Raw genomic sequence first — 57671 nt, forward strand, 5'->3', positions numbered from 1 at the left:
TACTGTCGGCTCGCAAGATACTACCGGTCCGATGACTCGCGATGAATTGAAAGACTTGGCTTGCTTGGGCTTCTCAGCAGATATGGTAATGCAGTCTTTCTGTCACACCGCCGCTTATCCAAAACCTGTCGATGTGAGAACCCATAAAGAATTGCCAGCCTTCATTTCTACCCGTGGCGGTGTGGCTCTGCGTCCGGGCGATGGCGTGATTCACTCATGGCTCAATCGTCTGCTGTTGCCTGATACAGTCGGTACCGGCGGCGACAGCCACACCCGATTCCCTATCGGTATTTCTTTCCCTGCCGGCTCCGGCTTGGTTGCTTTCGCAGCAGCCACAGGCGTAATGCCGCTCGATATGCCTGAGTCCGTATTGGTACGCTTCAGCGGCAAACTGCAACCGGGCGTAACCCTGCGCGATTTGGTGAACGCCATTCCGCTGTACGCGATTAAACAAGGTTTGCTGACTGTTGCTAAAGCCGGTAAGAAAAATATCTTCTCCGGCCGCATCCTCGAAATCGAAGGCCTGCCTGATTTGAAAGTGGAACAAGCCTTTGAATTAACTGACGCGTCTGCTGAACGCTCCGCTGCAGGCTGTACTGTGAAGCTCAATAAAGAGCCGATTATCGAGTATATGAAATCCAACATTGTGTTGATGAAAAACATGATTGCCAACGGCTATCAAGATTCGCGCACTTTGGAACGCCGTATCAAAGCCATGGAAGCATGGTTGGCAAATCCTGAATTGCTCGAAGCGGATAAAGATGCCGAATACGCTGCCGTGATTGAAATCAACATGGACGACATCAAAGAGCCGATTATTGCCTGCCCGAACGACCCCGACGACGTATGTTTCATGTCCGAACGTTCCGGCACCAAAATCGACGAAGTGTTCATCGGTTCTTGTATGACCAACATCGGTCACTTCCGCGCTGCTTCCAAACTCTTGGAAGGCAAGAGCGATATTCCTGTGCGCCTGTGGGTAGCGCCGCCGACCAAAATGGATGCAAAAGAATTGTCTGACGAAGGCCACTACGGCGTACTCGGCCGTGCCGGCGCGCGTATGGAAATGCCGGGTTGCTCATTGTGTATGGGTAACCAAGCACAAGTACACGAAGGCGCGACTGTAATGTCCACGTCTACCCGTAACTTCCCGAACCGTTTGGGTAAAAACACCTTTGTTTACCTCGGCTCGGCTGAGTTGGCAGCAATCTGCTCCAAACTGGGTAAAATCCCGACTGTTGAAGAATACCAAGCCAATATTGGTATCATTAACGAGCAGGGCGACCAAATCTACCGCTACATGAACTTCAACGAAATCGATAGCTACAACGAAGTAGCCGAGAAAGTAAATGTTTAATGTAACAAGGTAAACCGATTTTCAGACGGCCTTAAATAATAAAGGCCGTCTGAAACGGAAAAATAAAGGGCGTGTTCATCACGTCCTTTTTATTTTAGGTTTAATAAAAGGCCGTCTGAAAGATATATTTCAGACGGCCTTCTAGTACAAAACAGCGTGGTTTATTTTACGCCAAAACCAGGTTGGAGTAGGGCGCAAGGCTGACGCTCGTGACGGCCGCGACGTGTTCTGCCGGCAATTTTGCCGCAGACAATACCCGGATCGTTTTTCTCTTCTGCTTTTTTCGAGTTTTTGTCTGATTTATTTGCGTATTCGTTGCGTTTGTTTCTATCTTCGCGGCGAGAGCGGCTGTCGTTGTGCTGAACCGGTTGCGCTTCGGCTTCATATTGATTGTCGATGCCCCACCAATGCGGCTCAAAGCCTTCGATGCGTTCCACATTCAAATCGCTACCGGTCAGCTCTTTAATAGATTCAAACATTTTCTGTTCGGTTTTATCCATCAAGGAAATGGCAACGCCGTCAGCACCGGCCCGGCCGGTACGTCCGATGCGGTGGACGTAGTCTTCAGGTTGGGTTGGCAGCTCGTAGTTGATGACGAAAGGCAACTCGGCAATATCCAGACCGCGCGCGGCAACGTCGGTGGCAACCAAAACGCGTAATGTACCTTCTTTAAAGGCATTGAGGGTTTCCAGTCGGCTTTGTTGGGATTTGTCGCCGTGGATGGATTGGGCGGCAATGTTGCGGCGAACGAGGTCGCGGGTAACTTGATCGACGCTTTGTTTGGTTTTGCAGAATACAATGACTTGATTCATATGCAAATCAACAATCAGACGTTCGAGCAGGTTGCGTTTTTTGAGTGCATCAACGGCAATGATGTGTTGCTCGACATTGGCGTTGGTGGTGTTTTGCGCAGCCACTTCAACCATTTCAGGCGTGTGCATAAAATCTTGCGCAAGCTTGCGGATAGGCGGTGAGAAAGTGGCGGAGAAAAGCAGGGTTTGTCGTTGTTTGGGCAACATCTGCATGATTTTGCGGATATCGTCGATGAAACCCATATCAAGCATACGGTCGGCTTCGTCGAGTACAACGATTTCAACTTTGTTTAAATTGATGTTTTTTTGTTTGACGTGGTCGAGCAGTCGGCCAACCGTAGCGACAACGATTTCGCAACCGGCGCGCAAGTCGGCAGTTTGTTTGTCCATATTGACGCCGCCGAAGAGGACGGTATGGCGCAAAGGAAGATTTTTAATGTATGCCTGCACATTTTGGTCAATTTGATCGGCCAGTTCGCGGGTTGGGGTCAATACTAACATGCGGACAGGGTGCATGGCAGGGGAGGTGCTGGATGTGGCGTAGCGTTTCAGGCGTTCGAGGCTGGGCAGCATAAAGGCGGCGGTTTTACCTGTGCCGGTTTGTGCTGCGGCCAAAAGGTCGTGTCCTGCCAAGGCTTTAGGAATTGCTGCGGCTTGGATAGGCGTCGGGTTTTCATAACCCTGATCGGTGAGGGCAGAGACTAATTCGCTGCCTAAACCGAGTGAAGAGAAAGGATTCATGATGGTGGCTTTCTGTTCAGACGGCCTTTTGAATAATGAGGCCGTCTGAAAAATCTGATTCTGAAATGGATAAACCGCAGTATGATGTTGATTCTGCGGTTTGAAAAAATGGGGAGCGGAATAATCCGTCAAGTAGTCCATTATGCCATAAAAAGAGGGACTCCCCAAATGATGGTTGCGATTAGCAACAGCCACGTTTTGATATTTTTACAGTGAAAAAAACAGAAAAAATGACTGGTCTGCAAGATTTTGAGTTTATTGAGGATTAAGCATTTGTCTTAACTTCAATAGAATTAATTTATCAAAAACTTACAGGTTGAAATGAAACTAAATTGCACTCATGTACTCAATATTGAGGTACAGAGCTTGTTTTGTAGCCTGTATCTCCCGTTTAACGGTAAACCATAAAATCAAAATTTAGGAATATATAATTATGAAAACTTTATTAATCGCTCTTGCCACCGGTAGCCTGATGTTGGCAGCTTGTTCTTCTTCCAAACCTGAAGAAGCGGCAGCGCCACGCATCACTGTTGAAGAAGCGATGACTCAATGTCAACAAGCATCTGGTGAAAATGCTGATCGTGCTGTATTTGATGCTTGCATGAAAGGCAAAGGCTATCAACGTACAGCTGAATCAGTTGCTTCCGATCCTGCTGCGAGCCTGTAGCTGATTCTGAAACTGCTGTTCCTGCTAAAAAAGCAGCTGTTAAGAAAGCAAAAAAATAAGCTTCATAAAATTCAAGGCAGTCTCGTTCATCAATACTCCGGATGAAAGCAGGCTGTAGAGCAACTTGAAGACAAAGGCCGTCTGAATATGTTTCAGACGGCCTTTGTTTTTTCATGTATAAGGCCATTATTCAAAGATATGCTTTTGGTTTTATTAAAAAATAAAAAAGACGTGTAACGGTTACACGTCTTTTTTAGAGAATGATCCTTATTGCTTATATTCGCTGCCGTCTTCACGGAAAAGTTTTGGCTGATCGCCTTTTTCCACGACCTCTTTATTGATGACGACTTTTGCTACGCCTTTCAAATCTGGCAGGGCGTACATGGTGTCCAAGAGGCAACGTTCGACGATAGAGCGCAGGCCGCGCGCACCGGTTTTACGTTCCATCGCCAGTTTGGCGATGCTGCGCAAAGCATCTTCTTCAAACTCAAGGCCGACATCTTCCATTGCAAACAAGGTTTGATATTGTTTGACCAAGGCGTTTTTCGGTTCGGTCAAAATGTTGACCAAAGCATCTTCGTCCAATTCTGCCAATGTGGCAATCACGGGTAGACGGCCGATAAGCTCGGGAATCAGACCGAATTTAATCAAGTCTTCAGGCTCGACTGTTTCAAACAGGGCTGAAATATCGGCGTTTTCATCTTTGCTGTGTACCGCTGCACCAAAGCCGATACCGCCTCTTTCAGTACGTTGTCGGATGACTTTTTCCAAGCCGGCAAATGCGCCGCCGCAGATAAAGAGGATGTTGGTGGTATCAACGTTGATGAATTCTTGGTTCGGATGTTTGCGGCCGCCTTGAGGGGGAACGCTGGCTACCGTGCCTTCAATCAGTTTCAGCAAGGCTTGTTGCACACCTTCGCCGGATACGTCGCGCGTGATGGATGGATTGTCGCTTTTGCGTGAAATTTTATCGATTTCATCGATATAAACGATGCCGCGCTGGGCTTTGTCAACGTCAAAATCACATTTGCCCAAAAGTTTGGTGATGATTTGTTCGACATCTTCACCGACATAACCTGCTTCGGTCAAAGTTGTGGCATCCGCCATAACAAAAGGTACATCCAGTTTGCGCGCCAAAGATTGCGCCAACAGGGTTTTACCTGAGCCGGTAGGGCCGATAAGCAGGATATTGGATTTGGACAATTCCACTTTGCCCTCTGCTTTTGGATGGCGCAGGCGTTTGTAGTGGTTGTAAACCGATACTGCCAACGCTTTTTTTGCGTGTTCCTGACCGATAACGTGGTCGTTGAGGTTGGCAACGATTTCGGCTGGGGTAGGCAGTTTTTTCTCGGTGTTTTCTGCTTTCACTTTGGCAAGCTCGTTTTCAATCTCGCCGGATTCGTTGTCTTGCAGCATCATGCCGCAAGTTTCTACACATTCATTGCAGATGAAGGCGTGTTCGCCTTCGATCAGATTTTTAACGTCGTTTTCGGACTTCCCGCAGAATGAACAGGTGCGTTTTTCTTCAGACATAATAATTTCTTCGTATGGTTGTATGGAGGCTGTGTTGTAAAGGGGGAACAGATATTTCGGGCGTATTGCCGGATTGAGGGAATGCCTCTGACAAAGGAGCCTAAGTATAATGACTATCTTGTGTTTTTTCAAATCAGAGCAGGCATTGCGCCGTATCGTCTAAGAAACAGATGCGGGCGCTGGATTTGAATATCTCGCAAACAAACGCAAAGTTTTCTCAACTCGCTTTACAATTAGCGAAAAATTTAACAGAATGTTGAATTAAATGTATTTTTTTGAATTGGCAGATATGAAATTCTATAAAACTTTAGGAATGGTATGGACAGGTGTGGCATTGGCCTTTGCTTCCGCGTCTGCCGTTGCCGATGATATGGATGTATTGGGACAATTTTTGGAGCAAAATTTCCCAGTACAAAATGACCCGATGGAAGCTTTTGCGTTGAGTCATGCCGACCAAGTCGAAGCTCAAGCCGCTTTGGCAGGCCCTCTGCTGTCTTCGCAATCTGCTCTGATTTTCAATAATAAAACCGGTGAAGTGCTGTATCAGAAAAACCCTGATCGTGTCATGCCGATTGCCTCTATTTCCAAATTGATGAGCGCGATGGTGGTTTTGGATGCGCATCTGGATATGAACGAGCCGATTACGATTACCGAGGCTGAAATCGACCGTTTGAAAGGTACGGGCAGCCGTTTGAGCATCGGCACGACGCTGACACGCGGCGAACTGTTGCACCTGAGCCTGATGAGCAGTGAAAACCGTGCTACTCATGCATTGGGCCGTACCTATCCGGGCGGTATGAGCGCGTTCGTTGCGGCCATGAATGCCAAAGCACAAAGCCTGGGCATGACCAGCAGCCGTTTCTATGAGCCTACCGGTTTGAATTTCCAAAACGTTTCTACTGCACGCGATTTGAACCGCATGGTTGCGGCAGCCAGCAAATATCCGCTGATCCGCAAAAATTCTACTTCAAATTACGGCTCGGTTTGGACGGCAAACGGTCGTCAAAACTACAAAAACTCCAATGCCTTGGTGCGTGAGGGCAGCTGGAATATCGAATTGCAGAAAACCGGCTATATTCGTGAAGCAGGACGTTCTATGGTGGTTAAGGCCAATGTACAGAATCAGCCGATTACCATTGTATTGCTCAACTCTCCGTCTTCCACAACCCGCGTGAACGATGCGCGTAAGATTGAGTCTTGGATGCTGCAGCGCCGTTCTTAAATATTACGCTTAAAGGCCGTCTGAAACCGTTCAGACGGCCTTTTGTGTAAAGGGTATTAAATTTGGGTACAATGTCGTTACATTAATTTTAAAACACAGAGAGAAAACATGTTGAAAAAATGGAATAAAAAATATTGGGCCGGTATGGGTGTGATTTTGGCGTTGACCGGCTGTACTTCTGTAGCGGATATGGTTGGCTATGATACTGCGACTTTGAATGAAGATGCTGCCAAAAGTTACTCACAAGTCATTCAAAACGCGCGTGGTCAAAAAGCTTTGGATGTTTCATCTCCAACTGCTCAACGCGTTCAACGCGTGTTTGCACGTCTGCGTCCTCATGCTGAGCGCGCCAACAAAACCGGCGTGCCTTTCAACTGGCAGATGAACGTTATCCGCAGTGATGAAATGAACGCATGGGCAATGCCAGGCGGTAAAATGGCCGTGTACACCGGTATAGTAGAGAAATTGAAGCTGACTGATGATGAAATTGCCGCCGTTGTCGGCCATGAAATGACCCATGCTCTGTTGGAACACAGTAAAAAAGCCTTGGGCGGACAAGTATTGACCGGCTTGGGCGGTTCGATTTTGGCCAGCTCAACCGGTGTGGATGGTGATTTGGTCGGCTTGGGTGCAGATTTGTTGGCAACCAAACCGTTCTCACGCCATCAGGAAAGCGAAGCGGATGCCGGCGGTGTGCGTTTGATGGCTGAAGCAGGCTACAACCCTGAGGCTGCGGTAAGCGTGTGGGAAAAAATGAACAAAGTACAGGGCGGCAGCTCATTGTCTATTTTGTCGACCCACCCGACCAATCAGGCGCGTATCAATGCAATCCGTAAAATGTTGCCTGAAGTAATGCCGATTTATCAGAAAAACAAGCGTTAATTCGATGTATTGATGATTTTGCCGGTTTGAACAGATGATTCAAACCGGCAAAATTTTATGGTTTCAGTCTGACAGTTTGGCAAATTTATCCCAATTTGCCTGAACGTACGCTGCTGCGGTTTCCAAGTCTTCATCGACAACATCATAATAATCGCCGTCGAGTTCTTCAAAATCAGGGAAGTTTTTACGGATTTCGTCAAAATTTCGTTGTTCGTCTGCCATTTTTTCAATGGCTTTGCCGTGTTTTTCGTACAAGGCTTTGGCTTTGTCTAAGATTTTCGGTATCGGTTTGATGCGCCAGCGGCGCAGGCTGTCGGCAACCGGGTTGCCAAAGATGTATTCTCCGTATCCTGAAGCGATAAGCTGTACGAAGCCGCCTTCTTGAACTTGGCTGTCGAGGTAGCAAAGGGCGGTCAATGTATGCTGTTCGTCGTTGAGGCCGGACATTTCCTCGTCGCCTGCCTGTTCGGTGTGGTCCAAATAGGCTGCGCTGAGTGTATAAAGAAATGAGGCGGAATCGGAAGTATCGAAATCTTGAAGGCGGAGCAGGGTAGTCATCATCATCAAAGGCCGTCTGAAAAAAGTGATTATATAATGTTTTCAGTCTGAACCTAGCAGCCGTTTTGCTTTACAATATCGGAAGATAAGAAAACATAGTGAGGAACCAAACCATGAGTACACAGTCTGAAAAAAACGTTGTAGTCATCAAACCGCAGGATTTGCCGCTGCATTGCTCCGGCCCTAATCATGAAACATGGAACGGCCATCCGCGCGTGTTCTTGCCGATTCAGTCCAATAGTGAGATTGAATGCCCGTATTGCGGCACTTATTACCGTCTTGATGGCGAGATTCCGCATCATCATTACTAATCTATGTCTATGTCGAACAAAATCATCTGCGCTTTGTGCGTGAGTTTGTGCGCTGCGTGCGGCTCGTATAAGGCCGTGCGCCCTGACGCGCCGTTACCGGTCATTGCACAGGCGCAGACGTATTCTGTCCGTTATCAATCCGCACAAGGTCGGACGATTACTGCAATTTATATCAACAGCCACAGCCCGATGATGGTTGAGCTGCGTGAAGGCAATACGGTTGAGAAACTGGTGCAAGTCCGCTTGCGGAGTCAGGGCGTCGAGTACGCCAATCCAAGCTCGCGTTGGCAGATTGGCGACGGGTTTGCCGTACTGATTCGCGGCGGAAAAGAAGTTGTATTTAAAGAGATTGTGGAATAGGGCGGTTTAGCCTTTAGTCAAATATTTGATTAAAGGTTTGGGCAAACCATAATCCGCCAAATGTTCCAATGATACCCAAAGGCCGTCTGAAAGATGTTCAGACGGCCTTTGTTGCGTCTGAAAAGGGGTAATCATCAATAAACGGTGGGTTAGGCGGTGGGTAAACGTGGTTTGTTCTTCAAGGCCGTCTGAAATAATGCCGAAGCGTTCGGCGTAAGCATACAAATCGTCTAATTTTTCAAAACAGGGTACGCAATACAGACCGCCCCAAATGCCTTTGGCAGGGCGTTTTTCAAGCAATAATGCGCCGTCAGTGTTATGGATAATCAGCCAGTAAAGCGGTAGGGTTTGCACTTCGGGAGCAGTTTTTTTGCGGGGAAGCTCGTCAATGCGGTTTTGTTTTTTTGCTTCGCAGATGTCTGCCATAGGGCATTGATGACACAAAGGTTTTGTCCGTTTGCAGACGGTTGCGCCTAAATCCATCAGCCCTTGTGTATAGGCAGGCATATCGGCGTTTTCAGACGGCAGCAGGCTTTCGGCAAGTGTCCAAAGCGAATTTTCAAATTTTTTATCTTGCGGATTGCCGTCTTGGGCAAAGACACGGCAGAGAACGCGTTTGACGTTGCCGTCCAAGATGGTTTCTCGTCGGTTGAAAGCAAAGGCAGAAATGGCGGCAGCGGTACTTCTGCCTACGCCGCAGAGCGACTCCAAGTCCTTGCGTTCGGATGGAAAGATACCGCCGAATTGTCCGATGACTTGTTGCGCGGCTTTGTGCAGGTTGCGTGCGCGGCTGTAATAGCCCAAGCCTGCCCACAAGGATAAAACCTCGTCTTGCGGCGCAGCGGCAAGCGATTGCACGGTTGGGAATTTGGCTAAGAAACGCGGATAGTAGTCCAATACGGTAGCAACCTGTGTTTGTTGGAGCATGATTTCTGAAAGCCAGACGGAATAAGGGTCTTTGACCTGCCAAGGCAAGTTGTGACGGCCATGCAGCCGTTGCCAATCGATGAGTCGTCGCGCGAAGGATGTGGGTGTGTTCATTAATATTTACTTTTTAATTATTCATTTTTAAAACATAGTGTTACACTATAACATACGAAATAATAGTCAGGATTGACTTATCTGGTGGAGGGGTATATAAATATAGTTAACGTGGATTTACGCTGTATTGTTAAAGTTTATTAACCGATCAAGGAGATTCACATGAAAGCAATGGTTTATCATGGCGCAAACGACATCCGTTTCGAAGAAAAACCTCGTCCTCAAATTATCGATCCGACCGATGCAGTCGTCAAAATCGTTAAAACCACGATTTGCGGTACTGACTTGGGTATTTGGAAGGGTAAAAACCCTGAAGTTGCCGACGGTCGTATTCTCGGTCATGAGGGCATCGGTATTGTAGAAGAAGTCGGCGACGCTGTAAAAAACATCAAAGTTGGTGATAAAGTCATTATTTCATGTGTCAGCAAATGCTGTACTTGCGACAACTGTAAAATCCAACTTTATTCACACTGCCGCAACGGCGGTTGGATCTTGGGCTATATGATCGACGGTACGCAAGCCGAATACGTCCGTACGCCTTATGCCGACAACAGCTTGGTTCCGCTGCCTGACAACGTCAACGAAGAAGTTGCCCTGCTGTTGAGCGATGCCTTGCCTACCGCCCACGAAATCGGCGTGCAATATGGCGATGTGAAACCTGGCGATACCGTATTCATCGCCGGTGCCGGCCCTGTCGGTATGTCTGCGTTGCTGACTGCGCAACTGTATAGCCCTGCCGCCATCATCGTTTGCGATATGGATGAAAACCGCTTGAAACTGGCGAAAGAATTGGGCGCGACCCATACCATCAACCCTGCTTCCGGTGATGTGAGCAAGCAAGTTACCGCTATCGTCGGCGAAGACGGCGTAGATTGCGCCATTGAAGCGGTCGGTATCCCTGCGACTTGGAATATGTGTCAAGACATCGTGAAACCCGGCGGTCATATCGCAGTGGTCGGTGTACATGGTCAATCCGTTGATTTCAAACTGGAAAAACTGTGGATTAAAAACCTTGCCATTACTACCGGCCTGGTTAACGCCAATACCACCGAAATGCTGATGAAAGCCATTTCCAGCAGCTCAGTAGATTACACCAAAATGATGACCCACCATTTCAAATTCAGCGAATTGGAAAAAGCTTACGATGTATTCAAACACGCTGCTGAAAACCAAGCCATGAAAGTAGTTTTGGAAGCGGATTGATTTGAAAATCGCTTAATATGCCGTTAATTAAAGGCCGTCTGAACATTCAGACGGCCTTTTTGTATGGTTTTATTTTTTCTTCTTCAACCAAACGCCGCTTTCGATATGGTGGGTAAATGGGAATTGGTCGAACAGGGCGGCGCGTTCAATGGTATGGGTTTGACAGAGCGTGTCGAGATTGGCGCGCAGGGTCTCAGGGTTGCAGGAAATATAGAGGACGTTGTCGAATCGGGCCACCAATTTGAGCGTCTCATCATCAACACCGGCGCGTGGAGGATCGACAAAAATAGTTGAAAAGTCATAGTTTTTCAAGTCGATGCCTTGTTCTTGCAGGCGGCGGAATTCACGGTTTTGCGTGTAGGCCTCGGTAAACTCTTCCGCAGACAGGCGGGCGATTTTAAGATTGGTAATTTGGTTGGCTTCAATATTCCATTGGGCGGCGTTGACGGAAGTTTTGGAAACTTCGGTTGCCAGCACCTGATTGAAATGTTGTGAAAGCGGCAGGGTAAAATTGCCGTTGCCGCAGTACAGCTCAAGCAGGTCTTTGCCTAAGTTTTGTGCTGCATTACACGCCCACGTCAGCATTTTTTGGCACACTTGGGCATTGGGTTGGGTAAAGCTGCCCTCGATTTGACGATAGCAGAAGGTTTTGCCGTTGACTTCCAATGCTTCGGTCACAAAATCTTGGCTCAATACGATTTTTTGTCCGCGGCTGCGGCCGATGATGTGGATGCCCAAATTGTGCGCCAGCTCTTGCGTGGCTTGTTGCCATGCTTCGTTCAGCTTCTTGTGGTAAATCATGGTTACCAGCATTTCGCCGCTTAAAGTGGACAAAAATTCGACGGCGTACCAGCGGTTTTTCAGCTCGGGATGATTGGATGCGGCTTCAATCAGTTTCGGCATCAAGGCATTGATGGATTCGGATGCGGCAGGAAATTGGTCGCAACGAATCAGGCTTGCCCCGCTTGCCTTTTGCCCGCGCTCAAACATGGCGTAAAACATTTCGCCGCCCTCATGCCAGATGCGGAACTCGGCACGCATTCTGTAATGCTGTTCCGGAGATTCAAAGACTTCGATTTCAGGGAAATCCAGTCCTTGGAAAAGTTGCTGAAGATATTGCTTTTTATCGGCTAGTTGTTGCTGGTAGGCAGTCATCAGGGCAGTCTTTCAGAAAATAATGGCGAATTATAATATAGTTGGTGCAAAGATACGAAAGGCCGTCTGAAACATTGGTTTCAGACGGCCTTTGATTTCAAAGCATCAGCTTGTCAATCAGCCTTGCATTTGTTTGGCTTGAACGGCAGTCAGGGCGATGGTGAAGACGATGTCTTCAATCAATGCGCCGCGGGACAAGTCGTTAACCGGTTTGCGCAAACCTTGCAATAACGGACCTACGCTCAGGACGTTGGCGCTGCGTTGTACGGCTTTGTAAGTACAGTTGCCGGTATTGAGGTCTGGGAAAACCAAAACGGTTGCTTGACCAGCGACAGCGCTGCCCGGAGCTTTGGATTGGCCAATAGATGGAACGGTAGCCGCATCGTATTGCAACGGACCTTCGATGGCCAAATCAGGGCGTTTTTCATTAGCCAGTTTGGTTGCTTCGATCACTGCATCGACATCAGGGCCGCTGCCCGAGTTGATGGTAGAGTAGGAAATCATGGCTACTTTTGGATCGATACCGAAAGCTTTGGCGCTGTCGGCAGATTGGATGGCGATGTCGGCCAGTTGTTCAGGCGTTGGGTTCGGGTTAACCGCGCAGTCGCCGAATGCCAATACTTGGTTAGGCAGCAACATGAAGAATACGCTGGATACAAGGCTTGCACCCGGAGCGGTTTTAATCAGTTGCAGGGCAGGGCGGATGGTGTTGGCAGTAGTGTGGACTGCGCCGGAAACCAAACCATCCACGTCGTTTTGAGCCATCATCATGGTGCCGAGTACGACAGTGTCTTGCAGCTGTTTGCGTGCATCTTCAGGAGTCAGGCCTTTGGATTTACGCAATTCGCACATTGGCTCGACGTATTGCTCAACCAAAGAAGCAGGATCGATGATTTCCAAAGAATCAGGCAGGGAGATGCCGCGCTCTTTCGCTACGTCCTCAACTTCTTCGCGGGTCGCCAACAGTACGCAACGGGCGATGCCTTTTTCGTGACAGATAGCAGCGGCAGCGACGGTACGTGGTTCTGCACCTTCAGGCAGGACGATGCGCATATCGGCTTTGCGTGCGAAATCGATCAGGTTGTAACGGAATTGAGCTGGAGACAGGCGTTTGGCTTCGCGTTTGGCCAAAGCGGATACGTCTTGTAGTTTGTCGCTGGAGCCGAAGAAAGTCAGGCCGGTTTGCTCGGCAACTTGTGCGCCTAAAGCAGTGGCTGCGCCGTCAATGATGAAACCTTCCAATAAGCCCGGGGAGTTGGTGTAGAGCTGTTTGGTGAGGTTTAATTGTTGGGCGATGGCGGCCGCGTCAGTATTGTCGGATTTCAGCGCCAATACAACGCCTGCGTCCAAAGACAACGCCAATTCGACGTTTTTGCCTGCCAAGAACAATTTGTCTGCATCAGGAGTGATGCCTTCGATAACGAGGTTATCTGCGTTCAATGCTGCAACTTTACCGACAAGTGCGTCAAACCAGTCATCGCTCTTGCCTTGAGCCAACAGGGCTTCTGTAGTGGAGTCAACGGCTTGGAAAACTTGCGCATTCAATGCCGCTGCAAATGCTTTTGCCGCAGCATCGGCGCTCAGGCCGGTAGATACCGGTGCGATCAGGATTTTTGCCATTTTGTGTCCTCTCTTTCGTTAATTGTAGAAGGGTGTTGCTGGGGCGCAGCTGGTGCTGCATTTTAACACTTCAGGATTGAAGTTTCTTTAATATATTCACGGTCATATTGACATATGTCATCAGGCCGTCTGAAAAGTATAAACGCAATGGACCAAATCCATCAATCCCCCATTGCCGCCAAAAGCTCGGCTTGATGCTCGGCAATCAGGGCATTGGTGATTTCTTCCAAATCTCCGTCCATTACAAAATCCAGTTTGTGCAGGGTAAGGTTGATGCGGTGGTCGGTCACGCGGCCTTGTGGGTAGTTGTAGGTGCGGATGCGTTCGCTGCGGTCGCCGCTTCCGATCAGGGATTTGCGTTCGGCGGCTTCTTTGGCTTGGGCTTCGCGTTTTTGCGCATCGTTTAAGCGGGCGGCGAGGACTTTCATCGCCTGCGCTTTGTTGGCGTGTTGGCTGCGGCCGTCTTGGCATTCGACCACCATGCCTGTCGGCAAGTGGGTAATACGGACGGCGGAGTCGGTTTTGTTGATGTGCTGACCGCCGGCACCGGATGCGCGGAAGGTGTCGATGCGCAGATCGGCGGGGTTCAACTCGATGTCTTCGAGTTCGTCTGCTTCGGGCATGACGGCAACGGTACAGGCTGAAGTGTGGATACGGCCTTGGCTTTCGGTGGCAGGAACGCGTTGCACGCGGTGGCCGCCGGATTCAAATTTCAGACGGCTGTATGCACCCAAGCCGATAATGCGGGCGATGACTTCTTTATAGCCGCCTAATTCGCTTTCGTTGGCGGAAACGATTTCAACCTGCCAGCGGTTGCGCTCGGCGTAGCGGCTGTACATACGCAGCAAATCGCCTGCAAACAGCGCGGCTTCGTCGCCGCCGGTACCAGCGCGCACTTCGATAAAGATGTTTTTGTCGTCATCGGCATCTTTTGGCAGCAGCAGTTTTTGCAATTCGGTATCGAGTTCGTCGATTTTGGCTTTGGCCGCTTCGATTTCTTCGGCGGCAAAGTCTTTCATTTCAGGGTCGGACAGCATTTCTTCGGCATCCGCCAAGTCGCTTTGCGCCAGCTGATAGTTTTGGAACACTTCGACCACGGGGGTCAGTTCGGCGTGTTCGCGCGTGAGTTTGCGGTAGTTGTCCATGTCGGACGTGGCTTCAGGCTGTCCGAGCAGATGCGTGACTTCTTCCAGTCGGTCGCTGAGTTGTTGTAGTTTTTCTAAGATAGACGGCTTCATAAATTTTCCAAAATACGGATGCCGTCGAGTGGTCTGCAACGGCGAAATAAGGAGTCATTATAATGGGTTTGAATGAAAATTCAACAAGATATGATGGATTGGAAAGGCCGTCTGAAACTTGTTTTTGAGTTTCAGACGGCCTTTTTCATATGGGCTTATTTAGGAGCAGCCAAGATGCCTGTTTGGTTCAGCAGGAACAAAACGGTAAAGCCGGTCAAGTAAATCAAACCGATAATGGCAAGGAAATTCATGCCCATGGTCAGTTTGTGGCGTTTGTCGCCTTTGACGAGGCGGTAGTTCAGCCAAGCGAACACAGGGGCGGCAACGAAGGCAGTAATCATGGCGAATTTGAGCAGCTCTGCCATCGCGCTGTTGAACCAGAAAATCACGGCCAAGCCTGAGCCTGCGACCCAGACGTTCCAAGCAAACAGTTCGACGTTGCCGGTTTTGTCTTTACCGCGCAGCAGGCGTACCGGTTCGGCAATCGCGCGCGCGTAGCCGTCTACTACGGTAATTGTGGTGCCGTACATACAGGCAAAGGCGATAAATGCCACTAGTGGACGCGACCAGTCGCCGATGGTAACGGCGTACATATTAATCAGTTGGCCAACATATTTGCCACCGGCCATTTGTACGGCTTCGCCGTTGCCGTATTGAACATAGGCACCTAAGGCCAAGAAGACGACCGCTAACACTGCGCTGGTGATGTAGCCGACGTTGAAGTCGAAAATACCGTCGCGGTAGCTGGAAGGGTTGATGCGTTGTTTTTCGGTTACCCACAAAGAGTTAATGGCGGAAATTTCAATCGGCGCAGGCATCCAGCCCATCAGTGCGATTAAGAAGCCCAAGCCGGCCAGCGTCCAAGGGGTAGGCTCGATAAAGTCGGGTTTCATCTGCATGCCTCGGGACATGGCCACGGCTGCCGCGGCGACAGTGGCAATGGTCAGGCTGACGATGATGATTTTGGAAACGTTGTCCAACGCTTTATAGCGGCCGCTTGCCAAAATCAACAGGCAAGAAGCCATGATCAGGGCGGACACTATGCCGGTATCGAGAGTCAGTGATGGGATTGCCATTTTGACGATGGCGGCGGTAACGATAGCGACCGCGCCGGCATTAATCGTTGCCGATGCAATACACAAAATCAAAAATACCCACAAATAAACGCGGCTTTTTTCGGCATAGCCTTCAATCAGGCTTTTGCCCGTGTCCAGCGTGTAATGTGCGCTGAAGCGGAAAAATGGGTATTTGAACAGGTTGGTCAGAATGATAATCAGCGCAAGCTGCCAGCCGTAAAGCGCACCTGCCTGCGTGGAGGCAATCAGGTGCGAGCCGCCGACCGCTGCCGAAGCCATCATGATGCCCGGGCCGAGGGCATTAATTTTGCTCTGCCAGGTAGAGGAGTGTGTATGTTGTTCTGCCATAAGTATTTTCCGCCTATTTCAGACGGCCTTATTATCAAAAAGAAGCATATTTTAACGTAAATAAAAAGTTTGCCCAATAATATGCGTAATACTTTTTATCAATCAAAGGAAAAATACGGTTTTAAAAAGCTGAAATGGTGTAATGAACGATATTTTGTGCCAAAAACATTTTTTCAGACGGCCTTGTATCGCTTTTTATTCATGAATATGGGGTAGGGAGAGCAGAGTGTGTCGGTTTGGAAACGAAATGGCAGGGCAAGGCTTTTTGATGCCTTGAGGTCGGTATATTAAGGGGAAGTATGGAGCAGGGAATCCACGTTTTGCTCGGTTATTTCAGATAGTTGCGCCAGTGGTACGTCGCGCAATTCAGCGGCAATTTCGGCGATACGTCGGATGTTGGCTGGTGTATTGGTTTCATGGCCGAGCATAAAAGGGCTGTCGGTTTCGAGAACAAAGTCCGTGTCGTTTAAAGCTTGTAAGGCAACGCGGATTTTTTTGGCATTCGGGTTGAGCAACAGCGAGCCTATGCCGATTTTGAAGCCGAGTTTCACCAAGATCCGCGCTTCTTCTACGCTACCGGAGAAGGCGTGAACGATACCGCCTTGCGTGAAACCGGTGGTTTTGACGGCGGCGGCAATGGCGGCGGTGGCTTTCAGATTATGGATGATGACGCGGCGGTTGAAGTTTTGGGCGAGGATGAGTTGTCGGATAAAGGCTTCGGTTTGCGTGTTGCGTTGTGCTTGGGTTTGCTCTTTGCCATAAAAATCCAAGCCGATTTCGCCAACCCATGCTTGCGGATGCTGGATTAATTCGGACTCTAACTCTTGGAATGTTGCCTCGTTGAGGCCGTCTGAAAACCATGGATGAATGCCCAAAGCAATATGGATGTTTTCAGACGGCCTTTCCAACTGCGCAACGGAATGCCAATCCTTGGGGGACGTAGCCGGTACGATAAAACGCGCCACGCCGGCGGCTTGCGCATCGGCAAGCACTGCAGGCAGCGTATCGGCAAGTTTGGGGTCGGCAAGATGGCAGTGGGTGTCGGTGAAAGTCATGTTTAATGGCGGTTTACAGCAGATTTAATTGTCGTAATTCTTGTTGCACCTTATCTGCATTCCAGTCATGAGATACGGCGAGGGTCATCAGCGCAGTGGCGGTTTCGAGATTGCATTTGCCGCCGTTGATGATACCTGCCTGACGCAAAGCATCGCCTTGGGCATAGACGGCGGCGGCACAACCTTGCGGCACTTGGCTGATGTTGAGCAGCAACTTACCTTGTTGCGTAAAGGCTTGGACGGCTCGGACAAACGCATCGTTGCTCGGCGCATTGCCGTGGCCGTAGCTTTGTAGGATTAGGGCTTGAGTGGAAAGATGGGGCAGGACGTCTGAAAGTTCTTGCGCGGCATAACCGGGAATCAGCGTGCGGACGGAAACTTTTGCTTCAGGATTTGGAAGATGCGGTTTGAGACCGTCTGAATGTTCGGTCGGGGCGGTACGGATATTGTGCCAACCTTTGTTTTCCTCCCATTCGGCGAGCGTGCCAAAATGCAGGTTGTCAAAACCTGCGGCGGTCTCGGTGCTGACCTTGCTGCTGCCGACGGATGGGAAGAGCTTGCCGTCAAAGGCAATCACCACTTGTTTGAGTTTGAGCGAGAAAGCGGAAACGGCGGTGGCAAGGTTGCGCGGCGCATCGCTGTTGGCGGCATCGTAAGGCCATTGCGAGCCGGTCAGGATAACGGGTTTGTCCAAGCCTTGCAGCGAAAGGGCGAAGAGGTTGGCAGTGTATGCCATGGTATCCGTGCCGTGCAGCACCAAAATGCCTTCATAGTCAGGCAGCTTGGCGATAATAAGCTCCAACCAGTCGCGTTGGTTTTGCAGCGTTACTGCGGAAGAATCGATGAGCGGCTGGCAAACGTGCCATTCGAAATCAAGGCCGTCTGAAAAGGGGGTAAGGGCTTTATCGACGAGAGCGGTGTCGGGACGCAGGCCGGCGCTGCTTTGGGTCATGCCGATGGTGCCACCGGTGTAGAGGACGAAGATTTTTTGTTTCATGGTGTTTCTGATGAATGATTGAGGCCGTCTGAAAGCGGGGAAGTGTTTCAGACGGCCTGGAATGGTTTATTGATTGGTTTGTTTTTTGGCTTTTGCAGCACGTTTTTCGTGTAATTTTTCACGGAAGAAGGTATGGCGGCGGTGTTTTCTCCACCAAATCCAGCCGATAATGACGGCGCCGATGCCCAGTACCGCAAAGATACCGGATTGCAGGCTGTGCATTTTTTTCATCAGCCAGTCGGTATTGCGTGCGCCGTATTCGCCCAAATAAATCCAAACCGGAACGGAAATCAGCGCGGCCAAACCGTCCATCAGGATAAAGCGCAGGTAGGAAACCTTGCGGCTGATGCCTGCAGTCACGAAAACGGCGGTACGCAGGCCGGGCAGGAAGCGGGCGACAAATAAAACCCAGTTGCCGTATTTGTCGAATTTTTCCTGTACTTGGGCATAGCGTTTAGGCGTCATCACGCGCGCAATCGGTTTGAATTTAAGGATTTTTTGTCCCCAAATCCGGCCGGCCGCAAACATAAAGCCGTCGCCTACCAATACGCCGAGCATACCGACGGCAAACATAATATGCGAGTTGGTATAACCCAGGCCGGAGATTACGCCGCCGGTTACCAGCGTCAAATCTTCAGGAATCGGTACGCCGAAGCCGCAAATAATCAAAACGAAAAACACGGCCGCATAGCCGTATTCAACGAAAAAAGATTCTAAAAATGCAAACATGGCCGCCGTCCCACGATAGATATTGATTGATGACTGGATTAAGTTGGAATTCTACCAAAGATAAGGCCGTCTGAAAGCAATCACAAGCAGATATTGTTCAAATTTGACGGTAGTTTGCAAAAAATATGGAAATTCGGATGCGGAAAGTTGGGATATGGACGGATTTGGCAGGTACAATAGCCGCTGGTTTATCTTTCAAACCCGAAATGGCAGTCTGTTTTCAGACGGCCTGTTCAGGAAAATGAAATCATGAAATACAGAGATTTGCGAGAATTTATCGCCGGATTGGAAGCTGATGGCAAACTCAAGCGCATTCAGCATCCGGTGTCGCCGCATTTGGAAATGACCGAAATCGCCGACCGTGTGCTGCGTGCCGAAGGGCCGGCGTTGTTGTTTGAAAACCCGATTAAGCCTGACGGTACGCGTTATGATTATCCTGTTTTAGCGAATCTGTTCGGTACGCCCGAACGCGTGGCGTTGGGCATGGGTGCGGACAGTGTGTCCAAGTTGCGCAAAATCGGACAGACGCTGGCGTATTTGAAAGAACCCGAACCGCCCAAAGGCATTAAAGATGCGTTTTCTAAACTACCATTGCTGAAAGATATTTGGAGTATGGCGCCGAACGTGGTGAAAAACGCGCCGTGTCAGGAAATCGTGTGGGAAGGTGAAGATGTTGATTTGTATCAACTTCCGATTCAACATTGCTGGCCGGAAGACGTTGCGCCGCTGGTAACATGGGGTTTGACCGTTACGCGCGGACCAAACAAAAAACGCCAAAATCTCGGCATTTACCGCCAGCAATTAATCGGCAAGAACAAGCTGATTATGCGCTGGCTGTCGCATCGCGGCGGCGCGTTGGATTATCAGGAATTCCGCAAACTCAACCCCGATACGCCGTATCCCGTCGCCGTTGTCCTCGGTTGCGACCCTGCCACCATTTTGGGCGCGGTAACGCCCGTTCCCGATACCTTGAGCGAATACCAGTTTGCCGGACTGCTGCGCGGTTCGCGGACGGAACTGGTGAAATGTATCGGCAACGATTTGCAAGTACCCGCACGCGCAGAAATCGTGTTGGAAGGTGTCATCCATCCAAACGAAACCGCGCTGGAAGGACCATACGGCGACCACACCGGCTATTACAACGAGCAGGATCATTTCCCTGTGTTTACGGTCGAGCGCATTACCATGCGTGAAAACCCGATTTACCACTCCACCTACACGGGCAAACCGCCCGATGAACCCGCCGTTTTGGGCGTGGCGTTGAACGAAGTGTTCGTACCGCTCTTGCAAAAACAGTTCCCCGAAATCACCGATTTCTACCTGCCGCCCGAAGGCTGCTCCTACCGCATGGCGGTGGTCAGCATGAAAAAACAGTACGCCGGACACGCCAAGCGCGTGATGATGGGCTGCTGGTCGTTCCTGCGCCAGTTTATGTACACCAAATTCATCATCGTGGTGGATGACGATGTGAACGTGCGCGACTGGAAAGAAGTCATCTGGGCGGTCACCACGCGCATGGACCCTGTTCGCGATACCGTTTTGATGGAAAATACGCCCATCGACTACCTCGACTTCGCCAGCCCCGTCAGCGGACTCGGCGGCAAAATGGGTTTGGATGCGACCAACAAGTGGCCGGGCGAAACCAACCGCGAATGGGGACGGGTGATCAAAAAAGACCCTGACGTTACGGCCAAAATCGATGAGATTTGGGAGCGTTTGGGTTTGTAGATGTCATTTCTATTGGAATTTATACTTCAAATCGTGATGGAAATGATTGGGGCAATGTTTGAAGGTACGGTAGAAATATTGAGGCTCGATTGGAGCAAAAGAAAACTCTCCAAAGAAGGCTTGATAATGTTGACCGTATGGTCTGCCGTCATTGTTGCACTGATTGTGTATATGGTCATTCCTAAGTAAACATCTTATTCTGACAATACATCTGTTAAAAGGCCGTCTGAAACTTTTTGGGTTTCAGACGGCCTTTAATTTGAAAACTTAGCGTGGTTTGAGCCACTTCCATTGTTCTTGTATGGTTTCTTGCAGGGCTTTTTGTTTTTCTGCAGGTGTATTCATGCCATTGGTCAAGCGGCTGTAATCAAGGGTAATGGAAGGGTTTTGTACGGTTCCGCCGATTTTGAGGGGAATCGGTTTGTTTTTGGGTTGCAGTACATTGCTGATAAGCAGGTTTTCGGACAGCTTTTGGGTATTCAAATCGGTATAACCGCTGCTGACAACGTGCAGGCTGTCGGAAAACAGTTCGGTGTTGATGTGATGGCTGATGCCTTTCTCGATTTCGCTATTGAGGATGAAATGATGGAAAGGGGTTTTGAGGTTGCTGTTGTCGATTTTTTCCGAAGAGATGCCGTTTTTCAGAATGCTGTCCATATCGATGCCGTGCCATGCGCCGTTGGTAATATCGAGGAGCAGGCTGCCGTTTAGGGCTTGTATCATTTGGGCGCGGTCGTTGCCGGTGGTTTTAATGTCGATAACGGCGTCGCCGCTGCCGCTGAAGCTGTGGAAACCGAACAGGTCTTGCAGCAGCGGCTGAATTTGTATGCCTTTTGCGTTTTGCTGAAGGTGGTAGGAAGCAGGTTGGGTCGCCGCAATACTCAGGCCGCCCTCGGTTTTGCCGCCATAAAGCCCGGCTTTGAAACGGTGCAGGGCGATATGTTCTTTATCGGCGGTGAGCAGGGATTCGATGTTTTCTAATTGCAGGCCGGCAGTTTGAATGCTGCCGATTTGGAGGTTGGCCTCAATGTCGGGCAACCAGGATTTGGCTAACAGGGAAGGAAGATTCAGTGATGGCTGGGTTTTCAGGTCTTCCAAGTAAGGGGTCAGATTGAGTTTTTGTAAGGCGATACCGGCGTCAAGGTGCGGACGCGGTTGGGCATCGCGTTGGTATTTAAAGGCCAAGGCGAGGGCCTGTCTGTCAAATGCGCCTTTCAGACGGCCTTCCCATGTATTCAGGCTGAAGTTGGCCTGCCCTTCGAGTGTGCTGATGAAGCGTGGACGGGGAAGGCGGTTGATGGTGTCTTGCAGGGTGCTGAGGTGCAGTTTGGGTGCATCGATGCCTTTGCCTTTTTGCCAAACCAACGGGCTGGAAAAGGTAAAGTTGGTTTGGAGGCGGTCGTTTTTATGGCTGCCTTTGAGTTCAAAATTGGCGGCGGTCAAAACGGTTGCGTAGAGGTTGGCTTTGTCCAGTTTGAATGAGCCGTCCCATTGGTTGTTTTCGCTGCCGGCGGTCAATGCGCCGTTGAGTGTATTGAGGTGCAAATAGCCGTTTTTAAACTGCAAAAGGGGAGAACGTGCATTGATATGCAAGTTTTGATAGTCGCTTTCGGCTTGCAGGTTGAAGTCGCGGAAAAGGGCGGTTCGGTTTTGCCAATTAAGGCTGCCTGCGATTTGGGCATCCAGCTTGTTTTTGAGTAATACGGTTTGCAGGTTTAATTTGAGGGCGGGAACGCTCCAGCCGGCATCATCTTGTAGAAGATGGCCGGCACCTTGCCAACTGATGGGGTTGCCGATGTTTTGCAGTGTGCCGCTGATATCGAATGGACGGCCGTCTGAATCAGCTCTGCGCAGGGAAAATTGCAGATCGTTTAAGGCAATATCTTGCTCTTTATTGTGATAGCGGATGCTGCCGTTATTGATGATGATGCGGTTGAGCTGAAAACTTTCTTTTGACGATGGGTCTTGTTGCAGGCAGGCGGGCAGATGGTGTTTTGAGTCCAGTGTCAGTGTCGGGTTTAAAAGAATCCATTTCTCAAGTATGGGTGCATTCGACCATAGGCTGCTCCAGCCAAAGCCCATTTTGGATTCGGCGATGTTCAGCGTCGGTGTGTCAGGTTCGGAAGAGGAAAGGCTGAGGTCTTTTAAGATTAGCGTGGGACGCGGCAGCCATTTTCTGCCGATAGTGGCGTTGTATTTGATTTGGCAGCCATGGGCGGAAAAGTTTTTTTGTATGAATGCGTCGATGTTTTCTGTGTTGAATATGCGGAACATTAAGGCACTCAATACCGCCGCGAGGCATAAAAGCGCGGTAATGCCGAAAACCAGGGTTTTCAGCCAAAATTTTCCTGAGTGCAACATGGAATGAACAGACAATTCAGATTCTCGCTTTGATGGGAGCTTTAAGGAGTGATTGGGAGTTTAAGCCTTGCTGCTTAAGCGTGTGGAAGTATAACACAGAGTGAGCCTGTGTTTCAGACGGCATGGGAATATGAATAAAAACACCGCCTAAAGGCGGTGTTGATTTTAAGCATAAATTATTTACGCAGACCCAGGCGGGTAATCAGTGTACGGTAAGTATCAGGCTGAGTACGGCGCAGGTAAGACAGCAGGCGACGACGTTGGCTAACCATTTTCAACAGGCCGCGACGGCTGTGGTGGTCTTTAGGGTTGGCTTTGAAGTGAGGAGTCAGGTCGTTGATACGGAAAGTCAACAGAGCGACTTGTACTTCAGAAGAACCGGTATCGCCTTCTTTGCGTTGGAAATCTTTAACAATTTGTGCTTTTTGTTCTACGGTCAATGCCATGATGGATAACTCCGAAAATAAAAGAACCTTTTCAGGTTCGGACAAGTTTGCCAAGCCAAACGACCTAAGCAAACTCCTAAGCGCCTTTTTATAAAGACGGGCGGATTATGCCACAATTTGTCTTTGTGCGCCACATCTTTTCAGACGGCCAAAAAAAGCGGCGATACCTTTCAGTACCGCCAAAGCTGCTTTGGTGATAAAAACTAAACTTTATTTGCTTGCGCAACGGAAGCCTAAGTTATTTAAAACATATTTGGACTGCAGGCTGGTGCGGATGCCGTAGCGCAGGAAGGCGGCGTAATTTGATGGATCGCTGGAACCTACGGATGCGCCACTGCAAAACATTTGCGTATCGGCATTGCCTGACGAGAGCAGGCTGCTGTTGAAGTCTTCAGTCCATTCCCAAATCAGGCCGTGCATATCGTATACGCCCCAGTAGTTGGGTTTGTTTTTACCGATGTCGCGCAGACCGTTGCGACCGCCGTCTGCATACCAATCCAAGATGGTGCGGTTATAGCCAGGCTCGGCAGAGCCGTCTTTTTGAGTGGCAGAAGCCAAGCCTGCAAATTCCCACTCGTCAATAGTCGGCAGGCGTTTACCTTTGGAAACACAGTAAGCATTCGCGGCGAACCATGAAACATTGGTTACCGGATGTTTGAGTTCGCTGGCTTTAGGAGCAAAACTGTTGCTGCCGTTCTTTACCCAATGTTTCAGGTAAGCTTTTTCAGCATGTCTGGAACTGATTTTGCCTTTTTGCCATTGCGGATGCGTGTTCACAAATTCGGCAAACTCAGCATTAGTCACCGGATATTTGTCAAGCTGGAAGGGTTTGACTTTAATAAGGGAAGTTTCTTTTTTGAGATAGAGAGGACGGTAGCTGCCTCCTTCGATTTTTACCATTTCGGCAGCAAATGTATTGCCGCAGATTAAGGCACTGCCTAAGAGGAGGAGTTGTATGAGTTTCATGGTACGCCCTTATTATCGATTGAAACAGAAAATTTATTTTTCAGATAGCCTAATCATAACAAGGCCGTCTGAAAAATCAATCTGTCTGATTTGAACAGGAAGATTAATCGTGATGGAAGCCACTGCGGCTCTAAAGAGTAGGGCAGCAGTGGCTTGGCGTATTAAAAACCGAGAGATTATTTAGCGGCTTCAGAAGCACCAGACGCAGCTGCTGGAGCAGAAGTGGCAGCACCGGCAGGTTGGTAAACGGTGTCGCTCAGTTTTTTGGTCATGATTTCAGGGTTTTCGTCACCCTCAACTTTCAATTGACCCAAAGCACCTTTGTTGAACGCACGGAAGATAGAGTGGTCAACCAAAGTGTAGCTGCCTGGAATATCGACTTTGAATTCGATCATGGCGGCGCCACCGGCAGGAATCACAGTGCTTTGTACGTTTTCGTTAATCAGTTTACCACCTTCAACATATACTTTGTCGAAGATTTCGCCGATAACGTGGAAAGAAGATACCAAGTTAGGACCACCGTTACCAACGTACATACGAACAGTTTCACCAGCTTTAGCTTTCAGGGCATTGTCGCCGGCGATAGAGCCTACGTGACCGTTGAATACAACGTATTCAGGTTGTTCAGCAATCGCTTTATCCATATCGAAAGGTTGCAGGCCTTGAGCACCTTTTTTACCTTTAGTATAGAAGTCACCTTGTACGATGTAGAACTCTTTGTCCACTTTAGGCAGACCTTCTTTAGGTTCAACCAAGATCAAACCGTACATACCGTTGGCGATGTGCATACCTACAGGAGCAACGGCACAGTGGTAGATGTACAAACCAGCTTGCAGTGCTTTGAAGCTGAAGGTAGAAGTGTGGCCAGGAGCAGTAAAGGTAGCTTCTGCACCACCACCTTGACCGGTTGCAGCGTGGAAGTCAACGTTATGAGGAACGGTAGAAGAAGGATTGTTAGAGAATTCTACTTCTACGGTATCGCCTTCGCGTACACGGATCATTTGACCTGGAACGTCGCCGTTGAATGTCCAGTAGTGGTATTCAACACCGTCTTCCATGGTCATGGTCTTTTCGACGGTTTCCATTTTAACGCGTACTTTAGCCGGATGGTCGCGATCAGTTGCAGGTGGAACTTCCGGAGCGTGAGTTACGATGGCATCGATTACAGGCAGTTCTGAAGAAGGAGTTTCTGCAGCAGCTTGTGAGTTGGAAGTAGCAGGAGCTTCAGCAGAAGCGGTAGCAGCTGGAGTTTCAGCAGGTTTAGCAGCTTGCTCGCCGCATGCGGCCAGTGCAAATACAGAAGCGATAAGTGCGGCTAAGGTTTGGCGTTTCATGTTTAAAGTTTCCTTATAGTAAGAAAAGTTAAGAATCCTGATAGGATGGTTCGAAGTTTTGTATGATTATGTAGGCGCTTGTTTGGTCATATTTTGATGTAAATCAAATTGTTCAGGGAATATGAATCTTTTAATCCCTAAATACTCCTTTAGAAGTATAAAAAAATACATCGAAAAGTTTAATTTTGTGTGAAAATGTTAGCGAGAACTTAACACAAAATACGATAAAGGAGGGTCTGTATAAGAAAATGGGAATCAATATCATATAAGTTAATGGTTTTAAAGGAATATTATTGACAAAATATTTCTTTACTTATTAAACCGTGATACAATCTTTAACATTCATATTTGATGAATTAATACCACCCAACCACTTTTTACCAAAATTAAGGAGTACTTAAAATGGGACAGTACAAGAAGCTTTGGTACTTGCTGTTTGCCGTGCTGGCAGTATGCTTTACCATTCTTGGTTATATGGGTAGCGAAGTCTATAAAAAGGCTCCGCCATACCCTGAACAAGTCGTTTCTGCATCCGGCAAAGTCCTGATGACCAAAGACGATATTTTGGCAGGTCAATCTGCATGGCAAACTACCGGCGGTATGGAAGTTGGCTCTGTATTGGGTCACGGTGCATACCAAGCTCCGGACTGGACTGCCGACTGGCTGCACCGCGAGCTGGTTGCATGGTTGGATCTGACTGCGCAAGAAACTTACGGCAAAAAATTTGACGAAGTTTCTCCTGAAGAACAAGCTGTTCTGAAAACCCGTTTGGCTGACGAATACCGCAACCAAAGCCGTGTTAAGGAAGATGGTTCTGTCGTTGTCAGCGAAACCCGCGTGAAAGCGATCGAAAGCATCCTGCCTTACTACCACGGTGTGTACAGCGACGATCCTAAGTTCCAAACCACTCGCGAACACTTTGCAATGAAAAACAACACATTGCCAAGCCCAGAAGCGCGTGAAAAACTGTTCAACTTCTTCTTCTGGACTTCTTGGTCTGCTTCGACCAACCGTCCTGACGAAACTTTTACCTACACAAACAACTGGCCGCACGAGCCTTTGATCAACAACGTACCGACTACTGAAAACTATATGTGGTCTTTCACCAGCGTGGTATTGTTGCTGATGGGTATCGGCTTGCTGATGTGGGGTTACTCTTTCTTGACCAAACATGAAGAGGTTGAAGTACCTACTGAAGATCCTATCTCTAAAGTACAACTGACTCCTTCTCAAAAAGCGTTGGGCAAATATGTATTCCTGACTGTTGCGCTGTTTGTCGTACAAGTACTGTTGGGTGGTTTGACCGCTCACTATACTGTCGAAGGTCAAGGCTTCTACGGTATCGATACCGCCTTGGGCTTTGAAATGGCCGACTGGTTCCCATATGCGCTGACCCGTACTTGGCACATCCAATCCGCTATTTTCTGGATTGCAACCGGCTTCCTGACAGCAGGTCTGTTCTTGGCTCCGATTGTGAACGGCGGTAAAGATCCTAAATTCCAACGTGCCGGTGTGAACTTCCTGTACATCGCTCTGTTCATCGTAGTCGGCGGTTCTTACGCAGGTAACTTCTTTGCTTTGACTCACATCATTCCACCTGAGCTGAACTTCTGGTTCGGTCACCAAGGTTACGAATACTTGGATTTGGGTCGCTTCTGGCAACTTCTGCTGATGGTTGGCTTGCTGTTGTGGCTGTTCCTGATGCTGCGTTGCACCATCTCCGCCTTTAAAGAAAAAGGTACAGACAAAAACCTGTTGGCTATCTTCGTAGCTTCTATGGTTGGTGTGGGTGTGTTCTACGCTCCTGGCCTGTTCTACGGTGAAAAATCTCCAATCGCTGTGATGGAATACTGGCGTTGGTGGGTGGTGCACCTGTGGGTAGAAGGCTTCTTCGAAGTGTTCGCTACTGCTGCCTTCGCATTCATTTTCTACAACATGGGCTTTGTCCGCCGTAGTACTGCTACTGCTTCTACTCTGGCCGCTGCCGCCATCTTCATGTTGGGCGGTATTCCAGGTACATTGCACCACTTGTACTTCTCCGGCTCTACCTCTGCCTCTATGGCAATCGGTGCATGTTTCTCCGCTTTGGAAGTTGTACCTTTGATTCTGCTGGGCCGTGAAGCTTACGAACACTGGTCTTACCAACACCTGTCCGACTGGGCGAAACGTCTGCGTTGGCCTTTGATGTGCTTCGTAGCAGTTGCCTTCTGGAACATGATCGGTGCCGGCGTATTCGGCTTCCTGATTAACCCACCGATTTCCCTGTTCTACATCCAAGGTCTGAACACTACTGCAGTTCACGCTCACGCGGCTCTGTTCGGTGTGTACGGTTTCTTGGCTCTGGGCTTCGTATTGCTGGTTGCACGCTACCTGAAACCTAATGCTCAATTTGACGACAAACTGATGACTTGGGGCTTCTGGCTGCTGAATGGCGGCCTGGTGGGTATGATTGCTATCAGCCTGTTGCCGGTCGGCGTGATTCAAGCTTACGCTTCTATCACTCATGGTCTGTGGTATGCACGTAGCGAAGAATTCCTGCAAATGGAAATTCTGGATACCCTGCGTTGGGTTCGTACCGCTGCTGACTTGATCTTCATCGGTGGTGCTGTCTGCGTTGCTATCCAAGCTACCAAAATCGTATTCAGCCGCGATAAATAATCTTAAGCTGAATTAAATCAAAGGCCGTCTGAAAAGTTTTCAGACGGCCTTTCTGTTATAATTTCAATATTCTTAAATCGACAAGACAAAACATTATGTTCAACCAAGCTGCTCAAGAGCTGACCACTGTTCGCGATTTATTGCGTTTTGCTGTCAGCCGTTTTAATGATGCCGGACTGTTTTTCGGACACGGGAGTGATAATGCCCATGACGAGGCAGCCTATCTGATTTTGCACACTTTGAACCTGCCTTTGGATATGTTGGAGCCTTATTTGGATGCCAAATTGTTGCAAAGTGAGAAGGAGGAAGTGTTGTCCATTATCGAGCGCCGCGCAGTTGAGCATATTCCTGCTGCGTATCTGACGCATCAGGCATGGCAGGGCGAGTTTGATTTTTATGTCGATGAGCGCGTTATCGTGCCTCGTTCTTTCATTTACGAATTGCTTGGTGACGGTATCCGTCCTTGGATTGAACACGATGAATTGGTGCATCGAGCTTTGGATTTGTGTACCGGTAGCGGTTGTTTAGCCATTCAAATGGCGCACCACTATCCCGACGCACAAATCGATGCCGTTGATTTGAGCTTGGATGCGTTGGAAGTGGCCGCCATCAATATCGAAGATTATGGCTTGGAAGACCGTATCAGCTTGGTGCATACTGATTTGTTTGAAGGTTTGGATGAAACCTACGACTTAATTGTTTCCAATCCGCCTTATGTTGATGCAGAATCTGTGGAAGCGTTGCCTGATGAATACCTACATGAGCCGGAATTGGCTTTGGGTAGTGGAGAAGATGGTTTGGATGCTACACGCCAAATCATTTTGCAGGCTGCGAAATATTTGAATCCGAAAGGTGTATTGCTGGTTGAAATCGGTCATAACCGTGAAGTATTGGAAGCAGCTTATCCGGAATTGCCGTTTACTTGGTTGGAAACCAGCGGTGGTGATGGGTTTGTATTCCTGTTGACCCGCGAGCAATTACTGGGTGAAGAATAGTTTATTTTGATATAAATAAAACAAAGGCCGTCTGAAAAAAAGTTTCAGACGGCCTTTGTTTTATAAAATTTTTAATATTTTAAGAAAATACAAATTCCTATGGTATGGCGAATATGAAATCCAAGCAGGCTTTGAAACTATGGCTTATAATATTTGCCATAGTTTCTAATGTCAGTGAATTTTTATTACTGACTTTTTGTAGAACATATACTGCCAAACTCCATATTATGAATAATTATTTAAAATCAGGCCTGTTGGCTGCTGCCTTGTTCAGTATGCCCGTTGCCGCCCTTGCCCAGCAACATACCGTTTATTTCAATCAAAACGGTAAACTGACGGCGACCATGCCTTCGGTTGCTTATGTCCGCCAATACAAGATTGAGGCAGGCAAGGCGCAGGTGCAGGATTTTTACTATCCATCGATGAAAAAATATTCTGATCCTTATGAAGTACCTGCCGGTCAGATTAAGGTTTTTGTGCCGGCGTTGGATAACGGTACGCTAACCCTGTGGCATTTCAACGGTCAGAAAAAGATGGTTGGCAGCTATCGCAACGGAAAACCGCATGGCGAATGGGTCAACTGGTATCCAAACGGCAAAAAATCTGCGGTGATGCCTTATCAAAATGGCCTGAGTGAGGGTGTGGGTTCCCGCTATTACCGAAATGGTGTGAAAGAAAGCGAAATTCAGTTTAAGCACGATAAAGCCAATGGCCATTGGAAACAATGGTATTCAGACGGCAGCCCGAAAACCGAAATGATGATGAGCAATGACAAACCGACGGAGATTATTAGTTGGGATGAAAATGGCCGCATCGTGTCTGAATTGAGTATTCGCAACGGTAAACGCAGCGGCATTATTTTGGATTGGTATGATGATGGTGCGAAGAAATCTGAGCTGGTTTATAAAGACGACCAGTTGGTGAAAAAAACTTTTTGGGATACAGACGGATACGTTCTCGAATGATTTTGACAATAAAAAACCGCAGGCTGATTAGCTTGCGGTTTTTTTATTACATACAGCCTTTGTTTTGGCATAGAGTAAATAACGGCACGCCGCTTTCACGGATTTTTTTGCCGCCGTCCAAGTCGGTAAATTCCAAAATGGCAGCTGCTTCGATTACTTCACCCCCCAGTTTGCGGATCAGCTCGACACCTGCCAGCATTGTGCCGCCGGTTGCCACTAAATCATCTACCAACAAAACGCGTGCGCCCGGCTTGATGGCGTCGGTATGGATTTCTACCGTTGCTTCGCCATATTCCAAAGCATAACTTTGAGAAACCGTATCAAACGGCAGTTTGCCTTTTTTGCGGATAGGGATAAAGCCGACGTTCAGCTGATAGGCCAAAGCCGCACCAATGATGAAGCCGCGCGCATCCAAGCCCGCAACGACATCAACTTTTTGCCCCATATAGCGGTAAACCAGTAAATCGACCAGCAGGCGGAAATATTCTGCGCTTTGTAAAACGGGAGTAATGTCATGAAACAAAATTCCTTTTTGCGGCCAGTTTTCAATTTTACGGATTTTGTCCGCCAAAGCTTCTACGCCCATTACTTCAGGATGAATCAACATCTCGACATTCCGAAATCAAAAAGTTTTTAACACGATATTGTAGCGGTCATATGCGGACTTGCCAAATTAATCGATACAATAGCCAAATTTTGCAACATGCCGTCTGAAATTCCGAGAAACATTGTGTTGTGTTATAATTTACAGGTACATACCATCGGCTGAACCACCATGCAAAATCATAAAAAAGGCAATATTTACATCATTTCTGCCGCTTCCGGAACAGGTAAAACGACCTTGGTGTCGCGCCTGTTGAAAAATCATGACGACATCCGTGTTTCCATTTCTCATACTACGCGCCAGCCGCGTGAGGGTGAAGCACATGGTGTACATTACCACTTTGTTCCCAAAGAAGAATTTGAATCGCTGATTGATCAAAGAGCCTTTTTAGAACACGCCAATGTGTTCGGCAATTATTACGGCACCAGCATTGCCGGCGTGAATTCGTTGAGCGAAGAGGGCTATGACGTAATTTTGGAAATTGATGTGCAAGGTGCGGCGCAAGTGCGTAAATCGTTGCCTGAAGCCAGCAGTATTTTTATCCTGCCGCCTTCCTTTGAAGTATTGGCGCAACGTTTGATCGGCCGTGGTACAGACAGCGAAGAAGTTATTCAAACACGCCTTTCAAAAGCCCGTCATGAGATTGAGCAATCCGTTTTGTTCGATTACGTTGTCGTGAATGACGATTTGGATCGTGCCGAAGCCGATTTGTTCCACATTATTAAAGCAGGCCGTCTGAAAAAATCCTCTCAACAGGGATTTATCTCAAACCTGTTGGAAAATTCCTAAAAAACAGCGAAAATAACCGTTTATTTGAAACATAGAAAGAAAGCAAGCAAACATGGCCCGTATTACTACTGAAGACTGCACAGGTAAAATCCCTAACCACTTCGACCTTACCCTCGTTGCCGCCCGTCGCGCACGCCAATTAGAAAACGGCAATACGCCTTTGGTTGACGACATCCGCAACAACAAACCAACCGTTACCGCCCTGCGCGAAATCGCAGCCGGACAAATCGGAACCGAGCTGCTGACCCGCAACAAATAAACCAACCGGCAAACCGATAAAACCGTCGCGCGGACTGTATCGGTGCGATATCACAACCGATACAGTCTGACGGCTTAAAAATAGCCATAAAAGGCCGTCTGAAAATGCCAGCCCCACTGCCTACCGCCCCCTATGATCCGTTGACAGCAGAAGCGCGCGAGCTTCTGTTTCGCACCGCATCCTATCTCAATACCAATGAGCAGGCCGAGCTTGAAAGAGCCGTTGCCTACGCTTTCCATGCCCATGACGGACAAACCCGTAAAAGCGGCGAGCCCTACATTACCCATCCCCTTGCCGTTGCCACGCAGCTTGCGATTTGGCACATGGATGTTCAAGGCCTCTGCGCGGGCGTTATGCATGATGTATTGGAAGATACGGGCGTAACCAAAGTCGAAATGGCGGCAGAATTCGGCGATACCATTGCCGAAATGGTAGACGGCCTCTCCAAACTGGAAAAACTCAAATTTGAAGATCATGCCGAGCATCAGGCGGAAAGTTTCCGCAAGCTTATCCTCGCCATGACTAAAGACGTGCGCGTCATCGTCGTCAAACTTGCCGACCGATTGCACAATATGCGCACCCTTGGCTCTATGCGTCCGGAAAAACGCCGCCGCATCGCCAAAGAAACCCTCGAAATCTATGCTCAAATCGCCAACCGCATTGGCCTGAACAATGCGTATCAAGAGCTTCAAGACTTATCGTTCCAAAACCTCCACCCAAGACGCTACGAAACCCTGAAAAAAGCCATGAACAACAGCCGCAAAAATCGCCGCGATGTTGTCGGCAAAGTGTTGCGTGCATTCGGTCAGCGTTTGGTTGGTGTCAATATTGAAGCCAAAATCAAAGGCCGTGAGAAAAACTTGTACAGCATCCATCAAAAAATGCTGGCTAAAAAGCTGCGTTTTGCCGAAGTAATGGATATTTACGGCTTTCGGGTCATCGTAAACAGCATTCCTGCCTGTTATGCCGCGTTGGGCGCATTACATAATTTATACCACCCCAAGCCCGGCCGTTTCAAAGACTATATCGCTATTCCGAAAAGCAACGGCTACCAAAGCCTGCATACGACCTTGGTCGGCCCTTACGGTTTGCCGATCGAAGTGCAAATCCGTACGCGTGAAATGGATGCCGTGGCTGAGGGTGGTATTGCCGGTCATTGGATTTACAAATCCGGTGAAAATACTCCGGATCAAGCCGTCCTCCATATGAACCGATGGATGAAAAATATTCTCGACCTGCAGGCTAGTAGCTCAAATGCCATCGAGTTTCTAGAGCATGTCAAAGTCGATTTGTTCCCCAACGAAGTCTATATCGTTACCCCGAAAGGCGATATCCTTACCTTGCCTAAAGGTGCAACGCCGATTGACTTTGCCTATGCAGTTCACACCAATATCGGTCATAAAACCGTTGCCGTGCGTATCAATAACGTCATGATGCCGTTGCGCACCAAGCTGAAAACCGGCGATACGGTAGAAATCATTACTTCCGAGCATGCCAAGCCTAATGTAGCATGGCTGAACTTTACCGTTTCCAGCCGTGCGCGAAGCGCCATCCGCCAATACATTAAAAATCTGAATCGTCACGATGCCGTTGTTTTGGGTGAGAACCTGCTGCAAAAAGCTTTATCCAGCCTGTTGCCTAAAGACATCCTGCTTTCAGACGACCTCAAAGAAAAATACCTTGCCGATTTGAATACCAAACAAACCTCGTTTGAAGAGGTTCTTTACAATGTCGGTATGGGGCATACTTTGCCGGTACACGTTGCCATGCACATTGCCGAGTTGGCAGGCCAACATTTTGGCAGCACGGTCAAGCTCAGTCCGATCAAAGTCAACGATCAGGAAACCGGCCGGATTCATTTTGCCGAATGTTGCCATCCGATTCCCGGCGATGCGATCCGCGCCTTATTGGTCAAAGACAAGGGTATGATTATCCACCGAGATACCTGTCAAACTTTGGTCAAAGCCGATCCGGAAGAGCAACTGGATGCGGGTTGGGACAGTTTGCGCAATCAAACGTACCGCACCATCCTCAACGTCAAATCCGAAGATGCGCATGGTTTGTTGGCCTCAATGGCGCAAGCGATTTCCAATTCCGGTGCGGACATCGAATCTGTCGATACGCCAACCAAAGCGCAAGCAGGAACAGAAGGTTTTGTAGAATTTAAATTTACAATTAAAGTCAAAGACTTGGATCAGGTTAATCAGATTATTCATGCAATGCATGCCAATCCGAATATCCGTAAAGTGATTCGAGGATAATCTTGTTAATAAGCAAAGGCCGTCTGAAAGCATTTTCAGACGGCCTTTTTGATGTTTACAAATAAAAGCTGTTGGCTTCTTTTTAAGAGGATTTATGGCTTGTTTGTAATTAGATTGGGTTTAACTCAACCAAAAACGGAAAACCAAAAAGAAAACTAAGGCCAAAACGCCGGCCCAAACCAGTAACATGAATCCGGCTACTGCCTGACCCAAGCGGTAAACAGGATTTTTGCGTTCGTCTTCGAGTAGGGGATTAGGTGTATCGTGCGGTTTGTCGGACATGATGAAGCTCTGATTGAATTATTGAATAAAAGCGTAAGGGTACGCCGATAGAAGCAAAGATTCAAGTGGGAATGATTATTGATAGAAGTTTTCGTCTTCATTCCACGCGGTTTTTAAGGCCGTCTGAATGGTGTCGGCACCAAAGCCGCGATAGGCAAGGAAACGCGCTTGTTTTTGTTTTTCTTTCAAATCTTGAGCTTCCTGCTTGAATTTTTTACGCAAGACGGAAATGGCGGTTTGCAGCTCGTCCTCCCTGCCGGGTAGGAACTCCCGACAGTCATCTGCATCGATACCTTGTTGCGCCAAGGCTTGCTTGAGGCGGAGCGTGCCGTAACGGTTGCTCTTGCTGTGAATATAGGCTTCTGCGTAACGTTGGTCGGATTGCCAATTTCGTTCGGCGAATTCGTCCAAAACCTTTTCCAACTCTTCTTCGCTTTCAGCGTGGGGAGCCAGTTTGCGTTTCAAGCCGACACGGCTGACTTCCTGACGGGAAAGAATATCCAAGGCGCGGGCGCGTAAGGTTTTGGGAGGTTTCATGGGGATATGGAAGGGGAGGGATTTAACTACAATGAATTACATTTTCAGACGGCCTGATTGGGTGAAAGCACCGAAAAGGCCGTCTGAAAATAAAGCCAAATTATTCTTCGTCTTTGTTTTTTTGCGGTTGCAGATTTTCGTAGATTTCAGGCAGGGCGCGAATCAACAAATCAGGTTTGGTCGCTTTGTCTTGGGAGAGCAAGGTCATGTCGCCGTAGCCGAATGTTACGCCGACGCTGAAGCAACCGGCCGCTTTGGCGGCAATAATGTCATTTTTGGAGTCGCCCACCATCAGCATATTGGCAACGTCGATGCCCAAAACTTCGGCCGCATGTTGAAGCGGCAATGGGCTGGGTTTTTTCTCAGTCAGGCTGTCTCCGCCGAGAACCAAGCTGAAATAGCCGTCGAGATTGAGTTGTTTCAGCAACTCAGCAGCCAGAATTTCATTTTTATTGGTAATGACAACCAATGGAATACCCAAGGACTTCAGCAGGCCGAGACCGGCTTCAGTTTCAGGGTAGGGGCGGGTAAAGTCGCTCAAGTGTTCGCGATAATATTTCATAAAGAACACAAAACCTTTTTCCCAGATTTCAGGATCGGCTTCTTTTTCACGATCATGGGTAATGACGCGATGAACCAACTTGCTGATGCCGTCGCCGACATAACTTCCAACCGTTTGGGTAGGCAAAACAGGTAAACCTAAGTGCGCACACATGGCTTGGGCTGCTGCGGCCAAATCGGGAACGGAATCACATAAGGTACCGTCCAAATCAAAGGCAACGGCTTGGACGTGTTCTAAAGCAGCAGTGGTCATTGAGTAGCTTTCTGTCATATTATTTAAGCGCTTATTTTAACATTGTTTGCCTGATTTGCCGATGTTTTGCCGATTCTTTAAAAAGATGTTTGTTTAAATTGTTAACAATTTTTGATGGTGTAAGGCTGTCAGCCTATTGGGAATGTGAAAGGGATTTTGTCAACAAAAAGGGTGGTTTGGTAGGTATTAAAAAACAAAGGGTTTGTGTGTTTTTTTGAATGGTTTGATGAGCATTTATGCTAGGCCGTCTGAAAATTTTTTGGTTGGTGTGCCGATATTTTCAGACGACCTCAAACTAAATTCATATATAAATGAATAGATTCGCTTTTTATCGACTACACGCTATTACATTTTTGTCCGTTTTTGTATATAGTAACGTGTATGGCTCTCGTCTAATCATATGTATGAAAAGGAAAAATACATGTCCGCATCTGCTGTAAAAGAAACGCTGAATCCGTTTGAAATTGCGCAAAAACAAGTGAAAACTGCCTGCGACCGTTTGAATGCCGACCCAGCAGTATTTGAAATCTTGAAAAAGCCGCAACGTGTTTTGGAAGTCAACTTCCCTGTCAAACTCGACAACGGTACAGTAGAAAACTTCACCGGCTACCGTTCACAACACAATAATGCCGTCGGCCCTTACAAAGGCGGCGTGCGTTTCCATCCTAATGTGAATATGGACGAGGTTAAAGCCCTGTCTATCTGGATGACCATCAAATGCTGCGTGGCCGGTATTCCTTACGGCGGCGGTAAAGGCGGTATTACTTTGGATCCGCGTAACTATTCCGAAGCGGAATTGGAACGCATCGCCCGCGCTTATTCCGAAGCCATTTCTCCGCTGATCGGCGAGAAAATCGATATTCCAGCACCTGATGTGAATACCAACGGCAAAATCATGTCTTGGATGGTTGATGCCTATGAAAACGTGGTGAAACATTCTGCACCGGGCGTGTTTACCGGCAAACCGGTTGAGTTTGGCGGTTCCTTGGCGCGTACCGAAGCCACCGGTTACGGCGTAAACTTCGCCGCCGTCCAAGCTTTGGAAAAACTGGGCAAAGACGTGAAGGGTGCCACTTACGCCATTCAAGGTTTCGGTAACGTGGGCTACCATACCGGTTACTATGCACACAAAGCCGGTGCGAAAATCGTTGCCGTATCTACTGTTGACGTTGCCATCTACAACGAAAACGGCTTGGATATGGAAGCAATCATCAAAGAATTCCAAACCAAAGGTTTCATCACCAACGAAGCCGGCTACGGCAAAGAAATCAGCAATGCCGAACTTTTGGCTCTAGAAGTGGACGTACTTGCCCCTTGCGCGCTGGAAAACCAACTGACTTCTGAAAACGCCGGTAAAGTCCGCGCGAAAATCGTGGTTGAAGGCGCAAACGGCCCGACCACTCCAGAAGCCGACGTTATCCTGCGTCAAAACGGCGTATTGGTTGTTCCTGATATTTTGGCAAACTGCGGCGGCGTGGTGGTATCCTATTTCGAATGGGTACAAAACCTGCAAGGCTACTACTGGGAATTTGACGAAGTTCAAGAGAAAGAAACCGTTGTCCTGCGCCGTGCGTTCCGCGATATTTGGAATTTGGCTCAAGAATACGATGTTGATCTGCGTACCGCTTCTTACATGATGAGTATCCGTCGTGTTGAAAAAGCAATGAAACTGCGCGGCTGGTATTAATCGTTTGAACGATAGCTAAGAGTAGGCCGTCTGAAATCTGTTTTCAGACGGCCTTAATGTTTTTGATAAGTGCCTTTACAAATTTTAATCCACCTTGATTCCATTTCATTCAAACTCAGCTATAATCCCCTTTTTTGACCTTTCCGGAAAAGACATAATCATGAACAAAACTTTCAAATTCAGCGCATTGGCTTTGTCTGCTTTGTTGGCACTGACTGCTTGCAACCAAAAAGACACTGCCGCTAAAGATGCCCCTGCTGCTTCCGTAGCTTCAAATGCGACTGCAGATGCTTCTGCCATCGGTTCTACTGCCCAACAAGCCAGCTACGCAATGGGTGTGGACATCGGCCGTTCATTGAAACAAATGAAAGACCAAGGTACGGAAATCGATTTGAAAGTCTTCACCGAAGCCATGGAAGCCATGTTTGAAGGCAAAGAAGTTAAAATGACTGAAGCCCAAGCTCAGGAAGTGATGATGAAGTTCCTGCAAGAGCAACAAGAAAAAGCGGCTGCCAAACGTGCTGAAGATGCCAAAGTAAACTTGGAAAAAGGCGAAGCGTTCTTGAAAGAAAACGCGACTAAAGAAGGCGTGAAAACCAGCGCTTCCGGTCTGCAATACAAAATCACCAAAGAAGGCGAAGGCAAAAAACCGACTAAAGACGATGTGGTTACCGTTGAATACGAAGGCCGTCTGATTGATGGTACCGTATTTGACAGTAGCAAAGCCAACGGCGGCCCTGCAAGCTTCCCTGTAAGCCAAGTGATTCCAGGTTGGACTGAAGGTATCCAACTCTTGAAAGAAGGCGGCGAAGCAACATTCTACATCCCGGCCAAACTGGCTTACCGCGAAGTTGGCGCCGGCGATAAAATCGGCCCGAACGCTACTTTGGTATTCGACGTGAAACTGGTTAAAGTCGGCGCGCCTGATGCTGCTGCACAACAACCAGTACAAGTTGACGTACAAAAAGTTCAATAATCCGAATCAAGGCTTACGCCCTTAAACAACGGATAAAAGGCCGTCTGAAAAATTCCGTTTCAGACGGCCTTTGTTCCAAACAAACAAGGAATTATGATGAAAAATATCGTCATCCTTATTTCCGGACGCGGCAGCAATATGCAGGCGATTGTGAATGCCAATATTCCCGATGCCAACATTGCAGCCGTATTGAGCAACAGCGAGACCGCTGCCGGATTGGCATGGGCGGCAGAGCGCGGTATTGCCACTGACAGTTTGAACCATAAAAACTTCGACTCGCGTCTGGCATTTGATCAGGCTATGATGGAAAAAATCGATGCCTATCAGCCCGATTTGGTTGTATTGGCGGGCTTTATGCGCATTTTGACTCCCAAATTCTGCGCCCATTATGAAAACCGCCTGATCAATATCCATCCGTCCATCCTGCCTTCTTTCACCGGTCTGCACACCCACGAACGCGCATTGGAAGCAGGTTGCCGAGTGGCAGGCTGCACCATCCATTTTGTGACGCCCGAGCTGGATTGCGGCCCAATTATTTCACAAGGCATTGTTCCTATTTTGGACGGCGATACCGCTGACGACGTTGCCGCACGCGTGTTGACGGTTGAACACCAGCTTTTCCCGCAAGCCGTTGCCGACTTTGTTGCAGGCCGTCTGAAAATCGAAGGCAACCGCGTTTTGAATGCACAACGCAATGCCGCCGGTCAAAGCCTGTTGGCTTAATTAAAACACGATACACACAAGGAAAACATCATGAATCCGATTAAAACAACCCTGCTGACACTTTCCCTGCTCACTGTCTCCATCGGCGCACAAGCCGCTGAATTGCCGCAATCTGCCGTTTTGCAATACTCAGGCAGCTACGGTATTCCTGCGACCATGACCTTCATACACAGCGGCAACCAATACAAAATCGTCTCTACCATCAAAGTACCGCTTTACAATATCCGCTTTGAATCAGGCGGCAGCATCAACGGCACGACCTTGAATCCGTCTTACTACAAAGATGTACGCGGCGGTAAATTGTATGCCGAGGCCAAATTCTCCGGCGGCAACATCACTTATGGTAAAGCAGGTGATTTGAAAACCGAAAAATCCGGCCCGGCCATGGACTTGTTCACTTTGGCATGGCAACTGGCCGCCAATGACGTGCGCCTGCCGTCAGGTTTGAAAATTACCAACGGTAAAAAACTGTACACCGTCGGCAGCATGAACAAAATCGGCAGCGAAAGCTATAAACTGAACGGCGGTACAACGCCTGTGAGCAAATATCGCGTCCGCCGTGGCGACGATACCGTGACTTACTCGTTTGCTTCCGATATCGACAATATCCCTGCGCAAATCAGTTATACCGATGACGGCAAAACCTACAACTTGAAACTGACTTCCGTCAAAATCAACGGTAAAGTAGTGAAACCGTAATCTTTATTTGCTCAAACAAGAAGGCCGTCTGAAAAGTTTTCAGACGGCCTTTTATCTTTATAGCAACACAATATCGTATTGTTCCTGCGTGTAGGCGGTTTCGACTGCCAGCGAAATCGGCTTGCCGATAAAGTCTATCAACATCGCCAGCGATTGCGATTCTTCGTCTAGGAACAAGTCGATGACATTCGGAGCAGCCAAAATGCGGAAGGCTTGGACATCGTAGCGGCGCGCTTCGCGGACGATTTCGCGTTGGATTTCGTAGCACACGGTTTGCGGCGTTTTCAGACGGCCTCGGCCTTGGCAGGAAGGGCAGGGTTCGCAGAGGATTTGGCTTAAGTTTTCACGCGAGCGTTTACGGGTCAGTTCGACAAGGCCCAGACTGGTAAAGCCGTTGAGGGTGACGCGGGTGCGGTCGAAACTGAGGGCTTTGGCAAGCTCTTGCAGGACGGCTTCGCGGTGGACTTCCTGCGCCATATCGATGAAGTCGATGATGATGATGCCGCCGAGATTGCGCAGGCGAAGTTCGCGGGCGATGGTGTGGCAGGCTTCGAGGTTGGTGCGAAAGATGGTTTCATCAAAATTGCGCGCGCCGACAAAGCCGCCGGTGTTGACATCGATGGTGGTCATGGCTTCGGTGGACTCGATGATGAGGTAGCTGCCGAAGTTGAGGTTGACGCGCGGTTGGAGGGCGCGGGCGATTTCCTGCTCGATGTTGTGGGTTTCAAATAGGGGGCGTTCACCTTTGAACAGCTCGATTCTGCCCAATGCACCTTGAACGTATTGTTCGGCAAAATGGGTCATGCGGCGGTGGTTTTCGGTGGAATCGACCAGGATTTTGTGCGTATCGAGGCTGAACATATCTCGTAATACGCGCAGGCTTAATGGCAAATCTTGATAGAGCAGGGTTTCGGGCGGCTGAATTTTTGCCTGTTTTTGAATGTGTTCCCACACTTTGGTCAGATAGTTGATGTCTGATTGCAGTTGGTCATCGGAGGCGTTTTCAGCATTGGTGCGGATAATATAGCCGTGGCAGGCGTTTTCGGGCAGCAGATTGTTGAGACGCTCCCTCAAACTGCTGCGTTCGGCATCGTCTTCAATGCGTTGGGAAATGCCGATGTGGTCTTCTTGCGGAAGATGGACGAGGAAACGGCCGGCCAGCGAGATTTGTGTAGAAAGGCGCGCGCCTTTTGTATTGATGGGGTCTTTGATGACCTGAACCAAGACGGACTGACCTTCAAAGAGCATGTGTTCGATGCGTTGGGTTTCGTCCGGGTTGCGGCGTTGTTCGAGGACATCGACGATGTGCAGAAACGCGGCGCGTTCCAAACCGATATCGATAAACGCGCTTTGCATGCCGGGAAGGACGCGTTTGACGACGCCCAAATAAATATTGCCGACCAAGCTATGACCGCTGTTGCGCTCGATGTGCAGCTCGCAGATATTGTTCTCTTCCAAAACAGCCACACGCGTTTCTTGCGGCGTGATGTTGACGAGGACAGTTTCGGGCGGACGCACGGCGTCCTTGGGGATGGGGATTCCTGAAAGCATGGGGATACCTGATTTTGAATAGAAAAACTTTTGCGATGTGTTCTTCTCCAAAAAACAAATGGCAAAAGTCATTCTGCGAAAGCGCTTATCATACTTTAATTATGGTTTTTCCGCATCTGCACAAATGTTTATGGTCAGAAGGCCGTCTGAATGTTTTTTACAACCGTACGGCGGGAACACTTGTAAAATAGCACCTATGCCCATATAGTCATGAACATTGGTATTCTGGAAGAAATCATGCAAACCGTTACTGTTTATACCGGTCCATATTGCCCATACTGCACCATGGCGAAAAGGCTGTTGCAGGTGGTGGGTGTGAAAGAAATCAACGAAATCCGCATCGACGGCAATCCGGAAGTTTTTGCCGAAATGCAGCAGCTTTCCGGCCAGCGCAGCGTGCCGCAGATTTTTATCGGCGACACCCATGTCGGTGGCTTTACCGATTTGTACCGCTTGCAGCAGGAAGGCAAGTTGGACGAATTACTGAATCCTTAACCCTTAACTTAGGAAAATAAAATGAGCGAAGAATTGCAACCCGTATTCAGCGTTGAGCGTCTGTATGTAAAAGACTTGTCTTTGGAAGTGCCTCACGCACCACAAATCTTCTTGGAACAAGGCGCGCCTGAAGTGGATATGCGCGTTTCTACCGGCAACACCAAACTGGAAGACGGTTTCTACAGCGTTGACGTTACCGTGACCGTGACTGCCAAACTGAACGAAGAGCGCACCATGTTCTTGAACGAAGTTACCCAAAGCGGCATCTTCCGTTTGGAAAACATTCCTGAGGAAGACGTACAACTGCTGTTGGGCGTTGCTTGTCCGAACATCCTGTTCCCTTACGCACGCGAAGCCATTTCCAACAGCGTAACCCGCGCCGGCTTCCCACCTGTACTGCTTGCTCCGATCAACTTCGAAGCAATCTACCAAGAACAACAGGGAGCTAACGCTTAATCGCGTTATACCTAAATTAAGGCCGTCTGAAACATTGTGTTCAGACGGCCTTTTTTTATCTAAAAATCAGGATATAAGAAAAAATCTATAACAAAAAGTTCATATATTAATGCATCAGGTATATAATGATTACGCCTATCATTACTATTATATTTTAATTTTATAGATTAAATATCATTTAAAATTAATAAATTATAATTTTTATCAAGTAGGTAAGTAGATTCTATTAATTAAGGAAATAGTTGTGAAACCTGATTTTCAAATGAAAACAATTTGTTTGTTATTAGTACTGCCTTGCCAAACTGTTTTTGCAGATACAGGACATCAAGAAGTTGAACATGTAGATATGGATACGGTCAAGGTCAGTGGCAAACGGCAGGCACAAAGGAATACCGAGCGCAGTCAGTCTTATACAATCGGAACGATGGCAACGGCGACTGGGTTGCGTATTTCAGGCAAGGATACGCCGCAGTCGGTGAGCGTAATGACGCGTCGGCAGCTAGATGATAAAGCAATATATTCTTTAGAAGATGCAATGAAAAACACTACGGGAATCAACGTGGTTCGGGATTCGGGCCTACAAACTCGTTTTTTGTCTCGTGGTTTCTATGTTGATCAGATTGGTGAAGACGGTATTACCACTAATGTGTCTGGACGTTCGGGTTATACGGCAAAAATCGATGTCTCACCCAGTACAGACCTTGCTGTTTATGATCACATTGAGGTTGTCAGAGGTGCAACCGGTCTTACTCAGTCCAATTCAGAACCGGGTGGAACCATTAATTTAATCCGTAAGCGGCCAGCAGCTCTGTTTAAGCATACAGGTGAAATCAGCACTGACCATAGGGGCAGCAAGCGTTTGGCTTTGGATGTATCTGGAAGCTTGAATAATGAACATACGGTACGCGGTAGGCTGGTTGGTGTTCATGAGGACCACCGCTCTTTTAAAGAGGGTGTATGGAACAAGAAAGACATGGTTTATGGCGTGATCGATACGGATTTGAGTGATAACAGTATGCTGACTTTGGGTGGTACTTATCAGAAAAATAAAGACATTCCCGATTTTGCCGGCGTGATTTTACCTTGTGAGGATCAAAAAACTGCGGCCTTCAGCTCCAGTCCTGCCTGTAACAATCCTTTGAAATTGCCACGTAAAACTTATTTGGGTGAAACCTCATGGTCACGCCTGAATGCTGATAAATACAATATTTTTTCCGGTTTCAAACATGTCTTTGACAATGGATGGCAACTTAATGCCGAAATTTCTTATACGCGTAACGATTCAGATGCCAAAGTCGGACAATTTTTTCTGAAAAACGAACACGCGGCAGGTATTTCAGCATCTGAGGCAACGGGTTTCTTAACCGAGAAGGGGGAGGTTATCCCTTTTGAGCCTAAAGACAAGGCGTTGGCAAAATTAAAAGAATATCGTGATGGCGTCACTAAAACATATGAAGAGAAAAAAGCAGATTACGTTGCCCATCATTTCGATGCATCTGCTTTTGAACAATATCGCTCCCAAAGGGCGGCAGCACGTCGGGCAGGTTTTGATCAATGTATGCAGGACATTGGTTTGGATTTCCTGTGCAACGACTGGCAGGATCCTGGTGTAGAAGTAGATAAAAAAGAGTTTATTGATAAGGAGCTTGCAAAGCAAGGCATTGTTAACAATGCAGAAGGTCTGTTTCCCAACCGTCTATACGACTCAGCATACAATCTTCGCCACACATACAACCGCCGTTACAATTTCATGCCGTTGCACTATACCAAACACGATGTGCAATGGGGCTTTAAGCTGGATCTGACAGGTAACTACCGCCTACTTGGACGTGAACATGATTTCTTTGTCGGCTATGCGTATAACAATGAAAAAATCCGTTCTGCTTATACAGAAATCTATCAAAACCGTTATTTTGTCCGTCCTCAAGGTTATGCAGGTGCAGGCAGTTGCGGCATTCATCCCGATGGTCCGGAGCGTAATCCTTTAGAAAAAGGTATTGTCGAACCAGATTGGCATATTTATAACGAAAAAGGTAATAACAAAATCTATGTGCCGGAATGCAGTGGCGCGCATATTACCAAATATACTCCCCGTTTGGATGCGGAAGGCAAGCCTGTCTGGACCGTCAACGACAATGGTGAGCGCGTAATGGTGCAAGATCCTGTTTACGAATTGGATGCAAATGGAAACAAAATACAGGAGCGGGATGAAGAGGGAAATTTGAAATGGGCAAACCAATATCTGAAAATACCGCTGTGGAAAACTGTTCAGGTTGCAGATGATCATGTTCCGGCGTTATACAATTATTCGAAATACCTTAACACGAATAAAACACATTCTTTGACTGTCAGCACCCGCTTTAATGCAACCAACCGTCTGCATCTCTTGGGCGGTATGCACTATACGCGCTATGAAACCACACAAGCCAAAGAAATGCCTGTACGCTATGGCCAGCCTGCTACGGCATTTCAAACTGAGAGCAGTAACAAAATCGACAAAGAACACTACACCTCAAAAATGCAAAGTCATAGGTTCACGCCATATGCAGGCATTACCTACGACCTGACACCGCAACAAAGCTTGTATGCCAGCTATACTAAGATTTTTAAACAACAGGATAACGTTGATGTAACCAGCAAATCCGTTCTTCCACCACTCATCGGGACTAACTATGAAATAGGTTGGAAAGGGTCGTTCTTGCAAGGCCGTCTGAATGCTTCGCTTGCCTTATTTGTTTTACAGCAGAAAAACCGAACCGTTGTCGATTTCGGATTTGTTCCCGATACTAGTCGTAACGGAGGTTCATTCCAAACCATCGCCAAACCTGTGGGTAAGGTTAAGAGCAGCGGTGCAGAACTTGAATTGGCTGGCGAATTGTCGGAAAACTGGCGTATTTTTGTTGGCTACACATATAACAAAAGTAAGTATAAAAATGCTGCAGAAGTCAATGCGGAGCGGTTGGAGAAAAACACGACTGCCGACCCATATAACTTCAGTAACTTCACGCCGGTACATATGTTCCGCCTCGGTACAAGCTACCGCTTGCCTCAAACTAAGTTGACCTTGGGTGGTGGAATATCCGCGCAAAGTCGCACAAGTAGCCTTTACAATATTCGCCAAGGAGGCTACGGACTTATAGATGGCTTTGTTCAATATGACTTTCACAAACACGGCAGAATCAGCCTGATCGGAACGAACCTGGCTGACAGGACGTATTTTGAAAACAACTACAACCGTACGCGAGGTCAAAACAATTTCTATGGCGAACCGCGGACAGTCAAATTGAAATTGGATTGGCATTTCTAGAGCGAATGGATCATTATTTGGTATGTGAACATTATTGGCCAAATTCCTGATAAAAGTATGGATTGAACATCCTTCTTTTTTGAAAGCTGTTTTCTAACAATGGCTGAAGTTGATTCGATAGCCGGCGTATTTTCAAATATTCATTTGTTTCAAGTATTCAGCTTTGAAGGCCGTCTGAAACATTGCGTTCAGACGGCCTTTTTGTTTTCGGATAAAATACAGCAAACTTTAAATCAGCTGCCTTTTAAGATGACGCCCGAAACCCAAAAACAGCTCAAAATTACCGATGTTTCCGCTAAGAAGCTCGAGAAACTCAACCTCCATACCGCATGGGATTTGGTGTTGCACCTGCCGTTGCGTTATGAGGATGAGACGCACATCATGCCGATTAAGGATGCACCAATCGGCGTGCCGTGTCAGGTTGAGGGCGAAGTCATTCATCAGGAAGTGACATTTAAGCCGCGCAAGCAGCTGATTGTCCAAATCGCCGACGGTTCCGGCAGCGTCCTTTTTCTGCGCTTTATCCACTTTTATGCCAGCAACCAGAAACAGATGGCGGTCGGCAAGCGCATCCGCGCCGTGGGCGAAATCAAGCACGGGTTTCACGGCGACGAGATGATTCATCCTAAAATCCGCGATGCCGAGAGCAGCGGTTTGGCAGAAAGCCTTACGCCGATTTATCCGACCGTAAACGGTTTAAATCAACCCACTTTGCGCCGTATTATTCAGACGGCCTTGGACGTTACGCCGTTGCACGACACCTTGCCTGATGCTTTATTAGGCCGTCTGAAATTGCCGCACCTTGCCGAAAGCCTGCGCCTTTTGCATTCGCCGCCGCCAAGCTTCACCATTCATCAACTTTCAGACGGCACGCTGCCTGCATGGCAACGGCTCAAATTTGACGAACTTTTGGCGCAACAGCTTTCTATGCGCTTGGCACGGCAGAAGCGCGTCAGCGGCTCGGCCACGGCATTGGGTGGCGACGGCACATTGACTCAAGCCCTGCGCCACGCTTTGCCGTTTGCCCTGACTGATGCGCAAGAAAGAGTTGTTTCCGAAATCTGCCACGATATGGCGCAAACCCACCCCATGCACCGCCTGCTGCAAGGCGATGTTGGCAGCGGCAAAACCATTGTGGCCGCCTTGTCTGCTTTGACTGCTATCGAATCCGGTGCGCAGGTGGCTGTAATGGCGCCGACCGAAATCCTTGCCGAACAGCACTTCATCAAGTTCAAACAATGGCTTGAGCCGTTAGGGCTTGAAGTCGTTTGGCTTTCAGGCAGCCAGCGCAAAAAAGCCAAAGACGAAGCCAAAGCCAAACTGGCTGACGGCTCTGTCAAAATTGCCGTCGGCACGCACGCCCTGTTTTCTGACGACGTCGAGTTTCAAAATCTCGGCTTGGTGATTGTGGACGAACAACACCGTTTCGGTGTTGCTCAACGCCTTGCCCTTAAAAACAAAGGGCGCGACGTCCACCAACTGATGATGTCCGCCACGCCCATTCCGCGCACGCTTGCCATGAGTTTTTTCGCAGACTTAGACGTGTCTGTCATCGACGAATTGCCGCCCGGACGTACGCCGATTAAGACTCGCCTCGTCAACAACGTCCGCCGCGTCGAAGTTGAAGGCTTTGTCCTTAATATTTGTCGCAAAGGGCAGCAGGCATACTGGGTCTGCCCGCTGATTGAAGAAAGTGAAACCCTGCAACTGCAAACCGCCACCGAAACCCTCGAGCAGCTTCAGGCAGCCTTACCCGAACTCAGCATCGGCTTGGTACACGGGCGCATGAAAGCCGCCGAAAAAGCCGAAGTCATGGCGGAATTTGCCGCAGGTCGTCTGAACGTCTTGGTTGCCACCACCGTCATCGAAGTCGGCGTAGATGTGCCCAACGCTGCCCTGATGGTGATCGAACACGCCGAGCGCATGGGCTTGGCGCAGCTTCACCAATTACGCGGACGGGTAGGGCGTGGCGTGGCAGAAAGCGTGTGTGTCCTCCTGTTTGCCGAACCTTTGAGCGAACTCGCCAAAGCACGGTTGAAAGTCATCTACGAACACACCGACGGCTTTGAAATCGCCCGCCAAGACCTCAACATCCGCGGCCCCGGCGAATTTCTTGGCGCGCGCCAAAGCGGCGTCCCCATGCTACGCTTCGCCAACCTTGAAGAAGACTTACACCTTTTAGAACAAGCGCGCGAAATCGCCCCTTTGCTGATTGAGCAAAACCCTGAAATCGTCGAAGCACATCTAGCAAGATGGCTTTCCAGTAGGGAAGGCTATTTGGGCGTATAAAATTTTCATGAAAAGAAAAAGGCCGTCTGAAAACAGACGGCCTTTGATTTGGCTGGATAGGGGTTTAGAAACCTTGCGCCAACATGGCATCGGCTACTTTGACGAAACCGGCAATGTTCGCACCATTGACGTAGTTCACTTTGTCGCCGACTTTGCCGTATTTCAGGCAGGATTCGTGGATGTTGTGCATGATGTCGAACAGGCGTTGGTCGACTTCTTCGCGTGTCCAAGACAGGCGGATGGCGTTTTGACTCATTTCCAAACCTGAAGTTGCTACGCCGCCGGCGTTGGAGGCTTTGCCCGGAGCGTAGAGGATGCCGGCTTTGATAAATTGTTCGACCGCGCCCAAAGTTGACGGCATGTTCGCACCTTCGGCAACCACATAGCAACCGTTTGCCAGCAGGATTTTAGCAGCGTCTGCGTCCAATTCGTTTTGGGTGGCGCAAGGCAGAGCGACTTCGGCCGCAATGTTCCACGGTTTTTGGTTTTCAAAGTATTGCAGGCCTTGTTCTTTAGCGTAAGTGGCCACGCGTTCGCGGCGTACTTCTTTCAGCTCGATCAAAGCGGCCAGTTGCGCTTCGGTCATACCGCTGTCAGGGAAGAGGACAAAGCCGTTGGAGTCGGAAACGGTCAATACTTTTGCACCCAGTTGGATGGCTTTTTCGGCAGCGTATTGCGCCACGTTGCCGGAGCCGGAAATCAACACGCGTTTGCCTTCGATGCTGTCGTTGCGGGTTTCCAACATGGCTTGGGCAAAATACACGCAGCCGTAGCCGGTGGCTTCAGGGCGAATCAGGCTGCCGCCCCATTCGAGGCCTTTGCCGGTCAGGACGGAAGCAAATTCGTTGCGGATTTTTTTGTATTGGCCGAACAGATAGCCGATTTCGCGGCCGCCTACGCCGATGTCGCCGGCAGGGACGTCGGTATCGGCGCCGATGTGGCGGTAGAGTTCGGTCATAAAGGCTTGGCAGAAGCGCATTACTTCGGCATCGGATTTGCCTTTAGGATCAAAGTCGGAACCGCCTTTGCCGCCGCCCATAGGCAGGGTGGTCAGCGCGTTTTTGAAGACTTGTTCAAAAGCGAGGAATTTCAATACGCCCAAATCGACAGTAGGGTGGAAGCGCAAGCCGCCTTTGTAAGGGCCGATGGCGGAATTCATTTGAATGCGGTAGCCGCGGTTGACTTGGACTTGGCCTTTGTCGTCCATCCAAGTGACGCGGAACATAATCACGCGCTCCGGTTCAACAATACGCTCAAGCAGGCTTTGTTGGGTGTATTTCGGGTTTTTCGCCAAAAACGGATCCAAACTCATGAACACTTCTTCAACGGCTTGATGGAAGGGTTCTTGGTTGGGGTTGCGTTGTTTGAGATTGGTAAATAGAGTGTTCAGATCGGTCATTTTTCTACTCCTATTGAGTGAGATGTTTCAATATTTATGTTTTGAAATATAGCTGTAAAAATTTTACTTGCCAAGAAAAATTTTACCTAAATTGTTGACATTATTTTTTTACTAATTTGTAAAAATGGAATTATATTTCAAACTTAATCAAAAATATTTAAAAATATTTTATTAAATATATTATAATAAAAATAAAATGCTTGGTAATTAAACTAGAAAATGTTGAAAATTTTTTTGTAAAAATTTAATTCAGCTCAAAAATTTGTGTAAATTGGTGCTGAATTGTCAACATTGTTAATGAGTGTATTACGCGAATATGGGGAAGGTTGCCTCATTGAAGACAGAGAGGCAGGCCGTCTGAAAATTCGGTACAATACACACGAAATTCCCACAACACACACATTAAGGAAACACATGAAAGCCTATCACGACCTTATGCGCCATGTTCTCGACAATGGCATCGACAAATCCGACCGTACCGGCACCGGCACGCGTTCCGTGTTCGGTTACCAAATGCGTTTTGATTTGAGTGAAGGCTTTCCGCTGTTAACCACCAAAAAACTGCATCTGCGCTCGATTATTCATGAGCTACTTTGGTTTCTCAAAGGCGATACCAACATCAAATACCTGAAAGAGAACAACGTTTCCATTTGGGACGAATGGGCGGACGAAAACGGCGATTTAGGCCCGGTTTACGGCTACCAATGGCGCAGTTGGCCTGCACCCGACGGCCGCCATATCGACCAAATTGCCAACGTGGTGGAACAAATCAAGAAAAATCCCGACTCGCGCCGCCTGATTGTGTCCGCATGGAATCCGGCTTTGGTCGATGAAATGGCCTTGCCGCCTTGCCACGCGCTGTTTCAGTTTTACGTTGCCAACGGCAAACTGTCTTGCCAGCTTTACCAACGCAGCGCCGATATTTTCCTTGGCGTACCGTTCAACATCGCCAGCTACGCATTGTTGACCATGATGATGGCCCAAGTATGCGGACTGGAAGCAGGTGAGTTTATCCATACGTTTGGCGATGCGCATTTGTACAGTAACCATATCGAGCAGGCCCAGCTACAATTAAGCCGCGATTTCCGAAACCTGCCGACCATGAAAATCAACCCTGAAGTCAAAGACTTGTTTGAATTTAAATTTGAAGACTTTGAATTGGAAGGCTACGATCCGCATCCGCATATCAAAGCAGCCGTATCGGTGTAATCTAAGTTGAAAATAAAAAGGCCGTCTGAAACTTCAGACGGCCTTTTGTTTAGGCAGGGTTATTGACGTTTCGCGCCATAGCCACCGATTAAGTGTTCGGTTGCATCTTTGTTTTTCAAGCCGTAAGTGCCGCCAATTTCTGCAGCATTGGGGCCGTAGAATTTGCCGTTCAGGTTGCCGCTTAACTTGTCATCGGCCGTGCTGACTTTACCGGAGAAGAGGTTGCCGTCTTTCCAGCTTGCCGTACCTTTGAAATCATAGTTGTTATCTGCTTTGGATACGCGCTTACCATTTTCTAAAGTATGGAAGTGTGAGTTTGACGTTTCAAAACGGACGCCTTTGAGGCCGAAATCAACGATAGCCATGACATTGGAAGTCAACTGACGATTGTTCTTGTCGGTAACCACATAGGCAGTGGAAATACCTTTGTAGGTGGCTGTTCCTTTAGCAGGCAGGGTTGTGAAGACAGTTTCATCGCCCAGGCTTTGGTAGCCTTGGTATACATGTCCTTTAGGGTCGGTGTAATACGCGAAGGTTTGATATGTCCAGCCGGCCGCAGAAGGATCATGCAACACAATTTTGGTGCCGTCATCAAAGTTGATAACATAAACGCCATCGAATTGTTTATCGAAGACTAAGCCATTTTTATCAGTGCGGAAGTAGGCTAACTTATCGCTGTCAATTTTATTAAAGGTTGCCAGACCAGTACGATGTTGCAGATTTTTTTGGTATAAAGCGTCTAAGTCTCTAATTTTAGCTTTAATTTCCTTTATTTTGTCATGATCAACTTGGCCAGACTCTGAGTTTTGTTCTTTTTTTAGATTTTCTTTTTCAGCTTCTAACTTCTTATAAAGTTCAACAATACGTTCATCCAAAGTTGATTTGCCGTATGCGAATTCGGTATTTTTCTCTTTGCCCGTTTGTTCGCTGACATCAGTTTGAGTATTGCCTTTTGAATATACTTTGGCAATAACAGAAGCGTAGCTTGTCCATGTAGTTTGGGTTGCGTTGCCATCAGTGGTCTTGTTAAATAACACAACGCCGTCCATTTTGACTTCATCATTGCTGTTAAAGTCAATAGAACTGATCAGGCCATTTTGGTTACGGTCTTGATTGTCTGTTTGGAACATTTTGCCTGCGGCATCTTTGCGGATTTGTACGTTAGGGTTGGATTGCTGTGCACCTTTGGAGGAGATGAAATGTGTGTGCAAAGGCTGGGTAACGTTGGCCGGATCGATTGGATCTTCATCGGTCAGTTTGGCGAGGTTGTCGGCACTGTTGGTAAGCGTAGTAGACGGCGCTTTCGGAGTGTTGACATTGCTGTTATTGTTGGCAGGATTGCCATTATTGCCAGTAGAGTTGCCGGTATTATTGGTAGGAGTCGCGCCGGTGCTTAAAGCAGATGAACCGCCGCCTCCGCCACCACCGCATGCGGACAAGATGGCTGCGCTGATGGCTGTAAAAACGATGGTTTTAAGTTTGGTTTGGATGTTTGACATGAGATTCCCTGTATCGTTATTCGCTTGATGAAAAGGTCGGAGATATCGTTTATCTGATTTTTAAACCTTTAAAGCCCGATAATAACCATAAATCATAAAAAAATAAACAGATTGTTTGCATTTCTGTACAAAAATTAATCAAAGGGCAGGTGGTTGGGCAGGTGTTTTTTTAGTTAATTGTTTTATATGAATTTCTTTTAAATAGTTTAGTGAGTTCAATACTAGTCTGTTTCTTTTTAACAAACTTTTCAGACGGCCTTTTGAAGATAAAAAAGCAGTCGGACTTTATGGATGCTTTTCTCTCAACGGATCAGCGTATTTCCGTTAAAATACGCCTTCTTTTCAGATTCGAAACATTGCCATGCGCCTTACCCACATTAAACTCTCCGGCTTCAAATCTTTTACCGACCCGACCACGATTCATGTGCCGGGGCAGCTTGTTGCGGTTATCGGGCCGAACGGCTGCGGCAAGTCGAATGTGATTGACGCGGTGCGCTGGGTGTTGGGAGAGGCTTCGGCGAAGCAGCTTCGCGGCGAGAGTATGCAGGACGTGATTTTTAACGGTGCGGCAACGCGCCGTCCTGCGCCGAGAGCTTCGGTGGAGCTGGTGTTTGACAACAGCGACCACAGTTTGCAGGGGGCGTGGGGGCAGTATGCAGAGGTGAGCATCAAGCGGCAGCTGACGCGTCAGGGCGAATCGACTTATTTCATCAACAATCAGACCGTGCGCCGCCGCGACATTACCGATTTGTTTCTGGGTACGGGCGTGGGCGCGCGCGGTTATGCCGTTATCGAACAGGGGATGATTTCGCGCATCATCGAAGCGCGGCCGGAGGAGTTGCGCGCCTATATCGAGGAGGCGGCGGGCGTGTCCAAATATAAGGAACGCCGCAAGGAGACGGAAGGTCGTCTGAAAGACACGCGCGAGCATTTGCAGCGTTTGGGCGATTTGCAGAACGAGTTGGCGCGTCAGGTGGAAAAGCTGGAAAAACAAGCGGAAACCGCCGAACGCTACAAATCCCTGACCGCGCAGTTAAACCAACAACAGGATTTGCTTGATTACGCGCAATGGCAGCAATCGCTTGCCGCCGCCGACAAGGCGACCGCGCAGCATCAGTCTTTGCAGGCGCAGCAGGACGAAACCGCCGCGCAGGTTCAGGCGTTAAACGACGAAGTACACGCCTTGCAGACCGCCGAGCAGTCGCAGCAGCAGGCGGTACACGAATTGAGCAACAAACGCGGCGTGTTGCGCGAGCAGATTGCCCGTTTGGAAGAACAAATCCGCCATCAGCAAAACCTGCACCAACGCATCGAACGCGACAAGCAGGCGGCGCAGGCGCAGTTGCAGCGCATCCATCAAGAGCAGCAGCAAATCTGCGTCAAGCTGGAAGAAAACGAGTTATACGTCGAAGAAAAGCAAACCGAATTGGCGGAATGGGCGATGCAGGTTGCTGAACACGAAGAGCGTCTGCCCGAATTGGAAGAAGCCCAAGCCACGCTTAACGCCGCCTTCCAAACCCAGCAGGACGAGGCAAACCGCATCCGCCGCGAACTGGCGTTGAAGCAGCAGCAGCTTGCCCATGCCGAACAAACCGTTGCCAAGCACGAAGAGCGCAAAGGCCGTCTGAAGCAGGAAAACCAAGCCCTGAACCTGCCCGACGAAGCCGAAACCACAGCCGCGCAGGAAGCCGCCGCCTTGTTGCAAAGCCAGCAAGAGCATTACGAAGAGCAAATCATTGCCGCCGAAGAAGCCTTACACGCCGCCCGCGAGGCGTTTCAGACGGCCTCAAACCGCTTCCAAAGCCTGAAGCAGCAACACATCACCTTGCAGGCGCAGCAGCAGGCATTGTCGCAAATCCTGTCGCAACAGCAGGAAGCCGCCGACTTCTGGCAGGCAACCGACCACGCCGCCGCGCCGCAGCTGTGGCAACACATCACCGCGCCCGCCGAGTGGCAGCACGCCTTGTCCGTCATCCTTGCTGAACGCCTGCATGCCCGCGCCGTGCCGCACGGCTTCGTTCCCCCCGCACCTTTGCCGCAGGGGCAGGCGGCATGGCTTTCAGACGACCTCTCCGGCGGCTTCAAAAAATCCCTGCCCGTACAGGCATTGTTGAACCAAATCCAAGCGCAGCCGCCGTTTCAGACGGCATTGCACCACTGGCTCGACGGCGTATTGTGCGCGCCCGATTTGAGCTACGCCCTCGCGCATCAAAGCGATTTGGGCGCCCACCAAATCTGGCTCACGCCCGAAGGCCATCAGGTCGATAAAGTCAGCGTCCTGCTCTATGCCAAACCCGCGCAGGAAAGCCTGATTGCCCAAAAAGCCCGTCTCGACGGCATTGCGTCCGAACTGGAAAACCTCGCCCCCGAACTCTCCGCCGCCGAAGCCTCGTTCAAACAGGCGGAGGCAACCGTGCGCTCGTCCGAAGTGCAACATAAAAACCTGATGCAGCAGCAACAGCAGCATACGCGCCAATACAGCCAAGCGCAGCAACGCGCCGCCGAACTTTTAGCGCGCACCAACCAAGGGCAAATCCGCCGCGAACACATCGAGCGCGAACTGGCGCAGTTGGCGGAAGAGCAGACCGTGTTGCAACATACTTCAGACGGCCTTGCAGACGACATCGTTACCTTGCAAGAGGCCGCCGCTGAACTCGAACACCAGCAGCAAACCACCGCACACAGCCGCCAAGAGCAGCAAGGCCGTCTGAAACAGGCGCAGCTTGCCCTGTTGGAAGCCAACCGACAATACGGGCTGGCGGAAGTCGCCGTTCACAAGCTCAACCAGCAAAAACAAAACTACCAACAGCAAATTGCCCAGCTTGAACAGCAAACATTCGACTGGCAGGAACGCCAGCAAGAGCTTGCCCTCGCCTATGAAACCGAGTTCCAAAACGACGAGCAGCACATCAAGCTTGAAGAATTAAGCGAAGCCGTACAGACCTTGGACGAAGAATATATTGTTGTACAGGAGAAACTCGCGCAGATTCAGGAGCAGGGCAGGGAGCAATACGCTAAAGTGCAAACCCTGCAAACCAAGCTGCCGCAGCTTCAGGCCGCCACCCAAACCGCCCTGTTGCAGCAGCAGGAAGCCCTGATTAACGCCAAACGCTACCATCAAAACCTGACTGAACGCGCCGCCGATTTGGACGCGCTCGAAGCGTTGGCGAAAGAATCACCAAAAGTATTGAACAACAGCATCGGCAGCCTCACCCAGCAAATCGAAGCCCTCGGCGCCGTCAACCTCGCCGCCCTGCAAGAACTCGAAGAAGCGCGCGAACGCGACGGCTACTACCGCAGCCAAAGCGAAGACGTACAGGCCGCTATCGTGCTTTTGGAAGAAGCCATCGCCCAAATCGATGACAAAACCAAAGAGCGTTTCAAAGAAACCTTCGACGCTGTCAACGGCAAAGTCCAAACCTTCTTCCCGACCCTGTTCGGCGGCGGCGAAGCCACCCTCAAGATGATAGGCGACGACCTCCTGACCGCCGGCGTGTCCATCATGGCGCGCCCGCCCGGCAAGAAAAACAGCACCATCCACCTCCTCTCCGGCGGTGAAAAAGCCCTCACCGCCATGAGCCTCGTGTTCGCCCTGTTCAGCCTCAACCCCGCCCCCTTCTGCCTTCTGGACGAAGTCGACGCCCCGCTGGACGACGCCAACACCTCGCGTTTCTGCAATCTGGTCAAAGAAATGTCAGCGCAAACCCAGTTCCTCTACATCTCCCACAACCGCCTGACCATGGAAATGGCAGAGCAGCTCGTCGGCGTAACCATGCAGGAAAAAGGCGTCTCGCGCGTCGTCGCCGTGAACATCAAACAGGCGTTGGAAATGGCGGAGCCGAATTGAGGTAAGAACAAAGGCCGTCTGAAAGAATGAGGAAGAAATCTATAATTTCATCTTCCCATTTTTTCAGACGGCCTTTTTGTATTGGATACAGCGTTATTGTTTTGAAGTATTATCTTTGGAGCGTTGAGGTTGCCCCGAGCGTTGGTTGTTGCCGTTGACGGCATCGCGCCATGCTTTGCGTTCGGCTTCGATTTTGGCGGCTACTTCGTGAACCATGGTTTCTTGTTTTTTGACGACAGGCTCTTCCGGTGTGTTGTCGGAAAAGTGGAGGCCGTACCACAAGACGGCGAAAATGCTGCAGACGAAGATAACGGCAATCAGGCCGACGATAGCTTGTTTGCCGGCGAGGGGTTTTTCAGGGGGAGGGACGAGGACATCGAAGCAGTCGGCGCAATCGAGGGCGAAGCAGACGTTTTCGGCTTCTTTGCGGCCGCGTCGGCCTTCTGTGATGTTGAAGGAGATGTGTTGCCCTTCGGCCGGAAGGCGGGTAAGGGTGGTGAAGGCGGCAAGGGCAAGAAAGATTTCTTGGCCTGTGTCTTCTATGGTAGCGGCTCCGAAGCCGCGCTTGCTGTTCCAGCGAGTAATCGTTCCGTAATAGCGCATAATATATGTGGGATATTATTGTAGGTAACAATTTTTCCTTCGACTGATTTTAAATCAAAAAGTTTAGTTATTGTCTTAAATTTACACTAGATTTGTCTTGTTGGAAGCAGGCAGGCCGTCTGAAGGATTTCAGACGGCCTGTATGGTTTATGCCTATTTATTAAGCACTTTTTGGAAGGTGTCGATCAGGTGTTGCGCAATGGCACGGCTGCCGAATTGTTGCAGGCAATCTTGGCGCAAACGGACGGGATCGTAGTGTGCATGGTTTTCGTAGAGGGTGAGCAAAGCTTTGGTCAGTTCCGGTATGTTTTCAATTGGTACCAACAGGCCATTGTCGGATGTGACGATGGATTGGGGGCCGCCGCAACGTGTGGCGATAACGGGCAAACCTTGCGACAGTGCTTCGATATAGACGACGCCGAAGGTCTCGGTACGGCTGGCGAGGACGAATGCGTTGCTGTGGCGCATGAGATCCAGGGTTTGGTCGGTGGTTAATGCGCCGGTAAAGGTAACGGCGTGGTTGATGCCCAAGTCGCTTGCCAGTTGTTTCAGACGGCCTTCTTCTACGCCGCCGCCGCCGATTTTGAGTTTGAGCTGCGGATAGGTTTTGAGTGCTTCGGCAAAAGCAGGCAGGAGCAGGTCGTGGCCTTTGAGGTGGCGCAGGTGGGAGACGCTGCAGAAGGTGAAGTCTTGATTGTTTTTTTCGGGGAACTCGAAATCCTGTTCAAAATTGCCGCCCAGCATATTGGGCAGGTATTGCCAGTCTGTACCGGCGTAGGTTTTTTCGAGAATGCGGCAGAAATCACGGCTGACGGCGAATCGGGTCGCGCTGTGGCGCACGGCTTCGTGCATGGACGGCCATTGGTTTTTTCGGACAAGGCCGCGTGAAATGGCGCTGCTGTGTTCGGTAATTACATAGGGAATGCCGTATTTTTTGAAGATGGCACAGGCCAAAATGGCGGCATAGTTGACGCAATGGGCGTGAATTACGTCGGGTTTGCCGTTGTCGGCGATATAGGCTTCAAAA

At 48.8% G+C, this 57671-nt stretch carries 48 protein-coding genes (2 of these 48 only partly in view); 24 read left to right on the top strand and 24 right to left on the bottom strand.

Annotated features, from left to right (window positions below; genetic code table 11):
- Nucleotides 1-1357, top strand: partial view of a bifunctional aconitate hydratase 2/2-methylisocitrate dehydratase gene (gene acnB / locus LPB400_RS04400; RefSeq protein ID WP_219089538.1) — the 3' portion only. Its footprint begins 1229 nt before the window's first position; only the last 1357 of its 2586 coding nucleotides appear in the window; the start codon falls outside the window, past its left edge; the stop codon is at nucleotides 1355-1357.
- Between the two features lie 161 nt (nucleotides 1358-1518).
- Here acnB and LPB400_RS04405 read toward each other — a convergent pair whose 3' ends face one another.
- The gene (locus LPB400_RS04405; RefSeq protein ID WP_219089691.1) at nucleotides 1519-2913 is read right to left on the bottom strand and encodes a DEAD/DEAH box helicase; all 1395 of its coding nucleotides are present in this window, start codon (nucleotides 2911-2913) and stop codon (nucleotides 1519-1521) included.
- A gap of 430 nt (nucleotides 2914-3343) precedes the next feature.
- Here LPB400_RS04405 and LPB400_RS04410 point away from each other — a divergent pair, with 430 nt between their 5' ends.
- Complete coding sequence (locus LPB400_RS04410; protein ID WP_070814360.1) at nucleotides 3344-3577, top strand: hypothetical protein; 234 nt, start codon at nucleotides 3344-3346, stop codon at nucleotides 3575-3577.
- A gap of 267 nt (nucleotides 3578-3844) precedes the next feature.
- Here the strand turns inward: LPB400_RS04410 and clpX are convergent, their stop codons facing one another.
- Nucleotides 3845-5110 (bottom strand): ATP-dependent Clp protease ATP-binding subunit ClpX, encoded by a 1266-nt coding sequence (gene clpX, locus LPB400_RS04415; protein ID WP_219089540.1) that lies wholly within the window; start codon nucleotides 5108-5110, stop codon nucleotides 3845-3847.
- A gap of 313 nt (nucleotides 5111-5423) precedes the next feature.
- Here clpX and LPB400_RS04420 point away from each other — a divergent pair, with 313 nt between their 5' ends.
- Together LPB400_RS04420 and LPB400_RS04425 are read left to right on the top strand one after the other, a co-directional pair.
- Nucleotides 5424-6332: a serine hydrolase gene (locus LPB400_RS04420; RefSeq protein WP_413231328.1), complete on the top strand. Its 909-nt coding sequence runs from the start codon at nucleotides 5424-5426 to the stop codon at nucleotides 6330-6332.
- Nucleotides 6333-6440: 108 nt separating this feature from the next.
- The gene (locus LPB400_RS04425; protein WP_003745777.1) at nucleotides 6441-7214 is read left to right on the top strand and encodes a M48 family metallopeptidase; all 774 of its coding nucleotides are present in this window, start codon (nucleotides 6441-6443) and stop codon (nucleotides 7212-7214) included.
- A 63-nt stretch (nucleotides 7215-7277) separates the two neighbouring features.
- Here LPB400_RS04425 and LPB400_RS04430 read toward each other — a convergent pair whose 3' ends face one another.
- On the bottom strand, nucleotides 7278-7772 hold the full coding sequence (locus LPB400_RS04430; RefSeq protein ID WP_219089693.1) for a DMP19 family protein: 495 nt from the start codon (nucleotides 7770-7772) through the stop codon (nucleotides 7278-7280).
- Nucleotides 7773-7885: 113 nt separating this feature from the next.
- Between LPB400_RS04430 and LPB400_RS04435 the strand changes: the two genes are divergently transcribed.
- Together LPB400_RS04435 and LPB400_RS04440 are read left to right on the top strand one after the other, a co-directional pair.
- Nucleotides 7886-8083 carry a zinc-finger domain-containing protein gene (locus tag LPB400_RS04435; RefSeq protein WP_003745781.1) on the top strand — a complete coding sequence of 66 codons (198 nt, stop codon included), beginning with the start codon at nucleotides 7886-7888 and terminating at the stop codon, nucleotides 8081-8083.
- Nucleotides 8084-8086: 3 nt separating this feature from the next.
- Nucleotides 8087-8443 (top strand): hypothetical protein, encoded by a 357-nt coding sequence (locus LPB400_RS04440; RefSeq protein ID WP_003745784.1) that lies wholly within the window; start codon nucleotides 8087-8089, stop codon nucleotides 8441-8443.
- Between the two features lie 6 nt (nucleotides 8444-8449).
- Here LPB400_RS04440 and mutY read toward each other — a convergent pair whose 3' ends face one another.
- A complete protein-coding gene (gene mutY / locus LPB400_RS04445) occupies nucleotides 8450-9484 on the bottom strand; it encodes an A/G-specific adenine glycosylase (protein ID WP_003745785.1) in 1035 nt (344 codons plus the stop codon).
- Between the two features lie 162 nt (nucleotides 9485-9646).
- Between mutY and LPB400_RS04450 the strand changes: the two genes are divergently transcribed.
- Nucleotides 9647-10687, top strand: coding sequence for a zinc-dependent alcohol dehydrogenase family protein (locus LPB400_RS04450; RefSeq protein ID WP_003745786.1), 1041 nt, complete (start codon nucleotides 9647-9649; stop codon nucleotides 10685-10687).
- 69 nt (nucleotides 10688-10756) lie between these two features.
- Here LPB400_RS04450 and trmA read toward each other — a convergent pair whose 3' ends face one another.
- From trmA to LPB400_RS04485, 7 genes are all read right to left on the bottom strand, one after another.
- The gene (gene trmA / locus LPB400_RS04455; RefSeq protein WP_003745788.1) at nucleotides 10757-11842 is read right to left on the bottom strand and encodes a tRNA (uridine(54)-C5)-methyltransferase TrmA; all 1086 of its coding nucleotides are present in this window, start codon (nucleotides 11840-11842) and stop codon (nucleotides 10757-10759) included.
- A 117-nt stretch (nucleotides 11843-11959) separates the two neighbouring features.
- Nucleotides 11960-13462, bottom strand: a complete 1503-nt coding sequence (gene pta / locus LPB400_RS04460) for a phosphate acetyltransferase (RefSeq protein WP_070843404.1) — start codon at nucleotides 13460-13462, stop codon at nucleotides 11960-11962.
- A 161-nt stretch (nucleotides 13463-13623) separates the two neighbouring features.
- Nucleotides 13624-14700 carry a peptide chain release factor 1 gene (gene prfA, locus LPB400_RS04465; protein WP_049329850.1) on the bottom strand — a complete coding sequence of 359 codons (1077 nt, stop codon included), beginning with the start codon at nucleotides 14698-14700 and terminating at the stop codon, nucleotides 13624-13626.
- Nucleotides 14701-14855: 155 nt separating this feature from the next.
- Complete coding sequence (locus tag LPB400_RS04470; protein WP_219089544.1) at nucleotides 14856-16124, bottom strand: Nramp family divalent metal transporter; 1269 nt, start codon at nucleotides 16122-16124, stop codon at nucleotides 14856-14858.
- A 287-nt stretch (nucleotides 16125-16411) separates the two neighbouring features.
- Nucleotides 16412-17179, bottom strand: coding sequence for a TatD family hydrolase (locus LPB400_RS04475; RefSeq protein ID WP_219089547.1), 768 nt, complete (start codon nucleotides 17177-17179; stop codon nucleotides 16412-16414).
- Nucleotides 17180-17192: 13 nt separating this feature from the next.
- Nucleotides 17193-18176, bottom strand: a complete 984-nt coding sequence (locus LPB400_RS04480) for an asparaginase (RefSeq protein ID WP_219089549.1) — start codon at nucleotides 18174-18176, stop codon at nucleotides 17193-17195.
- A 66-nt stretch (nucleotides 18177-18242) separates the two neighbouring features.
- Complete coding sequence (locus LPB400_RS04485; protein ID WP_219089552.1) at nucleotides 18243-18905, bottom strand: DedA family protein; 663 nt, start codon at nucleotides 18903-18905, stop codon at nucleotides 18243-18245.
- Nucleotides 18906-19154: 249 nt separating this feature from the next.
- On the opposite strand from LPB400_RS04485, the gene ubiD reads away from it, so the two are divergent.
- Nucleotides 19155-20633 carry a 4-hydroxy-3-polyprenylbenzoate decarboxylase gene (gene ubiD, locus LPB400_RS04490; RefSeq protein WP_219089554.1) on the top strand — a complete coding sequence of 493 codons (1479 nt, stop codon included), beginning with the start codon at nucleotides 19155-19157 and terminating at the stop codon, nucleotides 20631-20633.
- A gap of 267 nt (nucleotides 20634-20900) precedes the next feature.
- Here ubiD and LPB400_RS04495 read toward each other — a convergent pair whose 3' ends face one another.
- The 4 genes from LPB400_RS04495 to nirK form a co-directional block, all read right to left on the bottom strand.
- On the bottom strand, nucleotides 20901-22994 hold the full coding sequence (locus LPB400_RS04495; RefSeq protein WP_219089695.1) for an AsmA family protein: 2094 nt from the start codon (nucleotides 22992-22994) through the stop codon (nucleotides 20901-20903).
- Between the two features lie 176 nt (nucleotides 22995-23170).
- Entirely contained in the window at nucleotides 23171-23440 is a 270-nt protein-coding gene (gene rpsO, locus LPB400_RS04500; protein WP_003679932.1) for a 30S ribosomal protein S15, read from the bottom strand.
- Nucleotides 23441-23650: 210 nt separating this feature from the next.
- Nucleotides 23651-24406 carry a formylglycine-generating enzyme family protein gene (locus LPB400_RS04505; protein WP_070814376.1) on the bottom strand — a complete coding sequence of 252 codons (756 nt, stop codon included), beginning with the start codon at nucleotides 24404-24406 and terminating at the stop codon, nucleotides 23651-23653.
- 176 nt (nucleotides 24407-24582) lie between these two features.
- Nucleotides 24583-25740, bottom strand: a complete 1158-nt coding sequence (nirK, locus tag LPB400_RS04510) for a copper-containing nitrite reductase (protein WP_219089556.1) — start codon at nucleotides 25738-25740, stop codon at nucleotides 24583-24585.
- Nucleotides 25741-26142: 402 nt separating this feature from the next.
- On the opposite strand from nirK, the gene LPB400_RS04515 reads away from it, so the two are divergent.
- The 3 genes from LPB400_RS04515 (at nucleotide 26143) to LPB400_RS04525 (ending at nucleotide 30358) form a co-directional block, all read left to right on the top strand.
- The gene (locus tag LPB400_RS04515) at nucleotides 26143-28398 is read left to right on the top strand and encodes a nitric-oxide reductase large subunit (RefSeq protein ID WP_070461390.1); all 2256 of its coding nucleotides are present in this window, start codon (nucleotides 26143-26145) and stop codon (nucleotides 28396-28398) included.
- 95 nt (nucleotides 28399-28493) lie between these two features.
- Nucleotides 28494-29393, top strand: coding sequence for a 50S ribosomal protein L3 N(5)-glutamine methyltransferase (gene prmB, locus LPB400_RS04520; RefSeq protein ID WP_004519392.1), 900 nt, complete (start codon nucleotides 28494-28496; stop codon nucleotides 29391-29393).
- A gap of 275 nt (nucleotides 29394-29668) precedes the next feature.
- Entirely contained in the window at nucleotides 29669-30358 is a 690-nt protein-coding gene (locus tag LPB400_RS04525) for a toxin-antitoxin system YwqK family antitoxin (RefSeq protein ID WP_225905505.1), read from the top strand.
- A gap of 46 nt (nucleotides 30359-30404) precedes the next feature.
- Here the strand turns inward: LPB400_RS04525 and LPB400_RS04530 are convergent, their stop codons facing one another.
- Nucleotides 30405-30965, bottom strand: a complete 561-nt coding sequence (locus LPB400_RS04530; protein ID WP_219089560.1) for an adenine phosphoribosyltransferase — start codon at nucleotides 30963-30965, stop codon at nucleotides 30405-30407.
- Between the two features lie 168 nt (nucleotides 30966-31133).
- Between LPB400_RS04530 and gmk the strand changes: the two genes are divergently transcribed.
- The 3 genes from gmk to LPB400_RS04545 all read left to right on the top strand — a co-directional run bounded on the left by gmk (nucleotide 31134) and on the right by LPB400_RS04545 (nucleotide 34271).
- Entirely contained in the window at nucleotides 31134-31751 is a 618-nt protein-coding gene (gene gmk / locus LPB400_RS04535) for a guanylate kinase (RefSeq protein ID WP_070607926.1), read from the top strand.
- A 52-nt stretch (nucleotides 31752-31803) separates the two neighbouring features.
- Nucleotides 31804-32010, top strand: coding sequence for a DNA-directed RNA polymerase subunit omega (gene rpoZ, locus LPB400_RS04540; protein WP_003682294.1), 207 nt, complete (start codon nucleotides 31804-31806; stop codon nucleotides 32008-32010).
- A 104-nt stretch (nucleotides 32011-32114) separates the two neighbouring features.
- The gene (locus tag LPB400_RS04545) at nucleotides 32115-34271 is read left to right on the top strand and encodes a RelA/SpoT family protein (protein ID WP_219089562.1); all 2157 of its coding nucleotides are present in this window, start codon (nucleotides 32115-32117) and stop codon (nucleotides 34269-34271) included.
- 120 nt (nucleotides 34272-34391) lie between these two features.
- Here LPB400_RS04545 and LPB400_RS04550 read toward each other — a convergent pair whose 3' ends face one another.
- The 3 genes from LPB400_RS04550 to LPB400_RS04560 form a co-directional block, all read right to left on the bottom strand.
- The gene (locus tag LPB400_RS04550; protein WP_039861975.1) at nucleotides 34392-34553 is read right to left on the bottom strand and encodes a hypothetical protein; all 162 of its coding nucleotides are present in this window, start codon (nucleotides 34551-34553) and stop codon (nucleotides 34392-34394) included.
- A gap of 75 nt (nucleotides 34554-34628) precedes the next feature.
- Entirely contained in the window at nucleotides 34629-35090 is a 462-nt protein-coding gene (gene recX, locus LPB400_RS04555; protein ID WP_219089564.1) for a recombination regulator RecX, read from the bottom strand.
- Nucleotides 35091-35190: 100 nt separating this feature from the next.
- Nucleotides 35191-35904 (bottom strand): phosphoglycolate phosphatase, encoded by a 714-nt coding sequence (locus LPB400_RS04560; protein WP_070461395.1) that lies wholly within the window; start codon nucleotides 35902-35904, stop codon nucleotides 35191-35193.
- Between the two features lie 421 nt (nucleotides 35905-36325).
- On the opposite strand from LPB400_RS04560, the gene LPB400_RS04565 reads away from it, so the two are divergent.
- The 4 genes from LPB400_RS04565 to LPB400_RS04580 all read left to right on the top strand — a co-directional run bounded on the left by LPB400_RS04565 (nucleotide 36326) and on the right by LPB400_RS04580 (nucleotide 39989).
- Nucleotides 36326-37591: a Glu/Leu/Phe/Val family dehydrogenase gene (locus tag LPB400_RS04565; protein ID WP_039861976.1), complete on the top strand. Its 1266-nt coding sequence runs from the start codon at nucleotides 36326-36328 to the stop codon at nucleotides 37589-37591.
- A gap of 160 nt (nucleotides 37592-37751) precedes the next feature.
- The gene (locus tag LPB400_RS04570) at nucleotides 37752-38567 is read left to right on the top strand and encodes an FKBP-type peptidyl-prolyl cis-trans isomerase (protein WP_219089566.1); all 816 of its coding nucleotides are present in this window, start codon (nucleotides 37752-37754) and stop codon (nucleotides 38565-38567) included.
- A 96-nt stretch (nucleotides 38568-38663) separates the two neighbouring features.
- Complete coding sequence (gene purN, locus LPB400_RS04575; protein ID WP_107792403.1) at nucleotides 38664-39290, top strand: phosphoribosylglycinamide formyltransferase; 627 nt, start codon at nucleotides 38664-38666, stop codon at nucleotides 39288-39290.
- Between the two features lie 30 nt (nucleotides 39291-39320).
- On the top strand, nucleotides 39321-39989 hold the full coding sequence (locus LPB400_RS04580) for a DUF3108 domain-containing protein (protein ID WP_107792404.1): 669 nt from the start codon (nucleotides 39321-39323) through the stop codon (nucleotides 39987-39989).
- Nucleotides 39990-40046: 57 nt separating this feature from the next.
- Here the strand turns inward: LPB400_RS04580 and LPB400_RS04585 are convergent, their stop codons facing one another.
- On the bottom strand, nucleotides 40047-41540 hold the full coding sequence (locus tag LPB400_RS04585; RefSeq protein ID WP_070461398.1) for an Rne/Rng family ribonuclease: 1494 nt from the start codon (nucleotides 41538-41540) through the stop codon (nucleotides 40047-40049).
- A 237-nt stretch (nucleotides 41541-41777) separates the two neighbouring features.
- Here LPB400_RS04585 and grxC point away from each other — a divergent pair, with 237 nt between their 5' ends.
- The 4 genes from grxC to recG all read left to right on the top strand — a co-directional run bounded on the left by grxC (nucleotide 41778) and on the right by recG (nucleotide 48087).
- Nucleotides 41778-42035, top strand: coding sequence for a glutaredoxin 3 (gene grxC / locus LPB400_RS04590; protein ID WP_107792405.1), 258 nt, complete (start codon nucleotides 41778-41780; stop codon nucleotides 42033-42035).
- A 21-nt stretch (nucleotides 42036-42056) separates the two neighbouring features.
- The gene (gene secB, locus LPB400_RS04595) at nucleotides 42057-42491 is read left to right on the top strand and encodes a protein-export chaperone SecB (RefSeq protein WP_070461399.1); all 435 of its coding nucleotides are present in this window, start codon (nucleotides 42057-42059) and stop codon (nucleotides 42489-42491) included.
- Nucleotides 42492-42753: 262 nt separating this feature from the next.
- Entirely contained in the window at nucleotides 42754-45798 is a 3045-nt protein-coding gene (locus LPB400_RS04600) for a TonB-dependent siderophore receptor (protein ID WP_219089697.1), read from the top strand.
- 249 nt (nucleotides 45799-46047) lie between these two features.
- Nucleotides 46048-48087 carry an ATP-dependent DNA helicase RecG gene (recG, locus tag LPB400_RS04605; RefSeq protein WP_219089699.1) on the top strand — a complete coding sequence of 680 codons (2040 nt, stop codon included), beginning with the start codon at nucleotides 46048-46050 and terminating at the stop codon, nucleotides 48085-48087.
- Nucleotides 48088-48151: 64 nt separating this feature from the next.
- Here the strand turns inward: recG and gdhA are convergent, their stop codons facing one another.
- On the bottom strand, nucleotides 48152-49486 hold the full coding sequence (gene gdhA, locus LPB400_RS04610; RefSeq protein WP_107867725.1) for an NADP-specific glutamate dehydrogenase: 1335 nt from the start codon (nucleotides 49484-49486) through the stop codon (nucleotides 48152-48154).
- Between the two features lie 414 nt (nucleotides 49487-49900).
- Here gdhA and LPB400_RS04615 point away from each other — a divergent pair, with 414 nt between their 5' ends.
- Nucleotides 49901-50695: a thymidylate synthase gene (locus tag LPB400_RS04615; RefSeq protein ID WP_107810843.1), complete on the top strand. Its 795-nt coding sequence runs from the start codon at nucleotides 49901-49903 to the stop codon at nucleotides 50693-50695.
- A gap of 59 nt (nucleotides 50696-50754) precedes the next feature.
- Here LPB400_RS04615 and LPB400_RS04620 read toward each other — a convergent pair whose 3' ends face one another.
- Nucleotides 50755-52194, bottom strand: a complete 1440-nt coding sequence (locus tag LPB400_RS04620) for a transferrin-binding protein-like solute binding protein (protein WP_107792408.1) — start codon at nucleotides 52192-52194, stop codon at nucleotides 50755-50757.
- A gap of 361 nt (nucleotides 52195-52555) precedes the next feature.
- Between LPB400_RS04620 and smc the strand changes: the two genes are divergently transcribed.
- Nucleotides 52556-56041 carry a chromosome segregation protein SMC gene (smc, locus tag LPB400_RS04625; RefSeq protein WP_070461402.1) on the top strand — a complete coding sequence of 1162 codons (3486 nt, stop codon included), beginning with the start codon at nucleotides 52556-52558 and terminating at the stop codon, nucleotides 56039-56041.
- A 93-nt stretch (nucleotides 56042-56134) separates the two neighbouring features.
- On the opposite strand, the gene LPB400_RS04630 is transcribed toward smc, so the two are convergent.
- Nucleotides 56135-56644 (bottom strand): cold-shock protein, encoded by a 510-nt coding sequence (locus LPB400_RS04630; protein WP_070461403.1) that lies wholly within the window; start codon nucleotides 56642-56644, stop codon nucleotides 56135-56137.
- A gap of 153 nt (nucleotides 56645-56797) precedes the next feature.
- Nucleotides 56798-57671, bottom strand: the 3' portion of a protein-coding gene (locus LPB400_RS04635) for a glycosyltransferase (protein ID WP_070461404.1). It continues 296 nt past the right edge of the window; only the last 874 of its 1170 coding nucleotides appear in the window; its start codon lies off the right edge, out of view; its stop codon occupies nucleotides 56798-56800.

This window comes from Neisseria perflava (genome assembly GCF_019334725.1).
GTDB lineage: Bacteria > Pseudomonadota > Gammaproteobacteria > Burkholderiales > Neisseriaceae > Neisseria > Neisseria subflava_A.

Excerpts from the sequence above, each read along its gene's own strand:
- LPB400_RS04630 (WP_070461403.1), bottom strand. The coding sequence starts at position 56,644 with ATGCGCTATTACGGAACGATTACTCGCTGGAACAGCAAGCGCGGCTTC.
- LPB400_RS04450 (WP_003745786.1), top strand. The coding sequence starts at position 9,647 with ATGAAAGCAATGGTTTATCATGGCGCAAACGACATCCGTTTCGAAGAA.
- LPB400_RS04515 (WP_070461390.1), top strand. The coding sequence starts at position 26,143 with ATGGGACAGTACAAGAAGCTTTGGTACTTGCTGTTTGCCGTGCTGGCA.
- LPB400_RS04565 (WP_039861976.1), top strand. The coding sequence starts at position 36,326 with ATGTCCGCATCTGCTGTAAAAGAAACGCTGAATCCGTTTGAAATTGCG.
- recX (WP_219089564.1), bottom strand. The coding sequence starts at position 35,090 with ATGAAACCTCCCAAAACCTTACGCGCCCGCGCCTTGGATATTCTTTCC.
- gdhA (WP_107867725.1), bottom strand. The coding sequence starts at position 49,486 with ATGACCGATCTGAACACTCTATTTACCAATCTCAAACAACGCAACCCC.
- LPB400_RS04600 (WP_219089697.1), top strand. The coding sequence starts at position 42,754 with ATGAAAACAATTTGTTTGTTATTAGTACTGCCTTGCCAAACTGTTTTT.
- LPB400_RS04420 (WP_413231328.1), top strand. The coding sequence starts at position 5,424 with ATGGTATGGACAGGTGTGGCATTGGCCTTTGCTTCCGCGTCTGCCGTT.
- LPB400_RS04475 (WP_219089547.1), bottom strand. The coding sequence starts at position 17,179 with ATGACTTTCACCGACACCCACTGCCATCTTGCCGACCCCAAACTTGCC.
- LPB400_RS04495 (WP_219089695.1), bottom strand. The coding sequence starts at position 22,994 with ATGTTGCACTCAGGAAAATTTTGGCTGAAAACCCTGGTTTTCGGCATT.
- LPB400_RS04615 (WP_107810843.1), top strand. The coding sequence starts at position 49,901 with ATGAAAGCCTATCACGACCTTATGCGCCATGTTCTCGACAATGGCATC.
- LPB400_RS04425 (WP_003745777.1), top strand. The coding sequence starts at position 6,441 with ATGTTGAAAAAATGGAATAAAAAATATTGGGCCGGTATGGGTGTGATT.
- LPB400_RS04580 (WP_107792404.1), top strand. The coding sequence starts at position 39,321 with ATGAATCCGATTAAAACAACCCTGCTGACACTTTCCCTGCTCACTGTC.
- grxC (WP_107792405.1), top strand. The coding sequence starts at position 41,778 with ATGCAAACCGTTACTGTTTATACCGGTCCATATTGCCCATACTGCACC.
- secB (WP_070461399.1), top strand. The coding sequence starts at position 42,057 with ATGAGCGAAGAATTGCAACCCGTATTCAGCGTTGAGCGTCTGTATGTA.
- nirK (WP_219089556.1), bottom strand. The coding sequence starts at position 25,740 with ATGAAACGCCAAACCTTAGCCGCACTTATCGCTTCTGTATTTGCACTG.
- LPB400_RS04585 (WP_070461398.1), bottom strand. The coding sequence starts at position 41,540 with ATGCTTTCAGGAATCCCCATCCCCAAGGACGCCGTGCGTCCGCCCGAA.
- LPB400_RS04410 (WP_070814360.1), top strand. The coding sequence starts at position 3,344 with ATGAAAACTTTATTAATCGCTCTTGCCACCGGTAGCCTGATGTTGGCA.
- gmk (WP_070607926.1), top strand. The coding sequence starts at position 31,134 with ATGCAAAATCATAAAAAAGGCAATATTTACATCATTTCTGCCGCTTCC.
- LPB400_RS04530 (WP_219089560.1), bottom strand. The coding sequence starts at position 30,965 with ATGTTGATTCATCCTGAAGTAATGGGCGTAGAAGCTTTGGCGGACAAA.
- LPB400_RS04550 (WP_039861975.1), bottom strand. The coding sequence starts at position 34,553 with ATGTCCGACAAACCGCACGATACACCTAATCCCCTACTCGAAGACGAA.
- ubiD (WP_219089554.1), top strand. The coding sequence starts at position 19,155 with ATGAAATACAGAGATTTGCGAGAATTTATCGCCGGATTGGAAGCTGAT.
- clpX (WP_219089540.1), bottom strand. The coding sequence starts at position 5,110 with ATGTCTGAAGAAAAACGCACCTGTTCATTCTGCGGGAAGTCCGAAAAC.
- LPB400_RS04545 (WP_219089562.1), top strand. The coding sequence starts at position 32,115 with ATGCCAGCCCCACTGCCTACCGCCCCCTATGATCCGTTGACAGCAGAA.
- LPB400_RS04480 (WP_219089549.1), bottom strand. The coding sequence starts at position 18,176 with ATGAAACAAAAAATCTTCGTCCTCTACACCGGTGGCACCATCGGCATG.
- mutY (WP_003745785.1), bottom strand. The coding sequence starts at position 9,484 with ATGAACACACCCACATCCTTCGCGCGACGACTCATCGATTGGCAACGG.
- prmB (WP_004519392.1), top strand. The coding sequence starts at position 28,494 with ATGTTCAACCAAGCTGCTCAAGAGCTGACCACTGTTCGCGATTTATTG.
- LPB400_RS04430 (WP_219089693.1), bottom strand. The coding sequence starts at position 7,772 with ATGACTACCCTGCTCCGCCTTCAAGATTTCGATACTTCCGATTCCGCC.
- LPB400_RS04435 (WP_003745781.1), top strand. The coding sequence starts at position 7,886 with ATGAGTACACAGTCTGAAAAAAACGTTGTAGTCATCAAACCGCAGGAT.
- pta (WP_070843404.1), bottom strand. The coding sequence starts at position 13,462 with ATGGCAAAAATCCTGATCGCACCGGTATCTACCGGCCTGAGCGCCGAT.
- LPB400_RS04620 (WP_107792408.1), bottom strand. The coding sequence starts at position 52,194 with ATGTCAAACATCCAAACCAAACTTAAAACCATCGTTTTTACAGCCATC.
- rpoZ (WP_003682294.1), top strand. The coding sequence starts at position 31,804 with ATGGCCCGTATTACTACTGAAGACTGCACAGGTAAAATCCCTAACCAC.
- LPB400_RS04440 (WP_003745784.1), top strand. The coding sequence starts at position 8,087 with ATGTCTATGTCGAACAAAATCATCTGCGCTTTGTGCGTGAGTTTGTGC.
- smc (WP_070461402.1), top strand. The coding sequence starts at position 52,556 with ATGCGCCTTACCCACATTAAACTCTCCGGCTTCAAATCTTTTACCGAC.
- recG (WP_219089699.1), top strand. The coding sequence starts at position 46,048 with ATGACGCCCGAAACCCAAAAACAGCTCAAAATTACCGATGTTTCCGCT.
- LPB400_RS04560 (WP_070461395.1), bottom strand. The coding sequence starts at position 35,904 with ATGACCACTGCTGCTTTAGAACACGTCCAAGCCGTTGCCTTTGATTTG.
- LPB400_RS04505 (WP_070814376.1), bottom strand. The coding sequence starts at position 24,406 with ATGAAACTCATACAACTCCTCCTCTTAGGCAGTGCCTTAATCTGCGGC.
- purN (WP_107792403.1), top strand. The coding sequence starts at position 38,664 with ATGAAAAATATCGTCATCCTTATTTCCGGACGCGGCAGCAATATGCAG.
- trmA (WP_003745788.1), bottom strand. The coding sequence starts at position 11,842 with ATGACTGCCTACCAGCAACAACTAGCCGATAAAAAGCAATATCTTCAG.
- rpsO (WP_003679932.1), bottom strand. The coding sequence starts at position 23,440 with ATGGCATTGACCGTAGAACAAAAAGCACAAATTGTTAAAGATTTCCAA.
- prfA (WP_049329850.1), bottom strand. The coding sequence starts at position 14,700 with ATGAAGCCGTCTATCTTAGAAAAACTACAACAACTCAGCGACCGACTG.
- LPB400_RS04470 (WP_219089544.1), bottom strand. The coding sequence starts at position 16,124 with ATGGCAGAACAACATACACACTCCTCTACCTGGCAGAGCAAAATTAAT.
- LPB400_RS04485 (WP_219089552.1), bottom strand. The coding sequence starts at position 18,905 with ATGTTTGCATTTTTAGAATCTTTTTTCGTTGAATACGGCTATGCGGCC.
- LPB400_RS04570 (WP_219089566.1), top strand. The coding sequence starts at position 37,752 with ATGAACAAAACTTTCAAATTCAGCGCATTGGCTTTGTCTGCTTTGTTG.
- LPB400_RS04525 (WP_225905505.1), top strand. The coding sequence starts at position 29,669 with ATGCCCGTTGCCGCCCTTGCCCAGCAACATACCGTTTATTTCAATCAA.